Here is a 54,803-nt window from a genome sequence, read left to right as displayed (position 1 = left end):
AGGCTGGGCGGGGACGGTCTTGAGCTCGACGACGACGTACCGGTGGAGCCGCAGGTGGTAGAAGAGCAGATCCATCCGGAACTCCTGCCCACCCACCTGGAGCGGGTACTGCCGCCCCACGAAGGCGAACCCGACCCCCAGCTCCTGGAGGAAGCGGACCACGTGCTCCACCAGGGCGTCCTCCAGATCGCGTTCGGCGTGGTCGCTGCCGAGGCGGGTGAAGTCGAGTACGTACGGGTCCTTGGTGATCTCCCGCAGCAGGTCGGACCCCTCCGGCACGGTCGTGTCGAAGTTGGAGAGGGCCGCACCCTGCCGGAGGTGGAGTTGGCTGGACAACATGTTGCTGAGCATGCTCCGCGACCAGCCGTGCTGAACGGCCTGCGCGGCGTAGAAATCCCTGGTCAGACGGTCGTCGAGGCTGTCCAGCAGGACGGTGATGTGCCCCCAGGGCAGTTGGGCAACACCTTGCTGCCCAACTGCCCGGGGTTTGGGGCCCGGTCACTGCGGTACGTCGCTCTGTCCCGGGAGGTGGACGGTGGCGAGGGCGCCCGGACCGCCGTCGTGGGCCGGGCCGAGGGTGACTTGGCCGTCGGAGTCCTCGATGGTCTGCGCGACGATCGACAAGCCGAGGCCGGAGCCCGGGAGTTGGCGGGAGGAGGGGGAGCGCCAGAAGCGGTCGAAGACGTACTGGAGCTCGTCGGAGGGGATGCCGGGGCCGTGGTCCCGTACGGTCAACACGCCCGCGCGTAGGGCGACTTCGATGCTGCCGGCGGGTGGGCTGTACTTGACGGCGTTGTCGAGCAGGTTGATCACGGCGCGTTCGAGGGCGGCGCTGTCGCCGGCGACGTACCAGGGGTTGATGTCCAGCTCGAAGACCAGCCCCGGGCCGCGCAGCCGGGCCCGCTCGACGGCGCGGTCGGCGATCTCGTGCAGGGCGACGACGGTGCGGGTCTGCTGGGGCCTGGCGGAGTCGGGGCGGGAGAGTTCGAGCAAGTCGCCGATGAGGAGGGTGAGTTCCTGCATCTGGGCCTTCATGTTGCCGAGCAGCTTGGTCTTGGTCGCCGGGGGCAGCGGGCGGCCCGTGTCGTCGCTGCGGATCATCAGGTCGACGTTGGTGCGCAGTGAGGTGAGGGGAGTCCGCAGCTCGTGCCCGGCGTCGGCGATCAGGCGGGTCTGCCGGTCGCGGGAGTTGGCGAGGGCGGTGCTCATCGAGTTGAACGAGGAGGAGAGCCGGGCGATCTCGTCGTTCCCGTGCACGGGGATGGTGGTGCCGACCTCCTCGGTACGGGCGATGTGCTCCACCACGTCCGTGAGGTTGTCCACGGGCTTGAGCGCCGACCGCGCCACGACCCGCCCGATCACCCCGGCCCCGAGCACGCCGAGCGCGGCGACCCCGAGCAGGATGAGGGCGAGCTGCTGGAGCGAGTCCTTGACGCTCTGTACGGGCGCGGCGGTGAGCAGCACGTAGGGCGCGTCCGAGGCCTGGTCGAAGGCGATGTTCACCCGGACCCGGGCGGGGGTGCCGTCGACGAAGCTGCCGTTGCGGTAGGTGACCTTGCGGCTGGGGCTGTCGAGGACGGACAGGTCGCTGGGGGCGACGTTGATGCCCTTGACGGCTCCCCAGGGCAGGCAGATCTGCTGCGCGTCGAAGACGCCCTCGGAGCTCGACTGGCCCGCCGGGCGGGGGCCGTTGTCAGGATTGTGGCGGCTGGCCTTGTTGGCGGCGGCCTGGGCCTCGGCGGTCGCCTGGGCGGTCGCCTGGGCGGCCTTCGGAGTGGTGCCGCAGGACTGGAAGGGCGTGGCGAACTGCCCGTTGCGAAGGGGGATGGGTGGTGTCGACGTCGGTGCGGCGGCCAGGTTCGTGTCGACCTGTGCGTACAGGCGGTCGCTGACGACGAACCAGCAGGCCAGGGCCGAGAGGGCGATGGCGACCGCGACCGCCGCGGCGGTGAGCATGGCCAGACGGCTTCGGAGAGAGCGCCCGCGGAACCAGGCCGTCAGGCGCCTCAGAGGCTTCACGCAGCGGCGCCCGTTGCCGGTCGGAGGGCGTAGCCGACGCCTCGGACGGTCTGGATGAGTCGCGGCATGCCGCCCTGCTCGGTCTTGCGGCGCAGGTACATCACGTACACGTCCAGCGAGTTGGAGGAGGGTTCGAAGTCGAAGCCCCAGACCGCCTTGAGGATCTGCTCCCGGGTCAGCACCTGCCTGGGGTGGGAGAGGAACATCTCCAGCAGCATGAACTCCGTGCGGGTCAGCTCGATCGGCTTGCCCTCGCGGGTGACCTCCCTCGTCGCGGTGTTCATCCGCAGGTCGCCGAAGGCCAGCACCTCGCTGTCGTCCTCCTCGACGGCGGCCCGTGCCGCCTCGGCGGCGATGGCGTTGCGCCGCAGGAGGGCGCGGACGCGGGCCAGCAGCTCGTCGAGTTCGAAGGGCTTGGCGAGGTAGTCGTCGGCGCCGACGTCCAGGCCGGTGACGCGGTCGCCGACGGCGTCCCTCGCGGTGAGCATCAGGACGGGGGCGGTGTCGCCGCGCGAGCGCATTCGGCGGACGGCGGTGAGGCCGTCCATCCGGGGCATCATGATGTCGAGCAGCACCAGGTCGGGGCGCTCGCGCTCGACGGCGTCGAGGGCCTCGAAGCCGTCGGTGGCGGTCAGTACCTCGTAGCCCTCGAAGGCGAGGCTGCTCTCCAGGGCGTCCCGCAGCGCGGGCTCGTCGTCGACCACGAGGAGGCGGGCGGGGGCGCCCAGGCCCTCGGCGGGGGTGCGGTCGTCGGCGGGGGGAGTCATGGGCGCTGGGCCTTTCTGAGACCGTGAGCTGCTGCGGGTGAGGGTGCTGCCATTGTCCGCCGTCCCGGGCGGTGACGGGTGGTGACGGGCGGAAGTCAGACGTTCTGTCCGGCCTGGAGCTTCGGCAGGACGTGCTTGACGTCGTTGATCGGGATGGCGAAGCCGAGGCCGACGCTGCCCGCGCTGCTGGTGTCGGAGGTGGAGTTGGAGCCCGAGGCGGAGTACATCGCCGAGTTGAGGCCGATGACCTGGCCGGCGGAGTTGATCAGCGGGCCGCCGGAGTTGCCGGGGTTGAGGGCGGCGTCGGTCTGGAAGGCCTTGTAGGTGGCGGTGTCGCCGGAGGCGGCCGAGCGGTTCGAGGAGCGGCCGTTCAGGCCGGGCAGGTCGGGGAAGCCGAAGCCGCCGTTGCTGCTGGTGGTGCCCTCGTCGACCTGCACGCTGACCTGGCGGTTCTTGGCGCTGATGATGCCGGAGGTGACGGTGCCGGTGAGGCCCTCGGGGTTGCCGATGGCGACGACGGCGTCGCCGACGGCGGTGTTGTCGGAGTCGCCCAGGGTGGCGGGGGTGAGGCCGCTGACGCCGGAGGCGGTGATGACGGCGATGTCCGTGGCCTTGTCGGTGCCGGTGACGGTGGCGCTCGCGGTGGAGCCGTTTTTGAAGGTGACGGTGGTCTGCCCGCCGCCGTCGACGGCCCCGGAGATCACGTGGAAGTTGGTGAGGATCTGGCCGCCGGAGGTGAGCACCACGCCGGTGCCGGTCGCGGTGCCGCTGCTGGTCTTGACGGTGATCTGGACGACGCTGGGGGAGACGGCCTTGGCGATCGCGGCGACGTCGGCGGTGCCGTCGGACTTGGCGGCGACGGGGCTGACGATCGTGCTGGTGCTGCTGCCGCCGGAGCCGTCCCGGCCGTCGGCGATCACCCCGCCCGCCACTCCGCCGAGGACGGCGGCCACGGCGGCGACGGCGGTGACCAGGGCCAGCCGCCCCTTCAGGAAGCTGCGGCGGGCGTGGCCGCCGTGCTGCGGCACGGTGCCCTCCGCCACGTGAGGGCCCGGGTAGGCGTACGCACCGGGGGTGGTCTGCTCTGCGGAGTCACGCTGCTGCTCGGTCATGGATCAAACCGTCCGCCCGCCGGATGAAGAGCGGATGAGAGCCGGGTCAGAACGGTCCGAGAAGCCCGTTCGGTTCTCATAAAGCCAGGTCAAGCGGAGGTAAGCGGAAGCGGGCCGAACGGATCAGCAGCCGCAGGAGCGGCGGACGACCAGCCGGGACGGGAACTTCCGGACCCGCTCGGTGTCCGAACCGGGCACCATCAGGGAGTCGTCCAGCACCAGGTCGACGGCGGCGCGGGCCATCGCGTCCCGGTCGGAGGCGACGGTGGTCAGCGGCGGGTCGGCGAGCGCGGCCTCGGGGACGTCGTCGAAGCCGACCACCGCGAGGTCCTCCGGCACCCGCAGGCCCACCTCGCGGGCGGCCCGCAGGACGCCGATCGCCTGGTCGTCGGTGGAGCAGAAGACGGCGCGCGGCCGGTCGGGGGAGCTCAGCAGGCCGATCGCGACCTCGTACGCGCCGTACCGGTGGAACGGCGCGTCGACGAGGTACTGCTCGGTGGGCAGGCCGTGGGCGTCCATGGCGCGCTGCCAGCCCTCGACGTGGTCGATGACCGGGTCGCCGGGGACGGGGGTGTCGACGGGGCCGCCGAAGCAGGAGACGGACGGGTAGCCGTGCACCTCAAGCAGGTGCCGGACGGCCAGCTCAGCGCCGCCGACGTCGTCCGTCACCACCGACACGTCGTCGATCGCCTCGGGGCGGCGGTGCAGCAGCACCACTTTCGCGCCCTCTATGGCGGCGAACTCCTTGGCGGCCTGCTGCGGCGCGCCCTGGCTGACCAGGATCAGCCCGGAGACGCGCATCCCGAGGAAGGCGCGGACGTAGTGCATCTCGCGGTCGTCGACGTAGTCGGAGTTGCCGATCAGGACGAGCTTGCCGCGGTCGGAGGCCGCGCGTTCGACCGCGTGCGCCATCTCGGCGAAGAACGGCTGGCGCGCGTCGGGGACGACCATGCCGATCAGGTTGGTGCGCCGGGAGGCCATCGCCTGGGCGACGCTGTTCGGCCGGTAGCCGAGCTGCTCGATCGCCGCGAGCACCTTCTCCTTGGTCGCGGGCGCGACCGGGCGCGGCCCGTTGTTGATGACGTAGCTGACGACCGCGGTCGAGGTCCCAGCCAGTCGGGCTACATCGTCGCGCGTCACCTTGGCCACGGGGGGAGTCTACGCGGGTGGCCCCTTGCGGGGGCGGGGGATGTCAGCTGTCTCACAACGGCCGTACCGCACTTTGTGACATAACCGGACAGGCCGGGCGCTGACCCGCCCGGCCTGTCCGGATGACGGCCGTCCCGAGCAGCGGGGGGTCAGACCTCGTGCGTGATGACGGAGCGCTGCTCCAGGCCGGGCCGCTCGCCCTTGTCCGGCTTCTCCGGGATGACGAAGCGGTAGCCGACGTTGCGGACGGTGCCGATCAGCTGCTCGTGCTCGACGCCGAGCTTGGCCCGCAGGCGCCGGACGTGCACGTCCACCGTCCGGGTGCCGCCGAAGTAGTCGTAGCCCCAGACCTCCTGGAGCAGCTGCGCCCGGGTGAAGACCCGTCCGGGGTGCTGGGCGAGGTACTTGAGCAGCTCGAACTCCTTGAAGGTGAGGTCGAGCACCCGGCCCTTGATCTTGGCGGAGTAGGTGGCCTCGTCGACCGAGAGGTCGCCGTTGCGGATCTCCATCGGGCTGTCGTCCACCGAGACCTGGAGCCGGCCCATGGCGAGCCGCAGCCGGGCCTCGACCTCGGCCGGGCCCGCGGTGTCGAGCAGCACGTCGTCGATGCCCCACTCGGCGGTGACGGCGGCCAGGCCGCCCTCGGTGACGACGAGGATCAGCGGGCAGCCGATGCCGGTGGAGCGCAGCAGCTGGCAGAGGCTGCGGATCTGCGGCAGGTCACGCCGGCCGTCGACCAGTATGACGTCGGCGCTCGGGGTGTCGACCAGGGCCGATCCCTCGGCCGGCGCCACCCGCACGTTGTGCAGCAGCAGGCCCAGCGCGGGCAGCACCTCGGCGGAAGGCTGGAGAGCGTTGGTGAGCAGGAGGAGAGAACTCATACCCGGTTAGTCCCCTTTCCGGGTCGTCGCGGTCACAGCGGAGTGCGGGCCGTCGCACGCGGCGGGCACGGTTGCCGTGGCAGGTGGGGGAGACGCGTCCACACGGTGAGACCCGGCCGACTCGGGGGCGCGCAGGGCGGTACGGGGCGCGTGCCGGAGGTCCCGCAACCCCTGGTGCCCCTTCACTGCTCTGCTCATCCGCGAACCTTCCGGTCTGCTCCCGCCCCGGGCTCGCGGCCCGGCGCAGGCACTGCCGCTCCCTGCTCACCGCGGGCACACCGTTGTGCCGCTTCTGCGGGGCGGTCCTGGCCGGTGCGGCGCGGGTGGGGCGCCGAAGGCCAGGACGTTCCGTGCTGGCGTCCTGAAAACACAAAAGGACCCGGGGGCGACTCTGCCCAGGTCCCTCACGCCACGAGAATAGCCGACCACTCCCCGCTGCGGGAGGGCCCCGCGGGCCCGGCTGCGTCACAACGGGCGGCCGGAGGGCGTGACCCCGGCCACGTGCGGCGCGTTCTCCCGGTGCCCGCGCGCCGCCCCTGCGACCAGCAGGGTTGCCCGACCGGCCACCCGGCGGTCCATCATGGGAGCCGCACCGGCCGCACAGTACGTGTACACCTACGGCGTGGGCGGCAGGGCAACAGAGCCGGGCCGCCGCACCGGGCGAGGACGACGAGGAGGGGTTGCCGTGACCGCAACCACCAATGCCGGCACCGAGCAGACTTCAGCCGGGAGAGTGACGGCTCCGCGTACCGGCGCGATGACGGCGCCCGTCGGCGGGACGATCCACTACTGGGCCGCCGCCAAGGCCGCCGCCGGTGTCGCAGAGGAGCCCTACCGCGCCGCGACGCTCGCCGAGGCCCTCGCCGCCGTCCGTACCCGCCACGCCGACCGGCCCCAGCTGCTCCGGGTGCTCGACCACTGCTCGTACCTGGTCGACGGCGCACAGGTCGGCAGCCGCCCGCACGCCGAGGTCCCGCTCACCGAGGGCGGCAGCGTCGAGGTGCTGCCCCCCTTCGCGGGCGGGTGACCCGATGACGACCACCGCCCCCGGCACCACCAGCGCTCCCGCCCGCTCACCGATCATCGAACCGGGCCTGACACCCGCGCTGCTCACCGGCGTGCTGGCCGCCCTGCTCGCGGCGGCGTCCTGGCTCGGCGTGCCCGTCCTCGCGGTCGCCGTGCTGCAGGTGCTGACGGCAGCCGGCTGGTTCCGCCTGCACGGCATGTGGCCCGCCCGGCAGGGCATCGCGCTCGCCGCCCTCACGGGCTTCGCCGCCGACGCGGCGGTGCTGGCCGGGGGCGGCGCGGCCGGGCTGCTCGGGGCGCTCGGCGCGGCGACCGTCCTGGTGCTCGTCCTGCAGACCCTGCGGCCCACCGACCCGGCGGAGCGGTTCTACGCCCTGACGGTGCTCGGCTCGGGCGCGGGGCTGGCCGGGCTCTGCGGCGCGCTGCTGCTCAGCGACTCCGTCCCGGCGGCAGCGGCGGCCGTCGCGGCGGCCGTCCTCGCCGCCTCGGCGGCCACCGCACTCCGCCTCCCGGCCGCCGCGGGCTCGGCCGCCGGGCTGCTGCTCGGCACCGCGACGGCCCTGCTCACCGGCGCCTCGCCGCTGCTCGCGGCGCTCGCCGCCGTCGGCGCACTGATCGGCCGTCGGGTCGCCTCGTACGACTTCCCCAGCCGCTTCGTCCACCTGACGGCGGGGGTGGCGCTCCCACTGGCCGTCGCGGCGCCGCTGCTCTGGCTGCGCTGAGGGCCGGGCCGAAAGCGGAACCCTCGTCCGGTGCCGGGCGTCGTACGTCAGGACGTGCACGACACGCAGCGCGTGCACGAAGACGACGACGGGAGCACCTGATGCGCGGCCTGGTGAAGCTGACGATCGGTCTGGTGGTGCTCGGGGGGCTGCTGTTCGGGGCGGACCGGGTCGCGGTGGGGGTGGCGGAGGACCAGGCGGCGGACAAGCTGGTGAGCAGTGGCCGGCTGAGCAGCCGCCCGCACGTGTCGATCGGCGGGTTCCCCTTCCTGACGCAGGCGGTCACGGGCCGCCTCGACGACGTCCGGCTCTCCGGTGAGGGTGTGACGGCGACCGACGGGCGGGAGCGGATCGCGCTGCGCTCCTTCAGCGCCCGGCTCTCGGGGGTGGAGTTCGACAGCGGCTACAGCAGTGCGACCGTCCGCACCGGCAGCGGCAGCGGGCTCGTCCCGTACCCGGACGTCGCCCGGCTGCTGGCGGGCGGCGGGCGGCCGGTGGAGCTCGCGTACGCCGGGCCGGGCAAGGTGAAGGCCACCCTCGCTGGGCTGCCGCTGGGGCAGGGCAACGTGCACAGTGCCGGCAACACCATCACTGCCGACGGCTTCCAACTCCAGGGTGTGGCATCCCTGTTGGGCGGTGCGGGGGGCGAGGCTCTCGAGGCGCGCAGTGTCACCCTCAGCTACCTCCCGGCCGGGCTGGGGCTGGCCTCGGCGACCCCGCAGCCGGACGGCCTGCTGCTCACCTTCCAGGGCAGCAACATCAAGCTGCTCGGCTGAGCGCCGGCCGTCGCGACCTCGAGCCGGGCCCACACGGTGCGGAAAGGCGCCAGATCTCATATGTCGGATCAAAAAGTCTCAGCATTCGGTACGCTGATGACAGCCCCCGCCTCCGGTCCCTAGCATCGTCGGCATGAAGCGACAGGCGGACCTCACGAAGCGGCGGGCGGTAGACCTGTGCCGCGTCTCCGCCTGCCTGTGTCGAATGCGCTGACAGGGCGGTTCTGACCGGTACCACCGGCCCGCCCAACCCCTTGCCACTGGCTTGACCTGGCACGCTTGCGCCCGCAGGCCGCCAGATGCACCCCAGCACCCGGAACGACAGCACGGCGCCACCTGTAGACACACCCGTCTCAGTATTCGGACAGAAGTTCGGACCGCTCGGCCGCCGCGCACCCTCTGAGCAGCCCCTTCCGCAAACCGCCCCCGGATGGAGAACATCACCATGAGCCGCAGTGACGTCCTGGTAGACGCTGACTGGGTCCAGGACCGCCTGGACGACCCGAAGGTCGTCGTCGTCGAGGTCGACGAGGACACCACCGCGTACGAGAAGAACCACATCCGCAACGCCGTCCGGATCGACTGGAAGCAGGACCTCCAGGACCCGATCCGCCGCGACTTCGTGGACCAGGCGGGCTTCGAGGCGCTGCTGAGCCGCAAGGGCATCGGCAACGACGACACCGTCGTCCTCTACGGCGGCAACAACAACTGGTTCGCCAGCTACGCCTACTGGTACTTCAAGCTCTACGGCCACGGCGATGTCCGCCTGCTCGACGGCGGCCGCAAGAAGTGGGAGCTGGACTCCCGCGAGCTCGTCGCCGCCGTGCCCGAGCGCGCCGCGACGGAGTACAAGGCGCAGGCCCAGGACACCTCGATCCGTGCCTACCGCGACGACGTGCTGGCCGCGATCGGCACCCTGAACCTGGTCGACGTGCGCTCGCCCGACGAGTTCGCCGGCCGCCTGCTCGCCCCGGCCCACCTCCCGCAGGAGCAGTCGCAGCGTCCGGGCCACGTCCCGAGTGCCCGCAACATCCCGTGGGCGAAGAACGCCAACGACGACGGCACCTTCAAGAGCGACGACGAGCTGCGCGAGCTCTACCAGGCCGAGGGCATCGACCTGGCGAAGGACACCATCGCCTACTGCCGCATCGGCGAGCGCTCCGCGCTCACCTGGTTCGTGCTGCACCAGCTGCTGGGCCAGGAGAACGTCAAGAACTACGACGGCTCCTGGACCGAGTACGGCAGCCTGGTCGGCGTGCCGATCGAGCTCGGCAACTGAAGCCCGGCCCTACCCACCAAGGCATAGAGGAGTAAAGAACATGTGCGGTGCACAGGCCGGCGGCCCGGATCTGGCAGGAGTTGACGTGGCCAAGGAGACCATCATCCAGGGCTCGGTGACCAAGAACGGCGAGCCCGTCAACGGTTACGTCCGTCTGCTCGACGACAAGGGCGAGTTCACCGCCGAGGTCCCGACCTCGGCGACGGGACAGTTCCGCTTCTTCGCCCGCCCGGGTACCTGGACGCTCCGCGCCCTCGTCCCCGGCGCGACGGTCGACCGTCAGGTGGTGACCTCCAAGGAGGTCAACCCGACCGAGGTCGCGATCGCGGTCTGAGACCGCGCAGGAACGCTCCACGGAACACCCTGAGGACCCCTGCCCCGGCAGGGGTCCTCAGCCGTACCGTGGAGGGGTGCAGGCACACCAGCGGCATGTGCGCTACTTCGTCATGATGGGCGGCTGCATCGGCCTGTTCGTCCTGGCCTGGGGCGTCGTGCGCTTCTGGTCGGTGCCCGCCGCGATCGGGATGTGCGTGGTCGCGATGGTCATCCCGCCGCTCGCGGCGGTCTTCGCCAACAAGCGCGACCCGGACGACGACTGGTGGAACGACCCGCGCTGGGACAACCCCGACTGGGACGACCCCGGCCACGACCGGGACCACCCCGACCGCGACCACCCTGACCACTAATAGACGAGCGCCTGCACGCCGTCGGCCATGATCTCGCTGACGAAGACCTGCGCGCCCGCGATGCGGACACCCTTCAGTACGTCGTCCGCGCCGATGCCCCGCCGGGTCGCGCACTGCGTGCACAGGGTCACCTGCCCGACGGCGAGCACGGCCTCCAGCAGCTCCGGCAGCGGAGCCGCGTGCGGCAGCTCGAACTCGGCGGCCCGGCCCGGCAGCGCGAACCACGAGGACTCGCCCGTCAGCCAGAGCGAGACCTCGACCCCGCTGGCGACGGCGACCGCCGCCACGGTGAAGGCCTGCGAGCAGCGCTCCGGCGCGTCGGCCCCGGCAGTGACCTTGATGACCAGCTTCTTCGACATAGTCGAACCCTAGCGTCGGAGTGTCGGGGCTCACCGAGACCGGCAGGCCGCCGCCGGATAGACTCGGCGGCGTTCAACACCCCGTCCACAGCCTGTCCGCCGCCGCAACTGGGAGTGCCTCGTGAGCCCGCTGGAAATCTTCTTCGACGCCCTGCTCGCCCTGATGGCCGTCCTGATCACCTGGTTCGCCATCTTCTCGGTGATGAAGCTGTACCAGGGCCAGCGCTGACGCTGCCGTACGGTTGAGGCAGCCCCACACCGACGACAGTGACCTAGGACCATGATCGAGATCCCCTCAGACCTCCACAAGGACGTCGTTTCGCTCGCCTTCCTCCTCGGTACCTGGGAGGGCGCGGGTGTCTATGACTTCCCGGGCGCAGAGAAGTGCAACTTCGGCCAGGAGATCGTCTTCCGGCACGACGGCCGCCCGTTCCTGGAGTTCCGCTCCCGTACCTGGGTGCTGGACAACGACGGTGAGAAGGTCCGCCCGCTGGAGAACGAGCACTCCTTCTGGCGGGTGACGAGCAACCGGCACGGCGCCGCCGGCGAGCGCGAGATCGAGATCTCCTCCGTCCGCGACGACGGCACCGTCGAGATCTGGTACGGCAAGCTGCACGACGGCAAGCCGCAGATCGACGTGGCGACCGACGCAGTCGCCCGGATCGAGGGCTCCGCCGCGTACACCGGTGGCAAGCGGCTCTACGGCCTGGCCAACGAAGAGCTGCTCTGGGTCGGCGAGAAGGCCGCCCCCGAGGTGCCGCTCCGGCCGTACATGTCGGCGCAGCTCAAGAAGGTGCTCAACCAGGCGAAGCTGATCCAGGACCTCGCGGACCTGCCGGACGACGGCATCGCCTTCTTCCGCTGATCCCAGGTGCACCGTAGGGGCCGGTCGTCGACCGGTCCCTACACTTGTTCTCACGACCTCGACCCGGGCAGGGACAGCACAGTGGCGAACACGGACACCCCCTCCGACTGGACTGCCGACCTGCGCCGGCGCGGGTACCGCCTGACGCCGCAGCGCCAGTTGGTGCTGGAGGCGGTCGACGTGCTCGACCACGCGACCCCGGACGAGATCCTCGGCCAGGTCCGCCGGACGGCGAGCGGCGTCAACATCTCCACGGTCTACCGCACCCTGGAGCTGCTGGAGGAGCTCGGCCTGGTCTCGCACGCCCACCTCGGCCACGGCGCCCCCACGTACCACCTGGCGGGCCGTCACACCCACCTCCACCTGGTCTGCCGGGACTGCGAGAAGGTGACCGAGACCGACACCGCGATCGCGGCCCCGCTGATCGACAGCCTGCGGGCCCAGCACGGCTTCGACACCGACCTCAAGCACTTCGCGATCTTCGGCCGCTGCGCGGACTGCACGGCCAAGTTGAGCTGAGCGCACGCGTAAGCTCGGCGGTATGACCGGTATGAAGAGCCCGCTTCTCGCCCTGCCCGGTGCCGTCCCCTCCGAGGGGCCCGATGCCGGGGTGGCCGCCCACTACGGGGACATCTTCCGCGAGCAGCGGGCCCTCGCCGAGGGCCGGGGCTTCGTCGACCTCTCGCACCGGGGTGTCGTCACCGTCACCGGCCCGGACCGTCTGAGCTGGCTGCACCTGCTGCTGACGCAGCACGTCAGCGCGCTGCCGCCGCAGCAGGCCACCGAGGCGCTGGTGCTCTCCCCGAACGGCCATGTCGAGCACGCGCTCTACCTGGTGGACGACGGTACGACGACCTGGGCGCACGTCGAGCCGGGCACCCAGGAGGCCCTGCTCGGGTACCTGGAGAGCATGAAGTTCATGTACCGGGTCGAGCTGGCCGACGCGACCGCCGAGTACGCCGTGGTGCACCTCCCGGCCGGGTCCGCCGCAGGCACCGAGGGCGCCGCCGCCGTCCGTGAGCTGTCGTACGGGCGGGACCTCTTCCTGCCGCGCGCCGAGCTGGCGGAGCTGACGAAGTCGTACGGCCCGGCGGCCGGGATCTGGGCGTACGAGGCGCTGCGGATCGAGCAGCACCGGCCCCGGCTGGGCTTCGAGACCGACCACCGGACGATCCCGCACGAGGTCGACTGGCTCGGCACGGCCGTGCACCTGCAGAAGGGCTGCTACCGGGGTCAGGAGACCGTCGCCCGGGTCCACAACCTGGGGAAGCCCCCGCGCCGCCTGGTCTTCCTGCACCTGGACGGCACCGAGGAGTCGCTGCCCCCGCACGGTACGGAGATCAGGCTCGCCACCGAGCCGGGCGGCCGGTCGCTGGGCTTCGTGACCTCCTCGGCGCGCCACCACGAGCTGGGCCCGATCGCGCTCGCGATCGTCAAGCGGAACGTGCCGCTGGACGCCGTGCTGCTGGCCGGCGCCGTCCCCGCCGCGCAGGAGGTCGTCGTCCCGCAGTGAGCGGGACTCAGACCTCCAGCAGGACGGTGAACGGGCCGTCGTTCACCAGCGCGACCTTCATGTCGGCGCCGAACCGCCCGGTCTCCACCTTCGCGCCCAGCGCGCGGAGTTCGGCCACCACCGCGTCGACCAGCGGCTCGGCGACCGGGCCGGGGGCGGCGGCGTTCCAGGTCGGGCGGCGGCCCTTGCGGGCGTCGCCGTACAGCGTGAACTGACTGATCACCAGCAGCGGGGCGCCGGAGTCGGAGCAGGAGAGCTCGGCGTCCTCGCCCTCGAAGAGCCGCAGCGTCCAGAGCTTGCGGGCCAGCCCGGCGGCCTTGGCGGGGGTGTCGTCGTGCGTCACCCCGACCAGGACGCACAGGCCCGGCTCCTCGATCGCCCCGACGGTGACGCCGTCCACCGTCACCCTGGCCTCTGCCACTCGCTGCACCACTGCTCGCATGCCGTCATTCTGCCGGAGGCGTGCCACCGCCCGGAGGGCGCGTTCGCGTCGGTGCGCGCCGGGGTGGCGCGCGTCGCGCCCCCGGGGTGGCGCTCCGGCCAGCGGATTGCTCCGGTCGTATCAGCCACCCCCGTTCGCCAGGGGGCCGTTCGGGTGGACGGGCCGTGCGCGGCCGAGGCCCGGGGTGGCAGGGTGGGATCGGTGCGGGCGGCGAGCCCCCGTGCGGGCCGGTCGAACGGCCGTACAGGCCGCGGTCGCTCAAGTGGGTGGTACCGGCAACCCGGGGGAACTCAAGGGGGCGTTCCGGCGTGCACCAGAGCGGGGGGCTTCCCCGTCAGGCCGTGAGCCACCGGGCGCGAGGTGCCGTGTGGGGCAGGGGCAATCGGACAGCATGACCAGGACAGCGGCAGGTGGTTGGTTGATGGACGCGAGCAGCACGGCCCACGAGCGGAGTTCGTCGTTCGCCGAACTGGAGCTGGAGGAGCTGAGGGTGCTCCGCCGCGACGCACTGGAGCAGGAGGCCGACCTCTCGTACCTGCGCCGCCTGCTCCAGGGGCGGACGGACATCCTCCGGGCCGAGCTCGGCCGGCGCCAGGAGCAGCCCGGACCGGCGGCGCAGCAGGCGCAGCTGTGGTCGGCAGAGCCGCAGCGCGGCACGGACTCCGGCGAGCTGCTCGACCGGCTGCCCTCGATCCTCGCGGACGCGCCCGCCTCCGTCCGCCGCCCGGCCCGCCACCTCACGCTCGGCCCGCCGCGCGGCGAGAGCTACCAGCGGGAGGCGGACGCCCTGATGGGTGACGTCCAGCTGGCGGATCTGGCCGCGCACCCGACCGCCGACCTGCTGGCCGCCGTCGAGCGGCTCGCCGTGCACGAGCGCGAGGTCTCCGGCCGCCGCCAGGGCCTCCAGCGCACCGCCGACGACTGCGGCGCGGAGATCACCCGCAGGTACCGTGAAGGGGAAGCACGGGTCGACGACCTGCTCGCCGGCGGCTGACCCCGCAGGGGTGGGCGGGAGCCGCTCCGCGCGGACCACACCCGGCCACCCTCACCGTGGAGCATTCCGATGCCGCAGTCCTCCGCCCTGCCCGTACTCGCCGACGTCATACGTTCGGGCTTCACCGAGGGGCACCACCGCGGCTCGCTGGTGCTGCTCGCGGCCGACGGCTCGGTCGACTTCGCGCTCGGCACCCCGGACGCCCCGCTCTTCCCGCGGTCCTGCGCCAAGCCCTTCCAGGCCGTCGCCACCCTGCGGGCCGGGCTGGCGCTGGAGGGCGCGCAGCTCGCCCTGGCCGCCTCCAGCCACTCGGCCGAGCCCTTCCACCTGGCCGCCGTCCGGGCCGTCCTGGCCGCCGCCGGGCTGACCGAGGACGCCCTGCGGACGCCCGCCGACCTGCCGCTGGACGAGGTCGAGGCGGAGGCCCTGCTCAGCAGTGGCGGGCACCGCGCGCCGATCATGATGGACTGCTCGGGCAAGCACGCGGGCTGGCTGGCCGCCTGCGTCGCCAACGGCTGGGACACCGAGACCTACCTCGACCCGGCCCACCCCATCCAGCTGCTGGCCCGCGAGGCGCTGGAGGAGGCCACCGGCGAGCAGGCCGCGGCCCTCGGCACCGACGGCTGCGGAGCACCGCTGCTCGCCGTCTCGCTGACCGGCCTGGCCCGTGGCTACCGCGCACTCCTGAAGGCCGCGCCCGGCACCCCGCAGCGCCGCGTCGCGGACGCCATGCGCGCCCACCCCGAGTACGTCGCGGGCACCCGCCGCGCCGACACCTGGCTGATGCGGGCGGTGCCCGGGGCGCTCTCCAAGATGGGTGCCGAGGCCGTCCAGCTGGTCGCGCTGCCCGACGGCCGGGCGCTCGCCTTCAAGATCGACGACGGCGCCGAGCGGGCCCGCGGCCCGGTGCTCGCCGCCGCCCTGCGCCACCTCGGCGTCGAGACCCCCGACGGCACCCTCGACCGGATCGGCGACTCCCCGCTGCACGGCGGCGGCGTGGTGGTCGGCGCCGTCCGGGCGGCCTTCTGACGGTACGTCGGGCGCGTCGGGTCCCGTCGGGGTGCGGGGCGGCGTCCGGTGCGGCACGGTGGACCGGGGGGCCGTGCCGCCACTCAGGGAGACAGCCATGACCGACCACATCTACCGCGTGACCGAGATCGTCGGCTCCTCGCGCGAAGGCGTCGACGAAGCGATCCGCAACGGCGTCGAGCGCGCCGGCCGGACGCTGCGCAACCTGGACTGGTTCGAGGTCACCCAGGTGCGCGGACACATCCAGGACGGCCGGATCGAGCACTACCAGGTGGGTCTCAAGGTCGGCTTCCGCCTCGACGACGAGGACTGAGACAAGAACCGGAGACGCGAGAGGCCGGGGTGAGCATCGCTGCTCACCCCGGCCTCCCGTCGGTCCCGTCGGGGCCGGCTCAGTGGCCGGACTCCTCCAGGCGCTTGATCGAAGCGGTGATCTCCGCCTCGGCCTCGGCGCGGCCGACCCAGTCAGCACCCTCGACGGACTTGCCGGGCTCCAGGTCCTTGTAGACCTCGAAGAAGTGCTGGATCTCCAGACGGTCGAACTCCGACACGTGGTGGATGTCCTTCAGGTGCTCCCAGCGCGGGTCCGTCGCCGGGACGCAGAGCAGCTTGTCGTCGCCGCCGGCCTCGTCCGTCATCTTGAACATGCCGATGGCGCGGCACTTGATCAGGCAGCCGGGGAAGGTCGGCTCGTCCAGGATGACCAGGGCGTCCAGCGGGTCGCCGTCGTCCGCGAGGGTGCCCTCGACGTAGCCGTAGTCGGCCGGGTAGCGGGTCGAGGTGAAGAGCATCCGGTCGAGGCGGAGGCGACCGGTCTCATGGTCGACCTCGTACTTGTTCCGCGAGCCCTTCGGGATCTCGATCAGGACGTCGAACTCCAACGGTTCCTCCAAGGTAGGGACTGACAGAATCCAAGTGTCTCTCACGGCAGGGTGTGCTCAGGAAAGGGGCCGGTAGGTGCGGGTAGGTACAGGGGTGGGACGTGGACGCGGGGCTGTGCTCGCGGGGGTGCTCGGGGTGGCCCTCACGGCGGGCGGGCTCGCGGCGGAGGCCGGGAGGGCGGCGGCCGCGCCGACGCCCGCGCCGGGCCACAGCACCGGCAAGGCCGCCACCGGGACGAAGCCCGCGACGCCGCCCGGTACCACCCGGCAGGCGCCGCCCGCAGCGGGGCGGAGCGCCGTCGCGGTGAGCGGGCCGGTGCTCGCACCGGTCGTCGGCGGCGACGAGGGCGTCCCCACCACCGCCGGGCTCCAGCGCGATCTCGCGCCGCTGCTCCAGGACAAGGCACTCGGCACGCTGACCTTCGCCGTCGCGGACGGCGCGACCGGCAAGCTGCTCTACGGCTCGGGTGAGAACACCCCCGCCACCCCGGCCTCCACCACCAAGCTGCTCACCACCCTCGCCGCGCTCTCGCTGATCCCGGCCGAGACCCGGATCGCCACCAAGGTGGTCGCGGGGGCCGCCCCGGGGGAGATCGTGCTGGTCGGCGGCGGTGACCCGACCGTCACGGCGCTCCCGCGCGAGCAGATCCGGATCGGCGGCATGCCGGTCGACGCGGACACCGCGCCCGCCTCGATGGCCGACCTCGCCAAGCAGACGGCGACCGCCCTCAAGGCGGCGGGCACCACCTCCGTCAAGCTCGGCACCGACACCTCGGTCTACTCCGGCCCGATCCTGCACAAGGAGAACGACTCGATGAACATCGCGGCCGTGGTGCCGCTGATGGTCGACGAGGGCCGGATCTACCCACTCTCCACCGACGAGGCACCCGCCCGGGTCTTCGACCCGGTGGGCCAGGCCGCCGACACCTTCGCCGCACTGCTCCAGGCCCAGGGCATCACCGTCCAGGGCAAGGCCAAGCCCGGTGTCACCGCCGGGGCGGACGCCAAGGTGCTCGGCAAGGTCGAGTCGCCGACCATGCCCCGGCTGGTCGAGCGGCTGCTCACGACCTCCGACAACACCCTCGCCGAGGCCGTGGCCCGGCAGGCGGCCATCGCCGCCCACCAGCCCGCGAGCTTCGACGGCGCGGTGCAGGCCGTGACGGACGCCCTCACCAAGCTCGGCCTCCCGATGAACGGCGTCGTCCTGCACGACGGCAGCGGCCTGCACACCGGCAACCTCATCCCGCCGGTTGTCCTCGCCAAGGTCATCGGCCTGGCCTCCGAACCCGACCACCCCGAACTGCGGCCCGTCCTCACCGGCATGCCGATCGCCGGCTTCACCGGCACCCTGGTCAACCGCTTCGGCCTGGCCTCCGGGGCCCAGAGCGCCGCAGGCATCGTCCGCGCCAAGACCGGCAGCCTCAGCGGCATCAACACCCTCGCCGGCACGGTCGTCGACGAGGACGGCCGCGTCCTGGTCTTCGCGATGATGACCAAGACCACCGCCGCCGCCGACATCGCCCGCTCGGCCGTCGACCGCATCGTCGCCAAGATCGCCGCCTGCGGCTGCAAGTAGCCGCCGAGCGGCCTGCCCCCGGGGGAGCGCACGCAGCTGGCCGGACCCCAGGGTGCACGTAACTGGGGCGTTGACCACTGGGGGCGCGGGGAACTGCGCGAAACGGAAGGGACGGTCCGGTGCCTCCCGCCTCGCGCAGTTCCTCGTGCCCCTGGATCCGTTGCGCTGCCGGTCTCTCCCCCGGGAGAGGCTGTACCACGTACGGTGAGGGCATGACGAGCACGAGCGGCGGTGCTGACATGGTCGACTGGAATCTCGCGGTCGCGACGGCGACCCGGCTGGCCAGGCCGGGGCCGGAGGTTACGCGGGACCAGGCCCGTGAGGTGGTCTCCGAGCTGAGACGGCATGCCCTGGAGGCGGAGGAGCACGTCCGGGAGTTCACCGGCATGCGGTCCTCCAGCCTGCTGGAGGCTGCGGCCACGCCGGTGCTGGTGGTCGACCGCGTGGGCTGGGTCCGGGCGAACGTCGCGGGCTTCCGTACCGTCGTCCAGCCGCTGGTCGAGAAGCTGGCCGCGCGGCGATCGACCACGCCCGGCGCGGAGATCTTCGGCACGCTCGGCGAGAAGGCGACCGGGATCGAGCTCGGTGCGGTGCTGGCTTTCCTGTCGACGAAGGTGCTCGGGCAGTACGAGACCTTCGCCCCGGCCGACCCGGCCGCCGCGCTGCCCCCCGGAGACGCCCCGGCCGCCCCGGACAGCCCGGCAGGGCTGTTCGACCGGCCCCGCCGGGGGATCGAGCCGCCGGGGCCCGGCCGGCTGCTGCTGGTCGCGCCCAACATCGTCCAGGTCGAGCGTGAACTCGACGTGCAGCCGCACGACTTCCGGCTCTGGGTCTGCCTGCACGAGGAGACCCACCGCACCCAGTTCACCGCCGTGCCGTGGCTGCGTGACCACATCCAGTCCGAGGTGCAGTCCTTCCTCAGCGAGACCGACATCGACGCGGGCGCGCTGCTGGAGCGGGCCCGTGACGCGTTCGGCGGCGGCCTGCCGGGCCTCGGCCGGGGCGACGGCTCGGGGCCGGGCACCCTGCTGGAAGTCGTGCAGTCGCCCGTCCAGCGGGAGATCCTCGGCCGGATCACGGCCGTGATGTCGCTGCTGGAGGGCCACGCGGACGTCGTGATGGACGGTGTCGGCCCGGCCGTGGTGCCGAGCGTCGCGGAGATCCGGGAGAAGTTCCAGCAGCGCCGCGACCGTGGCGCGAGCCGGATCGACCAGGTGCTGCGCCGCCTGCTGGGCATGGACGCCAAGCTCCGCCAGTACCAGGACGGCGCGGTCTTCGTCCGGGGTGTGGTCGACCGGGTCGGGATGGCCGACTTCAACCGGGTCTGGACCTCGCCGAACACGCTCCCGACCAAGGACGAGATCCACAACCCGGCGGCGTGGGTCTCCCGCGTCATCGGCTGACCCCCGCTGACCCCGCAGCCGCCCCCGCAGCGTGTCGCAGTTCTTCGCACGAGTGGCGCAGTCGTACATCTGGGGGGCGAAGATACGTTTTTCCATTCACCCGTACGTGGGACCGTGGTCGTACTGATGGCGCGGGTGGCGTAGCCCGCGCCCGGACTCTGCGACCATCTGTGAGCAGTCGGTGACAGATAGCTGACAGGCTGTCACCGAACCCCGCTCCCGTCTCTCCGCCAAGGAGTGCTTCCCCGTGGGCCCTCACCCCGCAGTCGCGGCGATACGTCTCGCCGTACGCCGCACGCTCACCGACCTCGCGGTCGAGGCCGGTGTCACCTTCGGTGCGCCCGTCCGCGCGCCGCGCACCCGCCCGGAACCGGTCCTGGCCCTCCAGGCCCAGGGGCCGAGCCAGGACCGGACCCAGGCCACCACGCTGATCGGCAACGCCCGCCGCCACCCCTCGGGCCTGCCCAGGACTCCGGCCGCGCCGGGCTCGCCGCTCGTGCTGGTGGCCGTCAGCGGCGGCGCCGACTCGATGGCGCTGGCCACCGCGACCGCCTTCGAAGCCCCCAAGCTCGGCCTGCGGGTCGGTGCGGTGACGGTCGACCACGGCCTCCAGGAGGGTTCGGCGGCGCGGGCACTGCAGGTCGCCGACCGGCTGCGCGCGCTCGGGCTCGACCCGGTCGAGGCGGTTGCCGTGCGGGTCGGCCGGCAGGGCGGCCCGGAGAACGCCGCCCGGGAGGCCAGGTACGCCGCGCTGGACGAGGCCGCCGAGCGCCACCGCGCCGTCGCCGTCCTGCTCGGCCACACCCGGGACGACCAGGCGGAGACCGTCCTGATGGGCCTGGCCCGGGGCTCCGGTGCCCGCTCGCTGGCCGGGATGCCCGCACAGAAGGGCCGCTACCGCCGCCCGCTGCTGGAGCTCGACCGCGCCGCGACCCGGCAGGCCTGCTCCGCGCAGTCCATCCCGGTCTGGGACGACCCGCACAACACCGATCCGGCCTACACCCGCTCGCGGGTGCGCCACGAGGTGCTCCCGGTACTGGAGAAGCACCTGGGCGCCGGCGTGGTCGAGGCGCTGGCCCGCACCGCCCGGCTGTTCCGGGACGACGCGGACGCCCTCGACCAGTGGGCGGCCCTCGCCGAGCGTGATCTCCGTACGGCCGAAGGCGCCCTGGACGTCGGGAAACTCGCCGAGCTGCCCTCGGCCGTCCGCCGCCGGGTGCTCCGCCGGGCCGCGCTGCGGGCGGGCTGTCCGGCCGGTGATCTCTTCGCCCGGCACCTGGAGACGGTGGATCTGCTGGTCACCGGCTGGCGCGGCCAGGGGCCCCTGCACCTACCCGGGGGAGTGGAGGCGGCCCGAAGGTGTGGCACGCTGGTCTTTCGGCGACAGGGCGACTAGCGGGTAACCGCAGGCCGCAGGGCCGCCGCCGACACAGGACCCCGAACGTTTGAGGACGTATCCCCGGTGGACGACAAGGACATGGGCGCCGATCTGGCGAAGGTGCTCATCAGCAAGGACGAGATCGACGCCAAGCTCCTGGAGCTGGCCGAGCGGATCGACCAGGACTACGCCGGACGCGATCTGCTGATCGTCGGCGTGCTCAAGGGCGCCGTGATGGTCATGGCGGACCTCGCCCGTGCCCTGCACTCCCAGGTGACGATGGACTGGATGGCGGTCTCCTCGTACGGGATGGGCACCAAGTCCTCCGGCGTGGTCCGCATCCTCAAGGACCTCGACACCGACATCGCCGGCCGTGACGTCCTGATCGTCGAGGACATCATCGACTCCGGCCTCACCCTCTCCTGGCTGCTGGGCAACCTCGGCTCGCGCGGCCCGGCCTCGCTGGAGGTCTGCACCCTGCTCCGCAAGCCGGACGCGGCCAAGGTCGAGATCGACGTCAAGTACGTCGGCTTCGACATCCCGAACGAGTTCGTGGTCGGCTACGGCCTGGACTACGCGGAGAAGCTGCGTAACCTGCCCTTCATCGGCACGCTCGCGCCGCACGTCTACGGCGGCTGAGACAGCCGGTCGGAGCAGCTCCGGACCCGGCTCAGCACCGTTCGGGCGACGGGCGGGAACAGTGCGCTCTTCCCGCCCGTTGAGCCGGGGTAGGAAAATACGTCGTGCCGTCGTGCTCCCACCGCTGGGGGCAGCTACTGCGGTACGGTCCCATTAGCGGCTCTTCACATGAGCACATACCCGGATGCGCCGACGGCCCCACAGTCGAACGGCGCCGTTGAGTGGCAGGAGGGACGGGGCGGCAACGCCCCGCATGGATGGACGTCAAGCGATACTTCCGTGCGCCGATCATGTGGATCGTGCTGGCCGTCCTCGCCGTCGTTGTGCTGATGCAGGTCGTTTCGGACTCGAACGGCTACAAGACGGTGGACACGGGGCAGGTCGTCGCAGCGATCGGCGCGAAGCAGGTCAAGTCGGCGCAGATCACCACCGGTGACTCACAGACCATCAAGATCCAGCTGAAGGACGGCGAGAAGCTGCCCTCCTCCGGTACGGGCAAGACGCCCACCGGCAGCAAGTTCCAGGCTTCCTACATCGGCTCGCAGGGCAAGGATCTCGCCGCCACGCTGCAGGCGCAGATCAACGACAACGACTCCGGCACCCTGCCGGAGGGCTACACCGTCAGCCCCGAGAAGCAGTCGACCTTCGTCAGCCTGCTGCTCTCGATGCTGCCGATCGTCATCATCGTCCTGGTCTTCCTCTTCCTGATGAACCAGATGCAGGGTGGCGGCTCCCGGGTCATGCAGTTCGGCAAGTCCAAGGCCAAGCTGCTCACCAAGGACACCCCGAAGACGACCTTCGCGGACGTCGCGGGTGCGGACGAGGCGGTCGAGGAGCTCCACGAGATCAAGGAGTTCCTCCAGGAGCCGGCGAAGTTCCAGGCCGTCGGCGCCAAGATCCCCAAGGGTGTGCTGCTCTACGGCCCGCCCGGCACCGGCAAGACCCTGCTCGCGCGTGCCGTCGCGGGTGAGGCCGGGGTGCCGTTCTACTCGATCTCCGGCTCCGACTTCGTCGAGATGTTCGTCGGTGTCGGTGCCTCCCGGGTGCGCGACCTCTTCGAGCAGGCCAAGGCGAACGCCCCGGCGATCGTCTTCGTCGACGAGATCGACGCCGTCGGCCGGCACCGTGGCGCAGGCCTCGGCGGCGGTCACGACGAGCGCGAGCAGACGCTCAACCAGCTGCTCGTCGAGATGGACGGCTTCGACGTCAAGGGTGGCGTCATCCTGATCGCCGCCACCAACCGCCCGGACATCCTCGACCCGGCGCTGCTGCGTCCGGGTCGGTTCGACCGGCAGATCGCCGTCGACCGCCCGGATCTCCAGGGCCGTCACGACATCCTCAAGGTGCACGCCAAGGGCAAGCCGGTCACGCCGGACGTCGACCTCCGGGCCGTCGCCAAGCGCACCCCCGGCTTCACCGGCGCCGACCTCGCCAACGTGCTCAACGAGGCCGCGCTGCTGACCGCCCGCTCCGACAAGAAGCTGGTCGACAACGTCACGCTGGACGAGGCGATCGACCGCGTCGTGGCCGGGCCGCAGAAGCGGACCCGGATCATGTCGGAGAAGGAGAAGAAGATCACCGCGTACCACGAGGGCGGCCACGCCCTGGTCGCGGCGGCCTCTCCGAACGCGGACCCGGTGCACAAGATCACCATCCTGTCCCGTGGCCGCGCTCTGGGCTACACCATGGTGCTGCCCGACGAGGACAAGTACTCGACCACCCGCAACGAGATGCTCGACACCCTGGCGTACATGCTGGGCGGGCGTGCGGCGGAGGAGCTGGTCTTCCACGACCCGACCACCGGCGCCTCGAACGACATCGAGAAGGCCACCGCGACCGCCCGTGCGATGGTCACCCAGTACGGCATGAGCGAGCGCCTCGGCGCGATCAAGTTCGGTTCCAGCGAGTCGGAGCCGTTCCTCGGTCGCGAGATGGGTCACCAGCGCGACTACTCGGAAGAGGTCGCCGGGCTGGTCGACGAAGAGGTCAAGAAGCTCATCGAGAACGCGCACAACGAGGCCTGGGAGATCCTGGTCGAGAACCGCGACGTGCTCGACAACCTGGTCCTCGAGCTCCTCGAGAAGGAGACGCTCAACAAGGAGCAGATCGCCGAGATCTTCTCGACGATCGTCCGCCGCCCGGCCCGGCCGGCCTGGACGGGCTCGTCCCGTCGTACGCCGTCCACCCGGCCGCCGGTGCAGTCCCCGAAGGAGCTGGCGCTCACCAACGGCGCCGCCGCCCCGACGGACACCGCGACCGTCGACATCGTGAAGCTGCCGCCCGTGGGCGACAGCAGCAGCGAGAGCTGACGACGCCTGCCGGCCTCGGATCGACCGGCAACAGGTACGGAATGGAAGCCGCGCCACCGGGGTTTGTACCCTGGAGGCGCGGCTTCCGTGCTGCTCGGCTCTGCTGTGACTTCCCTTCCGACTTTCCCCGATGACCATGCGAGGCAGGAATGATCGACCCGGTGACTCTCGACGGCGAGGCGACGATCGGGGTCTTCGATCAGAAGCGGGCCGAGAACGCCGTCCGCGAGCTGCTGATCGCCGTCGGGGAGGACCCTGACCGCGAGGGCCTGCTGGAGACCCCGGCCCGGGTCGCCCGCGCGTACAAGGAGATATTCGCCGGGCTCTGGCAGGAGCCGGAGGACGTGCTCACCACGACCTTCGACATCGGCCACGACGAGATGGTGATGGTCAAGGACATCGAGGTCTACTCGACCTGCGAGCACCACCTGGTGCCCTTCCGGGGCGTCGCCCACGTCGGGTACATCCCGTCCACCAGCGGCAAGATCACCGGGCTCTCCAAGCTGGCCCGCCTGGTCGACGTCTACGCCCGCCGCCCCCAGGTCCAGGAGCGGCTGACCAGCCAGGTCGCCGACGCCCTGATGCGCATCCTGGAGCCGCGCGGCGCCATCGTGGTGATCGAGTGCGAGCACATGTGCATGTCGATGCGCGGCATCCGCAAGCCCGGCTCGAAGACCATCACCTCGGCCGTCCGCGGCCAGCTGCGCGACCCCGCGACGCGGGCCGAGGCGATGAGCCTGATCATCCGCTGACGTCGCTGTTCGGTGGTCACTGCTGGCGGGGCTCGCGGTCCTGCGGGGTCTTGAGGTGGTCGCTCATCCACTCCAGGGCGGCGGGCAGCTCGCGGCGCCAGGTCTCGAAGCTGTGGCCGCCGTCCTCCAGGTAGAGCGAGTCGGCCCGGAACTCCGGGTGGGCGTCGGCGACCTGCTGGGCGGTGGCCAGGAACTGCTGGGTGGCCGCGTAGTCCTCCTCCGTACGGGTGCTGATCACCAGCAGCGAGACCTTCGGCGCGGGGAGGTTGCGCAGCCGCCAGAGCACGTCGCTCTGCTGCGCGGCCGCCTGGTCGCCGCCGAAGAGGTCGCCGTCCGTCCAGCGGTCGTTCGGGACCTGGTAGTCGGCGTGCATGGCGGTGGCGTTCGGGTACACCGTCGGGTTGCGCAGCGACAGCCGTAGCGCGCAGCTGCCACCGGTCGAGTACCCGAGCACGCCCCAGGAGCCCGGCGCGCGGCTGACCCGGTAGGTCGCCCGCAGCGCGGCCGGGACGTCCTTGGCGAACCAGGTCTCGGTCTTGGGCCCGCCCGCGACGTCCACGCACTCGGTGTTGCGCGGCGGTGCGACGCTCGGCCGGGCCATCACGATCACCGTCGGCGCCATCCGGCCGGTCCGCTCCAGCTCCCAGGCGGTCTGCGGCACCCGCAGGCCCTCGACCAGGTGCAGCGAGGGCCCGGGGTAGCCGGCCAGCGTGAGCAGGACGGGGAACCGCTCGCGGGCGTACCGAGGCACGAAGTACTCCGGCGGCAGGTAGACGAACACCTGGTCGCTCAGCCCGGACTCGGTGCCGGTGATCCGTACCGAGTCGACCCGGCCGACCTCCTCCGGCTTGCCCTGCGGGAGGTCCTTGATCGTCTCCAGGCCGCCCTCGGTGGTCGGCTGGACCAGCGCACCGGCCTTCGGGGCGGCCGCCTTCGGGTGCTCGGAGCTGGTCAGCGCGAGGGGGGTGCCGCCGGGGTGCAGCAGGTCGTTCCAGGACGTGTAGAAGCCGTACGAGTTGTTGACGGAGAGGCCGAGGACACCCACGACGGCGAGCTGGACGACCGTCAGCAGGGCGATCCGGCCGATCATCGGCAGCGGGCGCTGGCGGGCCAGCCGGGGCCAGAGCCAGAGTGTGCCGAGCAGGCCGAGCCCGGCCAGCGCGACCAGCGAGTACACCAGCGCTCTGCTGGTCAGTTCCATGCCTTCGCCTTCCCTGTGAGCGGCCGTGAGGGCCAGAGTTCATCCTTCGGCGGGCACGGCCGGGCGGCCACCGGGGCTGGGCCGGCCGGGCGCTCCGGCCACACCTTCGGTGGAGACCTGGGCCGACCTGCCCGCCTTCGGTGGAGACCGGCGCGACGTCGGTGGTAATTCGGTGGACATCCACCCGGCAGGTGCGCTGCGGAGGGTGCAACCGAGGCTTTAGAATGCGGCGTCCACCGTGTGTAACGCGTGCGCCGCTGTCCCGTAGCGCCGCGTGTCGCATCGGTCCCCGTACTCGTACCCGCCGCCCGCCGGGTGCCCGGCTGTCCCGCCGGGCGCTGGGCCGGTGCGGCGCCCCCTGTCCCCCCAGGCCCTGCCGTCGGGGAGAGCGGACCGGAATTACCTTCCGTGGAAGCTCTCTTGACGAGTGGATTGCCAGACGAAGGAATAGCCATGAAGGTCCATCTCATCTCCTCCCTCGGAGTGACAGGACGGCTCGAAACAGCCTCTACGCTGAGCTTCCATGAGCGTTCCCGTGTCCGTTGAGCCGTCCCCCGAGCAGCCCCGCCGCCGGGGTCTGCAGACGCTCCGCAACCAAGCTGCCGCCGTTCCCAGGGCCTGGCTCCCGGGCGCCGTGGGGTACGCCTGCCTGCTGATCGGGCTGCTGAACATCGCCAGCGCGATCTTCCCCAAGCTGAGGCACACCAAGGTGCACAGCTGGGCCGGGCAGCTGCCGGGCGCCACCACCACGCTCGCCGCGGCCGGCACCCTGATGACCGGCATCCTGCTGGTGCTGCTCGCGCACGCCCTGCGGCGGCGCAAGCAGCGGGCCTGGCGGGCCGTCTGCGTGCTGCTGCCGGTCTCGGCCGTGCTGCACATCGTGCGCTGGCACCAGGTCGGGCCCGCCGTGGTCTCGCTGGCGCTGCTGGCCGTGATCCTGGTGCACCGCCGGGAGTTCTACGCCAAGGCCGACCCGCGCACCCGCTGGCGCGCGGTGCTCAACCTGGTCGTCATGGGCACCTTCAGCGTCCTGCTCGGGCTGCTGATCGTGAGCGTGCACCCGAGCTCCGAGATCGGGCACCCGAGCCTCACAGACCGTCTCCAGCACGCGGTGCTCGGGCTGTTCGCGCTCGAGGGGCCGATGCGCTTCCACACCGACCGGGTCGGCGACCTGGTCTACTACTCGCTCGCCTCGCTCGGTCTGGTGACGGCGTTCACCTCGGCGTACCTGGCGCTGCGTCCGGAGAAGCCGGAGCCGGTGCTGACGCCGGAGGACGAGGTCAAGGTCCGGGGGCTGCTGGAGCGGCACGGGGTGCGCGACTCGCTCGGCTACTTCGCGCTGCGCCGCGACAAGAGCGTGCTGTTCTCGCCGACCGGCAAGGCGGCGATCTCGTACCGGGTGATCTCCGGCGTGATGCTCGCCTCCGGCGACCCGGTCGGTGACGTCGAGGCCTGGCCCGGGGCGATCAAGGTCTTCATGGCGGAGGCCCGCGCGCACGCCTGGGTGCCGGCCGTGGTCGGCTGCAGCGAGGTCGGCGGCGAGGTCTGGACCCGCGAGGCGGGGCTGGACGCGCTGGAGCTCGGCGACGAGGCGATCGTCGACACCGCGACCTTCTCGCTGGCCGGGCGGGCGATGCGCAACGTCCGCCAGATGGTGAAGCGGATCGAGCGCGGCGGCTACTCCTGCCAGGTCCGCCGGGTCAGCGAGCTGACGCTGGAGGAGAAGCGACGGATCGCCGACGCCGCCGCCCGCTGGCGCGGCACCGACACCGAGCGCGGCTTCTCGATGGCGCTGGGGCGCTTCGGCGACCCGAACGACGACGCCTGCGTGGTCGTCACCGCGCACAAGGCGCCGGAGGAGGGCGAGCCCGGCTTCGCCACCGGGGACGACCTGAAGGCCGTGCTGCACTTCGTGCCGTGGGGGCCGGACGGCATCTCGCTGGAGCTGATGCGGCGTGACCGCGCGGCCGACCCCGGGCTGAACGAGCTGCTCATCGTGGCGGCGCTGCAGGCGGTGCCGGCGATGGGTGTGCGGCGGGTGTCGCTCAACTTCGCGATGTTCCGCTCCGCGCTGGCGCGTGGTGAGCGGATCGGGGCCGGGCCGGTGCTGCGGGCCTGGCGCGGGATGCTGGTGTTCTCCTCGCGCTGGTTCCAGATCGAGTCGCTGTACAAGTTCAACGCGAAGTTCCAGCCGGACTGGGAGCCGCGCTTCCTGGTCTACCCGCAGACCCGGGACCTGCCGCGGATCGGCTTCGCCGTGATGCAGGCGGAGGCCTTCATCACGCTGGGCATGCCGAAGTTCGGCCGGAAGCGGCAGCGGCAGGGGCTGATGCCGGAGGCGGCGGGCGTGGGTGCGGTGACCGAGGCGGCGTGACGGCTGCGCGATGGCAGCTGGCCGATGACGGCTGGCAGCTGCCAGCTGACCGATAACCGATAGCGAATGACAGATGACGGCTGACAGATTTTGAAATCTGTCAGCCGTTTTCGCGCCCCCGACAGTTCGATAATGGCCATATGAACAACCCTCCCGGCCTCCCCCGCCTCGACCGCTGCGCCGTCATGGGCGTGGTCAACGTGACCCCCGACTCCTTCTCCGACGGCGGTCTCTGGCTCGACCCGGCCGCCGCCGTCGCCCACGGGCTCGCCCTCACCGCCAAGGGTGCCGACCTGATCGACGTCGGCGGCGAGTCCACCCGCCCCGGCGCCCAGCGGGTCACCGAGGTCGAGGAGCTGCGCCGGGTCGTCCCCGTGGTCCGCGAGCTGGCCGCCGCCGGGGTCGTGGTCAGCATCGACACCATGCGGGCGAGCGTCGCCGAGCAGGCCGTGGCCGCCGGCGCCCGGCTGGTCAACGACGTCTCCGGCGGCCTCGCCGACCCCGCGATGGCCCAGGTGGTGGCCGCCACCGGCGCGCCGTTCGTGGTGATGCACTGGCGCGGCCAGTCCGCCGACATGGACAGCCTCGCCGTCTACGACGACGTGGTCGCCGACGTCGTCGCCGAGCTGTCCGTCCGGGTGGCAGAGCTGCTCGCCGCCGGGGTGAAGGAGGAGCAGCTGATCCTCGACCCGGGCCTCGGCTTCGCCAAGACCGCCGAGCACAACTGGGCCCTGCTCGGCGGCCTGCCCGCCCTGGCGGCTCTCGGCCGTCCGGTGCTGGTCGCCGCATCGCGCAAGCGGTTCCTGGGTACGCTGCTCGCCGACCCGGAAACCGGGGAGCTCCGGCCGGCCCGGCAGCGGGACGACGCCACGGCGGCCGTCTCGGTGCTGTCGGCCCAGGCCGGGGCCTGGGCCGTGCGGGTCCACGACGTGGCCGGAACGGCCGACGCCGTACGGGTGGTCGCCGCCTGGCAGCGGGCGGCGCGGAGGGGATGACGGCTTGGTACGGCTCAGGAGGAAGCATGGCGGGTGACGGCAGGTTGAGCGGCAGTGCGGCCGGGCAGGAGCTGGACCGGGAGGCCGTCCTGGCGGCGAACCAGGCCCTCTACGAGGCGCTGGAGAACGGCGATCTGGAGGCCGTCGAGGCCATCTGGCTGGGGGCCGCCGACGCCGACGACAAGAACGGCGTGGTCTGCGTCCACCCCGGCTGGCCGGTGCTGCGCGGGCGGGCCCAGGTGACCCGCTCGTACATGTTGATCATGATGAACACGGAGTACATCCAGTTCTTCCTGACCGACGTCGAGGTCGAGGTGCAGGGCGATGTGGCCCTCGTCACCTGCACCGAGAACATTCTCTCCGGTGGGGAGGCCGAGGAGGAGGGCGAGCTGGGCCCGCTGGTCGGCGGGAAGGTCGTCTCGACCAACCTCTTCCGGCGCACCGCCGACGGCTGGCGGCTCTGGTCGCACCACGGTTCACCCGTCCTGACCAGCGGGGACGACGAAGAAGAGGACTGACCCCGACCCCGAGGCCCGTGCGGCCGGGGATGTTTCGTGGACGGACACCGAACGTTCACGTCAATCGCCGATTCGGCGCGCGTGGCGCGCCCGTACGCCGGGTAGGACGGTCGGGGTCTGTCCGTTCCCGCAGGTAGATTCGACCCCGGCGGGCGACGAGGCCCGCCGCTGCCCTGCCCGAGCGCGGGGCCCGTCCAGGTGGGAGAAGTGAGTTGCTGGACCGCGTCACCCTGCGGGGCCTGCGTGCCCGGGGCCATCACGGCGTCTTCGAGCGCGAGCGCATCGAGGGCCAGACCTTCGTGGTCGACCTCGTGCTGTACCTGGACACCCGCCCTGCCGCCTCCGGCGACGACCTGACCCGGACGGCGCACTACGGCGTCGTGGCCGAGGAGGTCACCGGGATCATCGCCGGCGAGCCGGTCGACCTGATCGAGACGCTCGCCCAGCGGATCGCGGACCAGTGCCTGAGCCACGCCGCCGTCGAGGAGGTCGAGGTGACCGTCCACAAGCCGGATGCCCCGATCACCGTCCCCTTCGACGACGTCACGATCACCATCCACCGGGGCCGCGCATGACGAGCGCACACTCGCCCCGCGCCACCGCTCCAGCTGCAGAGGGATACCGATGAGCACCAGCGACCCGACCGCCTCGCCGACCACGTTCGACCTGGAGCGCCGAGTCGACTGCGCGGACTCCACCCTGCACAACCCCCGCCACGCCGTGATCGCCCTCGGCAGCAACCTCGGCAACCGTCTGGAGACCCTCCAGGGTGCCGTCGACGCCCTGGAGGACACCCCGGGCGTCCGGATCACATCGGTCTCCTCCGTCTACGAGACGGAGGCCCTCGGCGGCCCCGCCGAGCAGCCCAACTACTACAACGCCGTGGTCGTGCTGCGCACCACCCTGCCGCCCAGCTCCCTGCTGGAGCGCGCCAACGCGGTCGAGGACGCCTTCGGCCGGGTCCGCACCGTCCGCTGGGGCCCGCGCACCCTGGACGTCGACATCCTCGCGTACGAGGGCGTCACCTCCGACGACCCGCAGCTGCTCCTCCCGCACCCGCGCGCCCACGAGCGCGCCTTCGTCCTGGCCCCCTGGGCGGACGCCGAGCCGGACGGTGAGCTGCCGGGCCTCGGCCGGGTCGCCGACCTGCTGAAGGGCCTCGGCGGCGAGGCCGAGGCGAGTGTCCGGCGGCGGGACGACATCCAGCTGCGGCTGCCGGAGTAGCCCCGCCCCCGGTGGGCGGGCCGTCCGGGAGCGGCCGGTGGGAACTTCGGAGTGGGCGCCGTCCGTACGAGTAGGTGATCGGCAGGACAGGGCCGGTACGGTGGCGCTGTCCTGGGTGGCGCTGTCCGCCGGATCCGCGCTCCTGGCGTGCCGTCAGAAACCGCGTCCAGCTCTCGTCCCCAGCTTCGTGCCTCGCCTTCGTGTCCCGCCGGGAAGGACTCCGTCCTAGTGAAGCCGCTCCGCCTCCGCCTGCTCCTGGGTATCGCCGCCGTGGCGGCGGTGCTCTCCTGGGCCGGTGCCAAGCTGTGGGACTCCATGGGCCAGCTGCCCGGGGTGCCCGCGGCCGCCCCCATCGTGCTCGCGGTGGTCGCCGTGGTCCTGCTGGCCACGGCCATCTCGCTGCGCTCCCGGCTGAAGGCCGTCCGGGAGCGGCGTCCGGGGGCCAAGGGAGTCGACCCGCTCGGTGCCGCCCGCGCTGTGGTGCTGGCCCAGGCCAGTGCGCTCGTCTCGGCCGTCGCGACCGGCATCTACGCGGGCACCGGCATCCACCTGCTCAGCCTGCTCGACATCGAGGCGCGCAGGTCACAGGCGATCACCGCCGGCTTCGCCGTGTTGACCGGCGCGGGAGTGATCGCCGCAGCCCTGTGGGTGCAACACGTCTGCAAGCTCCCCGAGGACCACGACGGCCCCACCCACCCCGGCACGGCCGCCTCGCCCCGCTAGTGCTGCGCGTGCGCGGCCAGCAGGCGGGCCGCGAGCTGCCCCGCGTGCCGGGCCGGGCCGGTGGGGGCGGGGAGGCAGCGGGCGTGGGTGGGTGAGTAGGTGGTCATCACGACACCCGCGTGGTCGGTGCGGAGCTCCTCGACGGTGACCGGCCAGCCGTGGCCGGTCAGGGCCGCTGCCAGGTCGTGGGACTGCCGGGCCTCCACGATGGTGTCCTCGGTGCCGTGCACCAGGAGGACGGGCACCTGCGGCACCGTCAGGTCGGCCCGGCGGGCCTCCTCGACGGGGGCCGTGCCGGAGAACGGCGCCGGGGTGGTGAACCCCCCGGCCAGGGCCGCCACGGCGTGCGGGCGCCAGCCGTCCGGCGCGACCGGATGCAGGGCGGCGGCCACCGCGCACTTGCCGCCCAGGGACCAGCCCGCGAGGGTGATCCGCTCGGTCGACCCGCCGTACCCGTCGGCGTGCTGACGGGCGAAGGCCACCGAGTCGGTGAGGTCGGCCAGGCCGCCGTCGGCGCTGTCGGGCCGCCAGTCCGGGACGAGGACGAGGACGCCCAGCGCCGCCGTCGCCCGCGCGAACGGCGCCAGCACGTCCCGCTCGTCCGGGCCGCGCCCGTGCCAGAGCAGCACGGTCGGCAGCGGGCCCGACGGCCGGCCCGCGCCCGCGCCGGGCCGGTGCACGTCGAGCTGTCGGCCGCTCGGGCCGTAGGTGGTGGTGCGGAACTCCGTGGTCATGGTGCGCCCCCTCGACAGACCTTCCGGTTGACCCTCCGACAGACCCTAACGGCCGGGGGCGGGGCTGATCCGGTCGCCCTGCCCGGCCACGATGCGGCCGATGTTGGCGAGGGATTCGGAGTCGGCGTCGAAGTAGGCGGAGTGGCTGGCGAAGGCGTCCAGCGGCTCGCCGGGGGCGACCTGGAAGCGGCGGGCGCCGAAGCCGGAGCCGGCCGGGTCGCGGCCGAACCAGAGCTCGTCCGGTGGGTCGACCAGCTGGCGCAGTACGGCGCCCGGGAGCCCGCCCGCGAGCATGCCGCCCGCCACCGTGGGCAGGTCCGGGAGGTGGCTGACGGGGTCGCAGTCGGCCGCGCCGACGTACACGTGGCCGGGAGCCAGGCCGAGGCCGTCAGCCCGGTCCGTGCCCGCCCCCGGGCTGCCGACCAGCACGACGTCGTCGGCCACCGGCCCGCCCGGCTGACGGGCCGCCAGCCCGACCAGCAGCGAGCCGTAGCTGTGGCCGATCGCCGTGAGGTGCGCGGGCGGGCCGGGCCGGGCGGCGCGCAGCCCGGTGAGGAAGCGCTCGTACGCGGCGGCGCCCTCGCGGGCCCGGCGGTCGTCGGCGACGCCGAGGCTGCGCGGGTCGAGGCCCTCGTTGGGTGGCGGGTCGTAGCCGAGCCAGACCAGCGCGGCGACGCTGCGCCCCTCGCCGTACCCGGCCGCCGCGTCGCGTACCCGCTGCGCCCGGTCGGCGTCACCGCCGCCGAGGGCGGCCAGCTTGGTCCCGAAGCCCGGGACGTACGCGGCGACGTGCGCCGCGTGGTCCGGGTCGCCGAAGCTGAGCACGGCCCGGCCGTGGCCCACCGGGGAGAGCGCGAGCAGCAGCAGGTCCGACGGCCCGTCGGCGAGGCGGCGCCGGATGGCGCGCAGGCCGTCGAGCAGTTGGGCGTCGCGTGGCCCGCGCTCCAGCAGTTGGGCGAGCAGCAGTCGGTTGGCCCGGTCGCGGACCAGGGCGGGGAGGCCGTCGAGGCTGCCGATCAGGTCCGGGTGACCGGTGGTCAGACGGCTGCGGGCGGCCGGGTCGAGGGTCTGCCACCAGAGGGCGACCTTGCCGGGCGGGGTGCCGGGCGGCGGCACCGGGCCCTGGCCGGGGAGGCCGAGCAGCAGGGCGTCGGGGTGCGGGCCGAACGGGGTTGGGGTGTCGGGCGTGGTGGTGTGCAGGGTGGTGGCGAGGCGGGTGAGCTGGTCGAGGCGGGTGGCGGTGCGGCGGTCGGCCTGGTCGGTGCCACCCTGTCCCGCGCCGCCGTGTTCTGTACCGCTCTGTCCCGTACCGCTCTGTCCTGGGCCGCCCTGGTGGGAGGCGCCGTCGCTCTCGTGGGCGGCGAAGTCCTCGGCGGCCTGGCGGAGCGCCTCGGCGAGTTGTTGCAGCCCCTCCTCGGCCTCCTGGAGCCGGGTGGCGGCGGCGTCGAGGGTGCGGGCCGCGCGTTCGCTCGCGGTGCCCTGCCAGTCGGAGGCCCGGACGGTGCCGGTGACGGTGAGCTGCCACTCCTGCTGGACGGCCTCCAACGAGGCGGCCAGGGCCTCGTACGCGGCGGCGGCGGAGGCGAGGGCCTCCGGGCGGGTGGGCATCGTCAGCCCCCGGGGCGGGCGGCGGGGAGGAAGCCGTGACGGATCTCGGCGTCGGTCTCCCGGTAGCCGGTGGCGGTGCTGTGCAGGCGGTCCGCGACGCCGTCCAGCTCGGCCGCGATCAGGGCGAGCGCCTGCTGCCAGGCGGCGGCGCAGTCGCGCAGCGCGACGGTCGTCAGGCAGGCGGGCAGGAGCTCCGGGGCCGGTGCACCGGCGGCCGACGTACGGAGGTGCTCGGCGGCCCGCCGAGCGGCGAGGCTCGCCGTCGCGAGCTCGGCGGGGCGGACCTGGAAGCCGGTGGACACGAGTCGTCACCCCCTCGGGGCGGTGGGGAATTTCGCGCCTATCGTAACGTCAGGTGCGGCTGTGAATACCCGCTGTAGTTTCGACGGGCTGTCAAGAGCCGAAAACGGGCCGAGGCTGACAGGGTGCCAATTCGCACGCTAGTTTCTTTGGCATGTCACGCGGACGCCACCGTCATTCCTCCGTCCTCGGCCGCTCCACGCCCATGATCGCCTCCGGGGTGCTCGTCGTCGTCGCGGTGGCCGCATTGGTCGCCAGCCCTGACCCCACACTCGCCCGATCGGTGGGTGTCGCGGTCGTGCTGGTCTGCATCGGGCTCGGAGTCCTGCTGCGCCAGCGCGAGCGCGCCGGGAGGGCCGCCGCAGAGCTGGCCGCCACCCGGCGGCTGCGCGCGGAGGAGCGCTTCGAGGAGCAGCTCGCCGAGGCCGAGTACGCCGCCGAGGTCGCCGAGGAGCGGGCCACCCGCTTCGGGCGGCGGCTGACGGCGGAGAAGTCGCGGCTGGCCAAGGCCGAGACGGAGATCGCCCGGCTGCTGCGCGAGCGCGCCGTGATGGTCGCCGCGCAGGCGCTGAAGGACGCCGAGGCGGCGCAGAAGGCCCTCGCCGAGACCAGGCCCAAGTACCCCGCCAGCCCGGCGGCCTTCGTGCGGGCGGCCTCGGTGCTGCGGCAGCTGGAGCGCGCGGCGGAGCGGGCCGAGCAGCGGCGGGAGAGCACGGCCCGTGCGGAGGTGGCCGTCCGGCCCGCGCCGCAGCTGGTGCCGCAGCTGGTGCCCGTGGCCTCGCCCACGTCGACGGCTGTGCAGGTCGGGCCCTCGGTGCTGACCCCGGCTCCGGCTGTTCCTGCTCCGGCTGTGGCGACGGCCCCTGCGCCTGCCGCGCCCGTCGAGCGGGCGGGGATCGAGGCGGTGCCGCTGCGGCCCGTGCTGGCGGCCTCGGTGGAGCCGCTGGGTGGCGTGCAGGCGGCGGCGATCGTGCCGGCCGGGCGTCAGCGGCCCAGGCCGCAGGCTGCCGGGCGGGCGCCGGGCTTCAGCTTCTTCGGGCGGGCCGGTGCCGCCGGTGCGGCGATGCGGGCGGCTGCCCCGTCGCCCGCCGTGGGCGATCTGGCCGACGTGCTGGGCGACGAGGCGCTGGCCGAGACGGCCCGCTACACCGCGCCCGGTGCCCCGGCGCCGGAGGCCAAGCCGGAGCACACCCGGCCGGAGGTCGTGGACCTGACGCCGGAGGACGACACCGTCGGCCTGGAGGTCTCCGAGCTGCGGGCCAACCACCGCTGAGCAGTAGGCGTACAGCAGACGACAGACGACAGACGGCAGGGGCGCGGGGACAGCGCCACCGGGTCATCCCGGCGCACAGTCCCCGCGCCCCTGCCGTCGTCGTTGCCGCAGAGCGACTACGGCTCGACTACAGGTTGACACCGAAGTCCTGGGCGATGCCGGCCAGGCCGGAGGCGTAGCCCTGGCCGATGGCGCGGAACTTCCACTCGTCGTTGTTGCGGTAGAGCTCGCCGAAGATCATGGCGGTCTCGGTGGCGGCGTCCTCGGAGAGGTCGTAGCGGGCGATCTCGGCGCCACCGGCCGCGTTCAGGACGCGGATGTAGGCGTTGCGCACCTGGCCGAAGCTCTGGCCACGGGTGACGGCGTCGTAGATCGAGACCGGGAAGACGATCTTCACGGCCTCGGCGGGCAGGCCCGCGAGGTTGACGTTGAGCGCCTCGTCGTCGCCCGCGCCCTCGCCGGTGCGGTTGTCACCGGTGTGCACGACGGTGCCGTCGGGGGTGCTGGTGTTGTTGAAGAACACGAAGTGCCCGTTGGACAGCACCTTGCCGTCGCCGTTCAGCACGATCGCGCTGGCGTCGAGGTCGAACTCGGCGCCGGTGGTGGTCCGAACGTCCCAGCCCAGGCCGACGGTGACCGCCGACAGGCCAGGGGCCTCCTTGGTCAGCGAGACGTTGCCGCCCTTGGAGAGGCTGACAGGCATGGTGTGTGTCCCTTCGTCGGTTCGCCGCTTTTGTCGCTGCTGTTGTCGAGGAGAACGCGGAGCGGCCGAGGGTGGTTCCATCGGTCCGTACGGCAACCTCTTCAGCGTCGGCCGGACGGTGTGTCAGACCCGGGGGAAGCGTCCCTGGACGGTCCAGATGTTCGGGTTGTCGGCCAGGCCGTCGTGCAGGTCGGCGAGGTCGGCCAGGACGTCCTGGAGGAAGTCCCGGGCCTCTCGGCGCAGGTCCTCGTGCCGCACCACGGCGGGCGGCTCGTCCGGCAGCCAGGTGGCGCTGATCTCCACCAGGCCGAAGCGGCGGGCGAAGCGCAGCAGCTCGGTGTTCTGGGTGAAGTCGAGGTCGTACGTCTGCACGAGCGCGGAGCGGCTGCCGCGCGGGTCGCGGTCCAGCTCCTCGACGGTGTCGCAGAGCGCCCACGCGAAGTCGAGCACCGGCACCCATCCCCAGGCTGTGGACAGGTCCGCGCCGTCCGCCTCCAGCCAGATGTCGCCGCAGAACAGGTCGTACCGGAGGCTGCGCACCGAGGCGCTCCGGTAGTCGGTCTGCGGAGGGTCGGGGAAGCGGTTGGAGAGGGAGTAGCCGAGCTCGATCACGTCAGCCATTCTCCCGTACGGCCGGGCGCTGATCCGCCTGTGCCCGACTGCGTCCGCCTGTGCCCGCCTGTGGATAACCACGTGACCTCGGCGGCAGGGCGCGGGATGATGGCGGAATGACTGAGCCCATCCGCGTACGGGGGTCGGTGGCCGTCCCGGACGCCGAGCTCGTCTGGCGCTTCTCCCGCTCCTCCGGCCCCGGAGGACAGCACGTGAACACCTCGGACACCAAGGTCGAGCTCCGGTACGACCTGGCGGCCTCGGACGCCCTGCCGCCGGTGTGGAAGGAGCGCGCCCTGGAGCGGCTGGCCTCGCGGCTGGTCGACGGCCGCATCCTGGTCGTCCAGGCCTCCGAGCACCGCTCGCAGTGGCGCAACCGGGAGGTGGCGGCCGCCAGGCTCGCCGCCCTGCTCGGCGAGGCGACCGCACCGCCGCCGAAGGCCCGCCGCGCGACGAAGCCCTCCCGGGGCATGGTCGAGCGCAGGCTCCAGAACAAGAAGCACCGCTCCACCCTCAAGCAGGGCCGGGGACGCCCCTCCGCCGACTGATCGTCAGGCCAGGCTGCGGTAGCCGCCGCGGAAGTAGAGCAGCGGGCGGGCGGCCGGGGTGGGGACGCGGGCCTGGAGGACGCGGCCGAGGAGGAGGGTGTGGTCGCCGGCGGGGATGCGCTGCTCGGTGCGGCACTCGACGGTGGCGAGGGCGTCGTCGATCAGCGGGGCGCCGGTGAGGGTGCTGCGGGTGTGCGGGGTGTCGGCGAAGAGCAGGCGGTCGCTGAGGCGGCCCTTCATCGCGAAGCGCGAGGCGAGCGCGCGGTGGTCCTCGCCGAGCAGCGAGACGGCCCAGGTGTCGACGCGGCCGAGGATCTCGTCCATCCGGGAGTCCTCGCGGACCGAGACCAGCACCAGCGGCGGTTCCAGCGAGACCGAGAGGAAGGACGTCGCCGTCATTCCGGCGTCCCCGCCGTCGGCCCCCTCCTCGGGGTCGTGGACGGTCACCAGCGTCACGCCGGAGGCGAGCTGGGAGAGCGCGGCCCGGAACTCGTCGGGCGTGGCGGCAGGGGCGGCTGCTTGCTGCGGGGACGTGTACACCTGGTGCACGCTAGTCGGCGGGCCGCCGCTCCGGCATCGGCCCGTGGTCTTAGGACCGCCGAAGGAGACCGGTGTCACGGTCCGCTGGGCCGTACGGGAGGCTCCGGTCACCCCTGGGAGTGATCACTCAGGGCTTGGCGGCCCCCTCGGGCCTTCAGCCCGGCTGTATGGTCGCCGACCACCCATTGACCGTGAATATCCGGATACATCCGTATCCATCCGGTATCTGGCAGCTGAACTGTCGTGGATGAGTAGTCGATGGGCATGTGCACGGTGTGATTTGAGTCACAACTAGTGGCTGATTGTTGACCGAGCGTGCCGATCGTTGTGCTCCCTGTGATTCAGTTCTTCTGGCAATCGGACGATAACCATTCAAGAACTATCCGAAGCAGCCGGGGAGCCCCCGCATGGAAGCCGAGTCGGAGCCGTACGTCCGCCTCGCGACCCTCCGCACCTTGCACCGGGTCGTGGCGGACCTCAACGCTGCCCGCAGCCTGGCGGGCACGTTGCAGGCCGTGGTCGAGGGCGCCGTGCACGGGCTCGGGTTCGACACGGCCGCCGTCAGCCTGGTCCGGGCCGACGGCGACCTCGTGGTGGCCGCCGTCTGGGAGGTCGAGGAGAGCGCCTTCGGCGGCCCCTCGGTGCTGCTCGGCCAGGTCGGCTCCCGGGAGTCCTGGGAGCGGCTGCTCGGGGTCAGCGACCACTGGGGCACGCTGCGCTTCCTGCCGCACGACCGGGGCTGGGCCGTCGGCGCCGACATCCCCACCTGGACGGGTGACGGCCCGCTGCCGGTCTACTCCAACGACTGGCACCCCGCCGACAGCCTGCTCGCCCCGATGTACAGCGCCGGTGGCGACCTGCTCGGCGTGCTCTCGGTGGACCGCCCGCGCAGCGGCAAGCGGCCCGGCGCGTGGACCCGTGAGGCGCTGGAGATGTTCTCGCTCCAGGCGTCCATCGCGATCGGCAACGCCCGGCTGCGGGCCGAGATGCAGCGGGCGCTCGCCCGGCTGGAGAAGGAGCAGCAGGCGCTGCGGGCCAGCGAGGAGAGCTTCCGGCAGGCCTTCGAGTACGCCCCGAGCGGCATGGCCATCACCGAGCTGCACGGCGCCGGGCGCGGCCAGCTGACCCGGGTGAACGACGCCCTCTGCCGCCTGCTGGGCCGCCCCCGGGCGACGCTGCGCCAGCAGTGCTTCGCCGACCTGGTGCACCCCGACGACCTGGAACTGCTGCTGCGCACCAGCGCCGAGGGGGGCCGGGCGGAGCTGCGGCTCTCCCGCCGGGACGGCGGCTACCAGTGGGTCTGTCTGCGCAACTCGGTGGTCGCCGACGCGGCCGAGGGCCCGAGCTTCCTGCTCACCCACGTCGAGGACATCGAGGAGCGCAAGCGGCACGAGCTCCAGCTCGCCCACCGGGCCAGCCACGACGCGCTGACCGGCCTGCCGAACAGTGCCGAGCTGCGGGCCCGGCTCGGCCGCCGGCTCTGTCCGCAGCCGCAGCTCGCGGCGGGCGTGCACCCGCCCCCGTACGGCGAGGGCGCGCCGCTGGGTGAGCCCGCGTACGCCCCGCAGGGGGTCTCCTACAGCGCGCACAGCGCCTTCGACGGGCTCGGTGTCCCGGCGCCGCTCTCGCACGGCTACGGGGCGCCTGAGGGCATCGACCCGATGGCCCTGGAGTGGGCCGGGCGGGACAGGGCGTCGGGGGAGCTCGGCCGCGCGGACGCGCTGCCGGACCACGTGCACGCGGTCGTCCCCGGCGATCCGGTGGCGGGCGACGTCTGGAGCGGGCCGTTCCGGGCCGGGGCGGACAAGGGGCTCCCGGCGGAGAAGGGGCTCGCGGTGCTCTTCTGTGACCTGGACGGCTTCAAGTCGATCAACGACCGGTTCGGCCACAAGGCCGGTGACTCGGTGCTGATCGAGGTGGCCAGACGGCTGCAGCAGGTCGTCCGGGAAGGTGACACGGTCGCCCGCCTCGGCGGCGACGAGTTCGTGGTGCTGGCGGACGGGATCGGCCGTGAGGAGGCCAAGGACCTGGCCGGGCGGCTCCGGAACGCGATCATCCCGCCGATGCGGATCGACAACCGGACGACCCGGGTGGGTGTCTCCCTGGGCATCGGCTGGGCGGGCTGCGGCATGAGCATCGAGGAGGTGCTGCACGCCGCCGACGAACGGATGTACGACGAGAAGCGGGCCCGTGGCGGCGCCGCCCGGGGCACCCGTGGGGAGCGTTCGCACCGTCGCGCGGGTTGACGGGCACGTCGAGCCGCCTTTCCCTGCCGTCAGCTGCGGAAGGTAGGGTTCCCCGGAACGAGAAGTCAGTCATCAGCGCCGCACGGCCGCTCGTTGTGCGGCGCACAGCGCTGGGGAGTTGAACCACCGTGACCACGGCCGGCAGTAACGGAGCGCCCGAGGGCCCGGCGGACGACGACCCGTTCGCCTACCTCTACCGCCCGGCGGAGGGCGAGGAGGCGGCCAGCCAGCCGCGCAACTCCTACGCCCGCCCGATGGAGGTCGGCCGGGCCCAGTACGGCCAGCAGCCGCCCCGCAGTCAGCAGCAGCAGCCGTACGCACCGCAGTCCCAGTACGCACCGCAGTCCCAGTACGCACCGCAGCCCCCGTACGGCCAGCAGCCCCCGCAGGGCCAGCCGCCGCAGGGCCAGGCCGGGGTGCCGACGCAGCAGACCCGCTACGCCGAGCGCTCCCGCCCGCAGCCGGGCGAGGACCGGCCGAGCGGCGGGCGCGGCAAGGCCGCCGTGATCGGCACCGTCGCGGTGGTCGCGGCGATCGCGATCGGGGCCGGGATCGCCCTCAGCGGCCCGGACAAGACCGACGGCAGCAAGGCGGCCGACAAGGCCACCCACAGCAGCGCCCCCGTCCACCCGTCGGGCTCCTCGTCCTCGCCCGGCACCACCGCCAGCACCCCGCCGGCCTCCAGCGACCCCGTCGCCGACGCCTCGAAGCTCCAGGGCCAGGGCGCGCCCTCCTCGTCAGCCGTCAAGGGTGCGATCTCGGCGGACGGCAGCTACCTGACGCTCCAGCCGGGTGCCACGATCACCTGGAACGTCTCGGTGGCGACGGCCGGCCAGTACAAGTTCTGGCTGCACTACGACAACCCGGGCGCCGACGTCACCGCCGCCGTCTCGGTGAACGGCAAGGACCGCGACGGCGGCGTCACGCTGACCAACTACTCGAAGAGCAGTGACCCGGCGCAGGCCTGGGTCTCCACCAACATATGGCCGGAGCTGCAGGCCGGGGCGAACACCATCACGGTGTCGATCCCGGCCGGGGGCAGCGGCTCCGTCCCGATCGACCAGGTCGCGATCACACCGATGTCGGTGAGCAAGTACCCGCACTGACCGGTGGGTGGTGAGCAGCGGGACGCAGATCCGCTGCTCACCACCAGGCGGCTCAGGCCGCGTGGACGCGGGTGAAGCGGTCGGCGCCGACGATCCACTCGCCCCTGCGCATCACCGCGACGAGGTCGTAGGTCTCGGAGTCCAGCACCACCAGGTCGGCGTTCTTGCCCGTCTCCAGGGTGCCGATCGAGTCGCCGAGCCCGAGCAACCGGGCCGGGACGGCCGACAGTGACTGCACCGCCTGGTTGAGGCTGAGTCCGTTGACCGTGACGGAGCGCTTGAACGAGACGTCCAGGGTGAGCGTCGAGCCCGCGATCGAACCGCCCTCGACCAGCCGTGCGACCCCGTCCTCGACCCGGACCTGGAGCGGGCCGAGCGGGTAGAGGCCGTCGCCCATCCCGGCCGCGCCCATCGCGTCGGTGATCAGCGCGACGCGCTCGGCCCCGGCGGTGCCGTACGCCAGGTCGAGCACCGACGGGTGCAGGTGGATGCCGTCGTTGATCAGCTCGACGGTGACCCGCTCGTCCTCCAGCAGGGCGACGATCGGGCCCGGCGCGCGGTGCTGGATGCCCGGCATCGCGTTGAAGAGGTGGGTGGCGACGGTCGCCCCGGCCTCGATCGACTCGAGCGTCTTGGCGTAGTCGGAGTCGGTGTGCCCGACGGCCGCGATGATGCCGAGGTCGGCGAGCATCCGGACGGACTCCAGCCCGCCGGGCAGCTCCGGGGCCAGCGTGACCATCTTCGCGGTGCCGCGCGCGGCCTCGACCAGGGTGCGCACGAGCGCCGGGTCCGGGTCGCGGAGCAGGTCCGGGCGGTGCGCGCCGCAGCGGCCGGGGGAGATGAACGGGCCCTCGAAGTGGATGCCCGCGAGCACTCCGTCCTCGACCAGCTCGGAGAGCACCGCCGCCTGGCGGCGGAGATCGTCGATCTCGCCGGTGACGGTGGAGGCCATGGTGGTGGTGGTGCCGTGCTCCAGGTGCGTGCGGGCGACCAGCAGCGCCTCCTCGGCCAGCGCGGCGGAGTACGAGGCCCCGCCCCCGCCGTGCACGTGGAGATCGACGAAGCCCGGGACGACGGTGAAGCCGGTGAGGTCGATGTCGCCCGGCTCGTGGTCACCCCCCAGCCCGGCGATGGTCGCGCCCTCGACGGCCAGCCGACCGTTCTCGATCACACCGCCGGGCAGGACCAGTCGGGCCCCTGCAAGGGCGGTACGCTCAGTAGTCACTCGGTCACTCCATGATGTAGGCTGCGTACCCTGCCCGCGGGCAGTGGTTCGGGCTGGACCACGCCTCGCTCTGCAGCGAGGGGGAAGCTGCCGGCCTCGGCCGGGGGCGGAGTCACGGAGAGCAGATCCCAGGCGAGAAGTCCTGCGCCCAGGGCCGCAGCAATGTCTCTCAGCATGGCCGGTACGACCTTCGGGGGCATCTGGAAGGTCAGCCGCTCGGAAACCGCCGCGCGCAGTGGTGTGAAGAGGGTGTCACCGGCTTCGGCGAGGCCGCCGCCGACGATCACCGTCGAGGGGTCGAGCAGGCTCTGGGCCAGCACGATCCCGTCGGCGAGGGCGTCCACGGCGTTCTGCCAGACGGCCAGCGCGCGGGCGTCCCCGGCGTCCACGGCCGCGGCGCAGTCCGCCGCGTCCGCCGCCGGGTCGCCGCTCGCCTCGGCCCAGGCCCGGGAGACGGCCGAGGCCGATGCCAGGGTCTCCAGGCAGCCGTGGGCGCCGCAGCCGCACTTCGGGCCGCCGGGCCGGACGACGACGTGGCCGATCTCGCCGCCGTAGCCGTGGGCGCCCGCCTCGATCCGGCCGTCGACGCCGATGGCTCCGGCGATGCCGGTGCCGAGCGCGATGAAGAGGAAGCGGGAGACCCCCTGCCCGGCGCCGAGACGGCCCTCGGCCAGCCCGCCGGAGCGGACGTCGTGGCCGAGCGCGACGGGGATCGGCGGACCGACCGGGCCGCCGAGGCGTTCGCCGAGGAGTTTGCGGATCGGGAGGTCGCGCCAACCGAGGTTGGCGGAGAACACCGCGATGCCGTTCCTCTCGTCGATCGTCCCCGGCACGGCGACGCCGGCCGCGAGGGGCGGGCAGCCGAAACGGCTGCGCCCCTCGTCGGCCAGGTCGGCGGCGAATTCGAGGATGGCGGCGACGACGGCGTCCGTGCCGTGCTCCCGCCCGGTCGGTCGGCGTGCCTCGAACAGCACGGAGCCGTCCTGGGCGAGCAACGCGGCCTTCATGCCGGTGCCGCCTACATCGAGTGCGATGACGTGCTTCACGGGGGACAGTTTCCCTTGACCAGGTCGGAGAGGTCTAGTCCAGTTGCGCGATTGGTCTGGTCCAGCTCGGTGAGGTATGTCGCCTTGGGGTGGTTTTGGGGGCCTTGACGGTTGATACCCGTTCCGGGCTGCGCGCCACCCAGGGCTCCCCGCTCGTCTCGACGGTCTCAGTCGCCGAGGACGACGGACCGCGTCAGCGCACGCGGCTCGTCCGGGTTCAGCCCCCGCGCCTCGGCCGTCGCGACGGCCAGCCGCTGCGCCCGGACGAGATCCGCCAGCGGGTCCAGCCCGGAGCCGCCGGAGCCCGCCACCAGCAGCGCGCCCGTCCGTCCGACCTGTTCGGCCAGCCCGTCCGGCAGCTCGCCGAACGACCAGACCACCCGGCCCGGCGCGGCGATGCTCACCGGCCCGTGCCGGTACTCCATCGCCGGGTACGCCTCCGTCCAGGCGCCCGCCGCCTCGCGCATCTTCAGCCCGGCCTCCTGGGCCAGCCCGTTCGTCCAGCCCCGGCCGAGGAAGGTGACCTGCTCGGCCCCGACCCAGGCGGCCGGCAGCGGCTCGGCGAGCGCCAGCTCCGCGTCGTCGGCGGCCTGCCGCACCGTCCGGACGCCCGGCAGCGAGCAGCCCTCGATCTCCAGGTGGGCCCTGAGCAGGGCGAACGCGGTGGTGGCGAACCGCGTCTGCACCACCGAGGTCTCGTCCGCGAAGTCGAGCAGCAGCACCTGCCCGGCGGCTTCGAAGACCGGCGTGCCGGGCGTCGCGGTGATCGCCGTGGTCGGCGCCTCGACCTGCCGCAGCAGGTCGAGCACCTCGGTCGTGGTGCCGGAGCGGCTGATCGCCACCACCCGGTCGTAGCGGCGCGCGTATGGGAACTCGGACGCCGCCAGCGCGTCCGTCTCGCCGTGGCCGCCGGCCTCGCGCAGGGCGGCGTACGCCTGCGCCATGAACCAGGAGGTGCCGCAGCCGACCACCGCGACCCGCTCGCCGCGCCGCGGCAGGGCGGGCCCGGCGTCGGCGGCCAGGGTGGCGGCGTGGCGCCAGTTCGCGGGCTGGGTGGCCAGTTCCTCGGCGGTGCGGGAGGTGACGGGCATGGGTGTGAGCTCCTCGGCTGCTCCGGCGGGACTGCATCGGTGTCGAGCGCTTGCGTAAAGCTGAGTGATTTATAGCTGTTTCGAGCAAGATTGCGCAATGAGTCTGGTGTGGCGGGCCTCCGACAACCCATGGGCGAGGTCGGATATGCAAAGCTGGGCGGGCTTTGCGCACTCGCGCGCAGCAGACAGCCGGAACTGCTCGGAAGGGGCGGCGTGTCCAGATACGAGCGATGGAACGCACTGCTGGAGCTGCTGGCCGAACACGGCAAGCTCGAGGTCGACGAGGCCGCCGAGGCGCTGGACGTCTCCGCCGCGACCATCCGTCGCGATCTCGACCAGCTCGCCCGCCAGCAGATGGTCACCCGTACCCGGGGTGGGGCCGTCGCGCACAACGTCAGCTATGACCTGCCGCTGCGCTACAAGACGGCCCGCAACGCCGACGCGAAACAGCGGATCGGCGCCGCCGTCGCGGCCCTGATCGCCCCCGGCGAGGTGGTCGGCCTGAACGGCGGCACCACCACCACCGAGGTCGCCCGCGCGCTGGCCGTCCGGCCCGAGGCCGAGCGGGCCGAGCCGGGGCAGATGCTCACCATCGTCACCAACGCGCTCAACATCGCCAACGAGCTGACGGTCCGCCCGCAGGTGAAGATCGTGCTCACCGGCGGCGTCGCCCGCCCGCAGTCGTACGAGCTGATCGGCCCGCTCGCCGGGCTGGTGCTCGCCGAGCTCGCCCTGGACGTCACGGTGCTGGGCGTCGACGCGCTGGACGCCGAGCACGGCGCCACCGCCCACCACGAGGGCGAGGCCAGCGTCAACCGGCTGCTGGCCGAACGGGCCCGCCGGGTCGTCGTCGCCGCCGACTCCTCCAAGCTCGGGCACCGGGCCTTCGCCAAGATCTGCGGCCTGGACCGGATCGGCACCCTCGTCACCGACGAGGCGGTCAGCCCCGAAGTGGCGGCCGCCTTCACCGAGGCCGGCGTGCAGGTGATCGCGGTCTGATCCGTCCCGTTCTGCATGGGTTCCCGTTGCAGCCCCTGCAACGGGACCCGGCACTTCGGTAACTACCCGATGAGAGGTCTGGACCACCGCAGCAGTCACTGGGAGTGTTGCCGCCGCCCACCCCCACGAAGGCGGTAACCGCGTTGATCACCCCTGCCCCGAAGTCCCGCTGGTCCGGCACCGCCGTCGCCGTGGCCGCCGCCCTGCTGCTCAGCGGCTGCGGCAGCGGCACCCTCGGCCTGGGCGGGAGTGGTGACGTCACCCTGAAGTTCGTCGCGGCCGACTACGGCGACACCGAGGCGACCAGCTCCAGCCACTACTGGAACGACCTGGCGCGGGCCTTCGAGGCCGCCAACCCCAAGATCAAGGTCAACGTCCAGGTGATCAGCTGGACGGACATCGACCGGCGCGTCGCCGAGATGATCGCCAAGGGCGACTCACCGGACATCGTCCAGACCGGCGGCTACGCCGACCAGGTCGCCGCCGGGCGGCTCTACGCCGCCGGCGACGTGCTGACCATGGACACCCAGGCCGATCTGATCGACGTCTTCGCCAAGGCCGGCCAGGTCCAGGGCAGCCAGTACGGCATCCCGTTCGTCGCCTCCTCCCGCGCCTTCTTCTACAACAAGGCGATCTTCGCCAAGGCCGGCATCACCCAGCCCCCGGCCAGCTGGGACGAGCTGCGCCGCGACGCCGAGCTGATCAAGCGCAAGGTCCCCGGGGTCATCCCGTACGGCCTGCCGCTCGGCCCCGAGGAGGCCCAGGCCGAGGCGACCATGTGGACGATGAGCGGCGGCGGCGGCCTCGCCGACAACGGCGGGAACTACACCATCGACAGCCGGCAGAACCAGGCCACCTTCGACTGGCTGCGCACCAACCTCGTCCGGCCCGGCCTCACCTACCCCGACCCCGGCGCGGTCGACCGCAAGGTCGCCTTCGGTGACTTCGCGGCGGGGAAGGTCGCGATGCTCGACGGGCACCCCTCGCTGATCCAGAAGGCCGTCAACTCGAAGATCGACTACGGCACCAGCGCGATCCCGCGCAAGGACACCGCCGGGCGTCAGGGCACCCTCGGCGTCGCCGACTGGATGATGGCCTTCAAGGCCAACGGGCACCGGGTCGAGATCAAGAAGTTCCTCGCCGACGTCTACAAGCAGGAGAACACCCTCAAGTTCGACGAGCTCTACAACCTGCTGCCCGTCACCCAGGACACCCTGGCTGCGATGACGGCGGGCAGGCACGAGGACCTCAAGGAGTTCCTCGCCGCCCTGCCCACCGCCAACTTCTACCCCCTCGGTGACCCGGCCTGGGAGAGCGTGAGCGGCCTGATCAAGAAGCAGATCGGCGGCGCGGTCAGGGACAACGGCCAGCAGGCCCTGACCGCCCTCCAGCAGGCGGCGGCGGAGGCCGCCGCCAAGGCCCGCTGACCGGGCGCCGGATGCCTATACCACCTGCAGAGGGGGCGATCCGGGCGTCTGGCGCAGATTCCCTCCTTCGGGGCGGAGTCGGCTGCCCATGGCAGTGGGTGAGGGACGGCAGAGTACCGTCCCCAGTCAGCTGGCTGTGGTGCTTGGCGGGGCGATCGCGATTGTCGAAAGGGGGTGTCCCTGTGCTCTCTGGTCGCAGATATCGACTTGAACTGACTGATGGTCAGGCTGACTTGTGCCAGGCATTTGGTGATGTGTGCCGGTCGGTGTGGAACACCGCCTTGGAGCAGCGCCGGGAGTACCGGCGGCGTGGGGCGTGGATGAATTACGTGCCGCAGGCCGCCGAGCTCGCGGAGGCGAAACGGGAGTTCCCGTGGCTCGCGGATGCCCCGTCACATGTGTTGCAGCAGACACTTCGCGATCTCGACCAGGCGTGTCGGGAGCATGGGACTTATCTGGTTCGGTGGCGGTCAAAGACCGGGTGGTCGCCGTCGTTCCGCTTCCCGGCGGGGCGGCTGATCACGGTGGAGCAGCTGGGCCGTAGGTGGGGCCGGGCGAAGCTTCCGAAGCTGGGGTGGGTCCGGTTCCGCTGGTCCCGGCCGCTCGGCGGTGTGGTCCGCTCGGCGACCGTCACCCGGCAGGGGCGGCACTGGTTTGTCTCTTTCCTTGTCGATACCGGCACGGCGACCCCTGAGCGGCATGCCATGCCGGACACGGCCGTCGGTGTGGACCGGGGCGTGAAGGTTGCTGCGACCACCTCGGGTGGCATCTTCCACGACCGGGTATTCGTCACGCCGGGTGAGGCGGGGCGGCTGCGCCGGTTGCAGCAGAAGCTGGCAAGGCAGCAGTGCGGCAGCCGGCGGCGCGCTGCAACTGTCAAGGCGATCAACGTCATCACGGGCCGAGCCCGGGACCGGCGTGCTGATTTCTGCGCGTGGGTGGGCAACCGGCTTGCCACCGCGAACGCGGTGGTGGTGCTGGAGCGCCTCCGGACCCGCAACATGACTGCCAGTGCGTCCGGCACGGTGGACGCCCCTGGACGTCAGGTCGCGCAGAAGCGGGGGCTGAACCGAGCCATCCTGGCCAAGGGGTGGCACAAGCTGGAACTCGCCATCCATAACGCTGCCCGCACGACCGGGACCATCGTGGTCCTGGTCAATGCGGCGTACACCTCGCAGACGTGCAACAGGTGCAAGCAGGTGGACCCGAAGTCGCGCAAGAGCCAAGCCGACTTCGAGTGCACAGCCTGCGGACACACCGCGCATGCCGACGTGAATGCTGCGAAGAACATCCTCAACGCCGCAGGGCATGCGGTGTCAGCCCGTGGAGACCTCGGCGTCAGCCGGTCTGTGAAGCGCGGAACCAGGCCACCGGGCAACCGGCGCGCCGCCAGATCGGTCGCCAGGCCGATGGGTATCCCCGCCGGTTAGGGCCGGGAGGAAGTCAACTCGTATGCCTTGCGGAGCGTCTCGTGGACGGTCCAGGTGGTGCGGTCGCCCTCGTGGAGGACGGTGACGTCCCCCGGGCCGACCTCCAGGACGGTGCCGTCCTCGAAGGCGATGGTGGCGCGGCCGCTGATCACCACGAACATCTCGTCGGCCTCGGTGTCGGTCACCACGCCCGGGGTGATCTGCCAGATGCCGCGGATGCGGTTGCCGTCCTCGGACTCCCAGAGCACCTTGCCGGTCACCTCCGGGGTGCCGGAGACGATCTGGGCGGGGTCCAGCGGGTCGGGTTCGAGGTCGGCGTCGGGGATGTGCAGAGCGAAGCTGTTGGTCATGGGGCTGACGCTAGCCCGGCGGCGGGCCGTGCGGGCACCGCAGAGTGTGTCGGGTCCGCCAGGCAGAATGACAGCATGACGGAGGAGCGGACGGAGCTGACCCAGCGGACGGAGCTGACCCAGCGGGCGGAGCGGGCGGGGCTGACCGAGCGGGAGGCGGCGGTGCTCGCGCTGGAGGCCAGGCAGTGGCGGACGGCGGGCGCCAAGGAGCGGGCCGTCCGGGAGGAGCTCGGTCTCTCGGCCACCCGGTACTACCAGCTGCTGAACGGCCTCCTCGACCGCCCGCAGGCCCTGGCCCACGCACCGGTCCTGGTCAACCGGCTCCGGCGCATCCGTGAGGCCGCTCGACAGCAGCGTTGACCCCAGGGGCGCCGGGTACGTGAAGTTGGCCCGGGGGCTGGGTAGGTTCCGGGCATGGGTATGCCTGAAGTGGGTACGGTCGGTGGTCGGGCTGGGTTGGCGGCTCTGGTGGCAGAGCCTGCTGCGGCGGTGATCGCGTTGGACTTCGACGGGACGTTGGCGCCGATCGTCGCCGATCCGGATTCGGCGCGGGCCCACCCGGGGGTGGTGCCCGCACTCGCCGCGTTGGCCCCGCTGGTCGGGTCGATGGTCGTGGTGACCGGCCGCCCGGCGGAACTCGCGGTGCGGTACGGCGGGTTCGCGGGCGTGCCGGGGCTGGAGCAGCTGACGGTGCTCGGGCAGTACGGCGTGGAGCGCTGGGAGGCCCGCACCGGTGAAGTCGCCGCGCCCGAGCCGCCGCCCGGCGTGGCGGCGGCCCGCGCCGAGCTGCCCGCCGCACTGGCCGGGGCCGGCGCCCCGCCCGGCACCTGGGTCGAGGACAAGGGCCGGGCCCTGGCCGTCCACACCCGTCGTACCGAAGACCCGGACGCCGCACTTGAGTTGCTGGGCGGGCCGGTCGCCCGGCTGGCCGCCGGGCACGGCCTGGTGGTCGAACCCGGCCGGTACGTCCTGGAGTTGCGCCCGCCGGGTGTCGACAAGGGCGCCGCGCTCACCGGCTACCTGGCCGAACGCCCGGCCGGCGCAGTGCTCTACGCCGGTGACGACCTCGGTGACCTCGCCGCCTACGCGGCCGTCGAGAAGCGTCGCGCGGACGGCCTGCCGGGCCTGCTGGTGTGCAGCAGCGACCCGGCCCCGGGGGAGGCCCCCGTCCGTGAACTCGCCGACCGGGCCGACCTGGTGGTCCCCGGCCCGGCCGGTGTGGTGGCGCTGCTGGCGGCGCTCGCCCAGGAGCTCAGCCGAGTGCGTTGAGCTGGTCGAGGAACCACTGCTGCGGCGGCAGTGCGGTGGCTGCGGAGGCCAACCGCTTGGTGCGTTCGGTGCGTTCGGCAGCCGGCATGGTGAGTGCCCGGTGCAGCGCCTCGGCGGTTGCGAGCACGTCGTAGGGGTTCACCGTGATGGCGTCGTCGGCGAGTTCGGCGTACGCGCCCGCCTCGCGGGAGAGCACGAGGGCGCACCCCGCGTCGGAGACCACCGGGATCTCCTTGGCGACGAGGTTCATGCCGTCCCGGATCGGGTTGACGAGGGCGACGTCGGCGAGCCGGTAGGCGGCGAGCGACCGGGGGAAGTCGTCGTTGACGTGCAGGATCAGCGGCTGCCAACTCGGCGTGCCGAACTCGTCGTTGATCTCGTGCGCGATCCGCTGCACGGCGGCCGTGTACTCCCGGTACTCGGGCAGGTCGTGCCGGGAGGGGTAGGCGAAGGCGATGTGCACCACGCGGTCCTGCCACTCCGGCCGGGAGCGCAGCAGGTGCCGGTAGGCGAGTAGGCCCCGGACGATGTTCTTGCTCAGCTCGGTGCGGTCGACCCGGACGATGGTGCGGCGTTCGCCGACCTGCTCCCGCAGTGCGGCCAACCGGGCCTCCACGTCGGGCCGGTGGGCCCGTTTGCGGAGGAAGTCGCCGTCCGCGCCCAGGGCGTGCACGCCGAGCCGGGTGGTGCGGCCGCCGTGCGTGACGGTGAGCGCGGTGCGGTCGACGACGGCGCCGAGCACGCTCTCGCAGCAGTCGGCGAAGGCGAGCGCCCAGCGGCGGGTCAGGAAGGCGGCGCGGTCGGCGCCGAGGATGCCGGAGAGGACGGCGGCGGCGACGTCGTCGGGCAGCATCCGGTAGTACTCGGGCGGCGCCCACGGGGTGTGCGAGAAGTGGCCGATCCGCAGGTCGGGCCGCAGGGCCCGGAGCAGCTCCGGGGCGAGCGAGAGGTGGTAGTCCTGGATCAGGACGGCCGCGCCGGGGGCCGCCTCGGCGGCGAGGGCCTCGGCGAAGGCGGTGTTGTACGCGCGGTAGGACTCCCACTCGCGGCGGAAGCGCTCGTCGAAGACGGGGGTGACCGGGGTGTCGTACAGCAGGTGGTGGACGAACCAGAGGGTGGAGTTGGCGACGCCGTTGTAGGCGCGGGTGAAGGTGCCCGGGTCGATGTCCAGCATCCGGACGGCCTGTCCGCCGATGTCGAATCCGCCCAGGTCGAGCCGCCCTTCCGGGCTCTGCCGGGCGGCCTGCCGGTCGGCCTCGCCGAGTGCGGCGCAGACCCAGACGGCGGAGGGGTCGTCGATCGCGGACAGGCCGGAGACCAGGCCGCCGCCGCCTCTGCGCAGGGTGAGCGCGCCGTCGTCCCCACTGCTGAAGGACACCGGCCCACGGTTGGAGGCCACCAGGACGGGGGCGGCGCCGGCAGGCTTCGAACGTTCGGTCGCGAGATCGGCCATACAGGCAACCTTGCCTGAGTGGCGGGGGCGCAAACCCTGCCGGGTGCGGCACTAGCCCCGCGCCCGGTACTCCGGGACGGTCCGCATCGGGGGGCGTTCCAGGGCGCCGACCGGGTGGGTGTGGGCGGTGAAGGCGCGGGTCGCCGGGTCTCTGGTGAACTGGGTGAGCAGTGGGTGGACGAGGTCGGGCTCGGCCTTGAGGCGGTGGGTGCGGTCGAGGCGTTCCAGGGCGGTCCGGTAGATGGTGGCGGCCATCCGGCCGAGCGCCTGGCCGTCCTGGTGGCGGTGGTGGCGGACGCCGACGTCGACCTGGGCCAGTGCGTCCAGCCCGACGGTGTCCAGGGCGTCCACCAGCAGGCCGAGCTCGACGCCGTAGCCGGTCGGGAAGGGCAGCTGTTCGAGCAGTGAGCGGCGGGCCGCGTACTCGCCGCCGAGTGGCTGGACGAAGCCGGCCAGCTGCGGCCAGTGCAGGCCCAGCAGCGGGCGGGCGACGAGCTCGGTGACCCGGCCGCCGCCGGCGGGGACGACCGCGCCCTCGGTCTCCAGCGGCCGGTCGTACATCGCCTTGACCAGGTGCAGCCCGGGGTCGGTCAGCAGCGGCCCGACGATGCCGGAGACGAAGGCCGGGTCGAACTCGCGCAGGTCGGCGTCGATGAAGCAGACGATCTCGCCGGAGGTGACGAGCAGCGAGCGCCAGAGCACCTCCCCCTTGCCGGGGGCGGCGGGCAGCCGGGGCAGCACGTCGTCGCGGTGCACCACCCGGGCTCCGGCGGCGGCGGCGAGTTCGGCCGTCCGGTCGGAGGAGCCGGAGTCGACCACGACCAGCTCGTCGACCAGCGGCAGCCGCTCCATCAGCTCCCGCCGGATCACCCGGACGATCTCGCCGACGGTCGGCTCCTCGTCGAGGGCGGGCAACACCACGCTGACCGTGCCGGCCGGGCCCGCCGCCCGCTTGGCGGCGAGCAGCGTCTCGGCGGGCCGGTCGGCGGTCGTCCACGAGCGCCGGCGCAGCCAGGACGCCACCTCGGGAAGGAGAGCCGGGGTCAGCTCGTCTTGCACGGTGTCGCTCCTCGTGGGTCGTGTCTGTCGTCCTGGAGTATCAAGGCGCCGGGCCCCCAAGGCTGTTCCGGCCCGTGGCCGGTTATGGGCTGTGTCATCTCGCTGGGCGGACGCTCCCCGGAATCGCGGCCGCCTTCGGATACAGTCTTCGTACTGCGGTCGGACCTTTGCACGTCGGGGTCGGCCCAGGAGTATGACCACAACTTCATAGAGCTCATCCAGAGGGACTGAGGGAACGGCCCGTCGAAGTCCCGGCAACCTTCTCGCTCCGTGGTCGCAGACCCGGCGGGACAGGTGCCAATTCCGTCCTGTGGCGCGCCCGCGCCACGGGGAAGATGAGGAGAGAGGCCTCCGCCATCATGGCTACCGCTACCCCTGTTGCCCCCGCGACCGTCGACCTCGGCCCCGCCGCCGCGCTGTCCTGTCGTGAGTGTGGCACCCGCTTCGAGCTCGGCCCGATCTTCGCCTGCGTCGAGTGCTTCGGCCCGCTGGAGATCGCGTACGACTTCGGCAGCGAAGACACCGAGCACCTCCGCCGCCGGATCGAGGCCGGTCCGGCGTCGATCTGGCGCTACGCCCCGCTGCTGCCCGTCCCCGCCGACGTCGCCTCCAAGCCGAACCTGAACCCGGGCTGGACGCCGCTGGTGAAGGCCGACAACCTGGGCCGCGAGCTGGGCTTCACCGCGCAGCTGCACATCAAGGACGACTCCGGGAACCCGACGCACTCGTTCAAGGACCGGGTGGTCGCCTGCGCGATCGAGGCGGCGCGCGCCTTCCACTTCACCACCCTGTCGTGCTCCTCCACCGGCAACCTGGCCGGTGCGGTCGGCGCGGCGGCGGCACGGGCCGGCTTCAAGTCCTGCGTGTTCATCCCGCACGACCTGGAGCAGGGCAAGGTCGTGATGGCCGGGGTCTACGGCGGCGAGCTGGTCGGCATCGAGGGCAACTACGACGACGTGAACCGCTTCTGCTCGGAGCTGATCGGCGACCCGGCGGGCGAGGGCTGGGGCTTCGTCAACGTCAACCTCCGCCCGTACTACGGCGAGGGCTCGAAGACGCTGGCGTACGAGATCTGCGAGCAGCTCGGCTGGCGGCTGCCGGAGCAGCTGGTGATCCCGATCGCCTCGGGCTCCCAGCTCACCAAGATCGACAAGGGCCTGCAGGAGCTGATCAAGCTCGGCCTGGTCGAGGACCGCCCCTACAAGATCTTCGGCGCCCAGGCCGAGGGCTGCTCCCCGGTCTCCGCCGCCTTCAAGGCCGGGATCGACGTCATCCGCCCGGTCAAGCCGAACACCATCGCCAAGTCGCTGGCGATCGGCAACCCGGCCGACGGCCCGTACGTGCTGGACATCGCCCGGCGCACCGGCGGCGCCGTCGAGGACGTCACCGACGCCGAGGTGGTCGAGGCGATCAAGCTGCTGGCGCGGACGGAGGGCATCTTCGCCGAGACCGCGGGCGGGGTGACCGTCGGCGTGCTCAAGAAGCTCGTCGAGACCGGGCAGCTGGACCCGGCCAAGGAGACCGTCGCGATCAACACCGGCGACGGCCTGAAGACCCTGGACGCCGTCTCCGACGCCGGCATGACCACCGTCATCCGGCCGACGCTGGAGTCCTTCCGCTCGGCCGGCCTCGCCTCCGCCTGACCCCCACCCGCTTTAGGAGCACCGAACATGAGCGTCAGCGTCCGCATCCCGACCATCCTGCGCACCTACACCGACGGCGCCGCCGAGGTGAAGGCCGAGGGCAGCACCCTGGCCGAGGTCGTCCAGGACCTGGAGGCCAACTTCCCGGGCATCGCGGCCCGCGTCCTCGACGACACCGGCAAGCTGCGCCGCTTCGTGAACGTCTACGTCAACGACGACGACGTGCGTTTCGCCGAGGGCCTGGAGACGGCCGTCGCGGACGGCGCGAGCGTCTCCGTCATCCCGGCCGTCGCGGGCGGCTGCTGACCGCCCCGCACGCAACCGCGGCATTGCACGGACCCGAGCCGCCGGTGGAATTCGGAACGCATTGTTCCGTTTCTTCCGGCGGCTTCGGCATGCCCGGGGAATTCCCGTCCCGGCGGGGGAGTAGAGTGCGGCTCTGGTCGGCGTACTCCCCTCCGCCGCCTGCGGGGTATTCCCTCCCGCACTCCTTTGCGCACTCCTTCGCGGCGGCCCGTCCCGGTGGCCCGTCCATGCCTGCGCCCGACG

General features: G+C 72.4%; 58 protein-coding genes, 1 pseudogene and 1 riboswitch (1 of these 60 only partly in view). Of the genes and pseudogenes, 36 read left to right on the top strand and 23 right to left on the bottom strand.

Annotated features, from left to right (window positions below; genetic code table 11):
• From ACR68M_RS14140 to ACR68M_RS14110, 7 genes and pseudogenes are all read right to left on the bottom strand, one after another.
• A protein-coding gene (locus ACR68M_RS14140; RefSeq protein WP_441250833.1) for a PDDEXK nuclease domain-containing protein crosses the window boundary here: on the bottom strand, nt 1–339 show its 5' portion. Its footprint begins 258 nt before the window's first position; the window shows 339 of its 597 coding nt (coding positions 1–339); it begins with the start codon at nt 337–339; its stop codon lies off the left edge, out of view.
• A gap of 33 nt (nt 340–372) precedes the next feature.
• Nucleotides 373–426 (bottom strand): annotated as a pseudogene (locus ACR68M_RS14135) (hypothetical protein); the annotation flags it as partial.
• Between the two features lie 72 nt (nt 427–498).
• Nucleotides 499–1,956 (bottom strand): HAMP domain-containing sensor histidine kinase, encoded by a 1,458-nt coding sequence (locus ACR68M_RS14130; RefSeq protein ID WP_441250832.1) that lies wholly within the window; start codon nt 1,954–1,956, stop codon nt 499–501.
• Nucleotides 1,957–2,015: 59 nt separating this feature from the next.
• On the bottom strand, nt 2,016–2,786 hold the full coding sequence (locus ACR68M_RS14125; RefSeq protein ID WP_441250831.1) for a response regulator transcription factor: 771 nt from the start codon (nt 2,784–2,786) through the stop codon (nt 2,016–2,018).
• Between the two features lie 95 nt (nt 2,787–2,881).
• Nucleotides 2,882–3,898 (bottom strand): S1C family serine protease, encoded by a 1,017-nt coding sequence (locus tag ACR68M_RS14120; protein ID WP_441250830.1) that lies wholly within the window; start codon nt 3,896–3,898, stop codon nt 2,882–2,884.
• A 123-nt stretch (nt 3,899–4,021) separates the two neighbouring features.
• The gene (locus ACR68M_RS14115) at nt 4,022–5,047 is read right to left on the bottom strand and encodes a LacI family DNA-binding transcriptional regulator (protein ID WP_441250829.1); all 1,026 of its coding nucleotides are present in this window, start codon (nt 5,045–5,047) and stop codon (nt 4,022–4,024) included.
• Between the two features lie 149 nt (nt 5,048–5,196).
• Entirely contained in the window at nt 5,197–5,928 is a 732-nt protein-coding gene (locus ACR68M_RS14110) for a response regulator transcription factor (protein WP_441250828.1), read from the bottom strand.
• A gap of 757 nt (nt 5,929–6,685) precedes the next feature.
• On the opposite strand from ACR68M_RS14110, the gene ACR68M_RS14105 reads away from it, so the two are divergent.
• The 7 genes from ACR68M_RS14105 to ACR68M_RS14075 all read left to right on the top strand — a co-directional run bounded on the left by ACR68M_RS14105 (nt 6,686) and on the right by ACR68M_RS14075 (nt 10,417).
• Nucleotides 6,686–6,955 (top strand): MoaD/ThiS family protein, encoded by a 270-nt coding sequence (locus ACR68M_RS14105; protein ID WP_441251614.1) that lies wholly within the window; start codon nt 6,686–6,688, stop codon nt 6,953–6,955.
• Between the two features lie 4 nt (nt 6,956–6,959).
• Nucleotides 6,960–7,676 (top strand): hypothetical protein, encoded by a 717-nt coding sequence (locus ACR68M_RS14100; RefSeq protein WP_441250827.1) that lies wholly within the window; start codon nt 6,960–6,962, stop codon nt 7,674–7,676.
• 101 nt (nt 7,677–7,777) lie between these two features.
• Entirely contained in the window at nt 7,778–8,452 is a 675-nt protein-coding gene (locus ACR68M_RS14095; RefSeq protein ID WP_441250826.1) for an LmeA family phospholipid-binding protein, read from the top strand.
• A 133-nt stretch (nt 8,453–8,585) separates the two neighbouring features.
• Nucleotides 8,586–8,666, top strand: a complete 81-nt coding sequence (locus tag ACR68M_RS14090) for a putative leader peptide (RefSeq protein WP_350529122.1) — start codon at nt 8,586–8,588, stop codon at nt 8,664–8,666.
• A 231-nt stretch (nt 8,667–8,897) separates the two neighbouring features.
• Entirely contained in the window at nt 8,898–9,731 is an 834-nt protein-coding gene (locus ACR68M_RS14085; RefSeq protein WP_441250825.1) for a sulfurtransferase, read from the top strand.
• Nucleotides 9,732–9,771: 40 nt separating this feature from the next.
• Nucleotides 9,772–10,065: a DUF1416 domain-containing protein gene (locus ACR68M_RS14080; RefSeq protein ID WP_441250824.1), complete on the top strand. Its 294-nt coding sequence runs from the start codon at nt 9,772–9,774 to the stop codon at nt 10,063–10,065.
• Nucleotides 10,066–10,141: 76 nt separating this feature from the next.
• Nucleotides 10,142–10,417, top strand: a complete 276-nt coding sequence (locus tag ACR68M_RS14075) for a DUF3099 domain-containing protein (protein ID WP_441250823.1) — start codon at nt 10,142–10,144, stop codon at nt 10,415–10,417.
• Here the strand turns inward: ACR68M_RS14075 and ACR68M_RS14070 are convergent.
• Nucleotides 10,414–10,776 carry a DsrE family protein gene (locus tag ACR68M_RS14070; RefSeq protein WP_441250822.1) on the bottom strand — a complete coding sequence of 121 codons (363 nt, stop codon included), beginning with the start codon at nt 10,774–10,776 and terminating at the stop codon, nt 10,414–10,416. The genes ACR68M_RS14075 and ACR68M_RS14070 overlap by 4 nt on opposite strands.
• A gap of 280 nt (nt 10,777–11,056) precedes the next feature.
• On the opposite strand from ACR68M_RS14070, the gene ACR68M_RS14065 reads away from it, so the two are divergent.
• From ACR68M_RS14065 to ygfZ, 3 genes are all read left to right on the top strand, one after another.
• Complete coding sequence (locus tag ACR68M_RS14065) at nt 11,057–11,641, top strand: FABP family protein (protein ID WP_441250821.1); 585 nt, start codon at nt 11,057–11,059, stop codon at nt 11,639–11,641.
• 81 nt (nt 11,642–11,722) lie between these two features.
• Entirely contained in the window at nt 11,723–12,160 is a 438-nt protein-coding gene (locus ACR68M_RS14060) for a Fur family transcriptional regulator (RefSeq protein WP_441250820.1), read from the top strand.
• Nucleotides 12,161–12,191: 31 nt separating this feature from the next.
• Nucleotides 12,192–13,154 carry a CAF17-like 4Fe-4S cluster assembly/insertion protein YgfZ gene (gene ygfZ / locus ACR68M_RS14055; protein WP_441251613.1) on the top strand — a complete coding sequence of 321 codons (963 nt, stop codon included), beginning with the start codon at nt 12,192–12,194 and terminating at the stop codon, nt 13,152–13,154.
• 7 nt (nt 13,155–13,161) lie between these two features.
• On the opposite strand, the gene dtd is transcribed toward ygfZ, so the two are convergent.
• Nucleotides 13,162–13,596 carry a D-aminoacyl-tRNA deacylase gene (dtd, locus tag ACR68M_RS14050; protein ID WP_441250819.1) on the bottom strand — a complete coding sequence of 145 codons (435 nt, stop codon included), beginning with the start codon at nt 13,594–13,596 and terminating at the stop codon, nt 13,162–13,164.
• Nucleotides 13,597–14,017: 421 nt separating this feature from the next.
• On the opposite strand from dtd, the gene ACR68M_RS14045 reads away from it, so the two are divergent.
• The 3 genes from ACR68M_RS14045 to ACR68M_RS14035 all read left to right on the top strand — a co-directional run bounded on the left by ACR68M_RS14045 (nt 14,018) and on the right by ACR68M_RS14035 (nt 15,932).
• Nucleotides 14,018–14,590 (top strand): RsiG family protein, encoded by a 573-nt coding sequence (locus ACR68M_RS14045; protein ID WP_441250818.1) that lies wholly within the window; start codon nt 14,018–14,020, stop codon nt 14,588–14,590.
• A 69-nt stretch (nt 14,591–14,659) separates the two neighbouring features.
• A complete protein-coding gene (locus tag ACR68M_RS14040) occupies nt 14,660–15,619 on the top strand; it encodes an asparaginase (protein WP_441250817.1) in 960 nt (319 codons plus the stop codon).
• Between the two features lie 97 nt (nt 15,620–15,716).
• Nucleotides 15,717–15,932, top strand: coding sequence for a dodecin (locus ACR68M_RS14035; RefSeq protein ID WP_441250816.1), 216 nt, complete (start codon nt 15,717–15,719; stop codon nt 15,930–15,932).
• A gap of 79 nt (nt 15,933–16,011) precedes the next feature.
• On the opposite strand, the gene ACR68M_RS14030 is transcribed toward ACR68M_RS14035, so the two are convergent.
• On the bottom strand, nt 16,012–16,500 hold the full coding sequence (locus ACR68M_RS14030; RefSeq protein ID WP_441250815.1) for an inorganic diphosphatase: 489 nt from the start codon (nt 16,498–16,500) through the stop codon (nt 16,012–16,014).
• A gap of 94 nt (nt 16,501–16,594) precedes the next feature.
• Between ACR68M_RS14030 and dacB the strand changes: the two genes are divergently transcribed.
• The 6 genes from dacB to folE all read left to right on the top strand — a co-directional run bounded on the left by dacB (nt 16,595) and on the right by folE (nt 24,557).
• Nucleotides 16,595–18,076, top strand: a complete 1,482-nt coding sequence (dacB, locus tag ACR68M_RS14025; protein WP_441250814.1) for a D-alanyl-D-alanine carboxypeptidase/D-alanyl-D-alanine endopeptidase — start codon at nt 16,595–16,597, stop codon at nt 18,074–18,076.
• A gap of 212 nt (nt 18,077–18,288) precedes the next feature.
• Entirely contained in the window at nt 18,289–19,479 is a 1,191-nt protein-coding gene (locus ACR68M_RS14020) for a zinc-dependent metalloprotease (RefSeq protein WP_441250813.1), read from the top strand.
• Between the two features lie 247 nt (nt 19,480–19,726).
• Nucleotides 19,727–20,875, top strand: a complete 1,149-nt coding sequence (gene tilS / locus ACR68M_RS14015; RefSeq protein ID WP_441250812.1) for a tRNA lysidine(34) synthetase TilS — start codon at nt 19,727–19,729, stop codon at nt 20,873–20,875.
• 66 nt (nt 20,876–20,941) lie between these two features.
• Nucleotides 20,942–21,496 (top strand): hypoxanthine phosphoribosyltransferase, encoded by a 555-nt coding sequence (hpt, locus tag ACR68M_RS14010; protein WP_280719125.1) that lies wholly within the window; start codon nt 20,942–20,944, stop codon nt 21,494–21,496.
• 257 nt (nt 21,497–21,753) lie between these two features.
• Nucleotides 21,754–23,805, top strand: a complete 2,052-nt coding sequence (gene ftsH / locus ACR68M_RS14005; RefSeq protein WP_441250811.1) for an ATP-dependent zinc metalloprotease FtsH — start codon at nt 21,754–21,756, stop codon at nt 23,803–23,805.
• A gap of 149 nt (nt 23,806–23,954) precedes the next feature.
• Nucleotides 23,955–24,557, top strand: coding sequence for a GTP cyclohydrolase I FolE (folE, locus tag ACR68M_RS14000; RefSeq protein WP_441250810.1), 603 nt, complete (start codon nt 23,955–23,957; stop codon nt 24,555–24,557).
• A 16-nt stretch (nt 24,558–24,573) separates the two neighbouring features.
• Here the strand turns inward: folE and ACR68M_RS13995 are convergent, their stop codons facing one another.
• A complete protein-coding gene (locus ACR68M_RS13995) occupies nt 24,574–25,758 on the bottom strand; it encodes an alpha/beta hydrolase (protein WP_441250809.1) in 1,185 nt (394 codons plus the stop codon).
• Nucleotides 25,759–26,281: 523 nt separating this feature from the next.
• On the opposite strand from ACR68M_RS13995, the gene ACR68M_RS13990 reads away from it, so the two are divergent.
• From ACR68M_RS13990 to ACR68M_RS13965, 6 genes are all read left to right on the top strand, one after another.
• Nucleotides 26,282–28,132 (top strand): phosphatidylglycerol lysyltransferase domain-containing protein, encoded by a 1,851-nt coding sequence (locus ACR68M_RS13990; protein ID WP_441250808.1) that lies wholly within the window; start codon nt 26,282–26,284, stop codon nt 28,130–28,132.
• Between the two features lie 140 nt (nt 28,133–28,272).
• Nucleotides 28,273–29,127: a dihydropteroate synthase gene (gene folP, locus ACR68M_RS13985; protein ID WP_441250807.1), complete on the top strand. Its 855-nt coding sequence runs from the start codon at nt 28,273–28,275 to the stop codon at nt 29,125–29,127.
• Between the two features lie 26 nt (nt 29,128–29,153).
• A complete protein-coding gene (locus ACR68M_RS13980) occupies nt 29,154–29,645 on the top strand; it encodes a nuclear transport factor 2 family protein (protein WP_441250806.1) in 492 nt (163 codons plus the stop codon).
• A 215-nt stretch (nt 29,646–29,860) separates the two neighbouring features.
• A complete protein-coding gene (gene folB / locus ACR68M_RS13975; RefSeq protein ID WP_441251612.1) occupies nt 29,861–30,220 on the top strand; it encodes a dihydroneopterin aldolase in 360 nt (119 codons plus the stop codon).
• Nucleotides 30,221–30,269: 49 nt separating this feature from the next.
• Nucleotides 30,270–30,869 carry a 2-amino-4-hydroxy-6-hydroxymethyldihydropteridine diphosphokinase gene (folK, locus tag ACR68M_RS13970; RefSeq protein WP_441250805.1) on the top strand — a complete coding sequence of 200 codons (600 nt, stop codon included), beginning with the start codon at nt 30,270–30,272 and terminating at the stop codon, nt 30,867–30,869.
• 228 nt (nt 30,870–31,097) lie between these two features.
• Nucleotides 31,098–31,592, top strand: coding sequence for a DUF3180 domain-containing protein (locus ACR68M_RS13965; protein WP_441250804.1), 495 nt, complete (start codon nt 31,098–31,100; stop codon nt 31,590–31,592).
• Here the strand turns inward: ACR68M_RS13965 and ACR68M_RS13960 are convergent.
• The 3 genes from ACR68M_RS13960 to ACR68M_RS13950 are packed head-to-tail and all read right to left on the bottom strand — an operon-like array spanning nt 31,589 to nt 34,236.
• Nucleotides 31,589–32,326 carry an alpha/beta hydrolase gene (locus ACR68M_RS13960; RefSeq protein ID WP_441250803.1) on the bottom strand — a complete coding sequence of 246 codons (738 nt, stop codon included), beginning with the start codon at nt 32,324–32,326 and terminating at the stop codon, nt 31,589–31,591. The genes ACR68M_RS13965 and ACR68M_RS13960 overlap by 4 nt on opposite strands.
• Before the next feature lie 45 nt (nt 32,327–32,371).
• On the bottom strand, nt 32,372–33,934 hold the full coding sequence (locus ACR68M_RS13955) for an alpha/beta hydrolase (protein ID WP_441250802.1): 1,563 nt from the start codon (nt 33,932–33,934) through the stop codon (nt 32,372–32,374).
• A 2-nt stretch (nt 33,935–33,936) separates the two neighbouring features.
• Entirely contained in the window at nt 33,937–34,236 is a 300-nt protein-coding gene (locus tag ACR68M_RS13950; RefSeq protein ID WP_441250801.1) for a hypothetical protein, read from the bottom strand.
• Nucleotides 34,237–34,388: 152 nt separating this feature from the next.
• Here ACR68M_RS13950 and ACR68M_RS13945 point away from each other — a divergent pair, with 152 nt between their 5' ends.
• Nucleotides 34,389–35,507 (top strand): hypothetical protein, encoded by a 1,119-nt coding sequence (locus ACR68M_RS13945; RefSeq protein WP_441250800.1) that lies wholly within the window; start codon nt 34,389–34,391, stop codon nt 35,505–35,507.
• A gap of 127 nt (nt 35,508–35,634) precedes the next feature.
• On the opposite strand, the gene ACR68M_RS13940 is transcribed toward ACR68M_RS13945, so the two are convergent.
• The gene (locus ACR68M_RS13940; protein ID WP_441250799.1) at nt 35,635–36,210 is read right to left on the bottom strand and encodes a TerD family protein; all 576 of its coding nucleotides are present in this window, start codon (nt 36,208–36,210) and stop codon (nt 35,635–35,637) included.
• Between the two features lie 123 nt (nt 36,211–36,333).
• Nucleotides 36,334–36,822, bottom strand: coding sequence for a hypothetical protein (locus ACR68M_RS13935; RefSeq protein ID WP_441251611.1), 489 nt, complete (start codon nt 36,820–36,822; stop codon nt 36,334–36,336).
• A 116-nt stretch (nt 36,823–36,938) separates the two neighbouring features.
• Between ACR68M_RS13935 and arfB the strand changes: the two genes are divergently transcribed.
• A complete protein-coding gene (arfB, locus tag ACR68M_RS13930; RefSeq protein ID WP_441250798.1) occupies nt 36,939–37,370 on the top strand; it encodes an alternative ribosome rescue aminoacyl-tRNA hydrolase ArfB in 432 nt (143 codons plus the stop codon).
• A 3-nt stretch (nt 37,371–37,373) separates the two neighbouring features.
• Here the strand turns inward: arfB and ACR68M_RS13925 are convergent, their stop codons facing one another.
• The gene (locus tag ACR68M_RS13925) at nt 37,374–37,919 is read right to left on the bottom strand and encodes a flavin reductase family protein (RefSeq protein ID WP_441250797.1); all 546 of its coding nucleotides are present in this window, start codon (nt 37,917–37,919) and stop codon (nt 37,374–37,376) included.
• A 398-nt stretch (nt 37,920–38,317) separates the two neighbouring features.
• Between ACR68M_RS13925 and ACR68M_RS13920 the strand changes: the two genes are divergently transcribed.
• Nucleotides 38,318–40,156 (top strand): diguanylate cyclase domain-containing protein, encoded by a 1,839-nt coding sequence (locus ACR68M_RS13920; RefSeq protein WP_441250796.1) that lies wholly within the window; start codon nt 38,318–38,320, stop codon nt 40,154–40,156.
• Between the two features lie 128 nt (nt 40,157–40,284).
• Entirely contained in the window at nt 40,285–41,262 is a 978-nt protein-coding gene (locus tag ACR68M_RS13915) for a hypothetical protein (protein WP_441250795.1), read from the top strand.
• A gap of 52 nt (nt 41,263–41,314) precedes the next feature.
• On the opposite strand, the gene nagA is transcribed toward ACR68M_RS13915, so the two are convergent.
• From nagA to ACR68M_RS13900, 3 genes are all read right to left on the bottom strand, one after another.
• The gene (gene nagA, locus ACR68M_RS13910; RefSeq protein WP_441250794.1) at nt 41,315–42,487 is read right to left on the bottom strand and encodes an N-acetylglucosamine-6-phosphate deacetylase; all 1,173 of its coding nucleotides are present in this window, start codon (nt 42,485–42,487) and stop codon (nt 41,315–41,317) included.
• Nucleotides 42,484–43,533 carry an ROK family protein gene (locus ACR68M_RS13905; RefSeq protein ID WP_441250793.1) on the bottom strand — a complete coding sequence of 350 codons (1,050 nt, stop codon included), beginning with the start codon at nt 43,531–43,533 and terminating at the stop codon, nt 42,484–42,486. The genes nagA and ACR68M_RS13905 overlap by 4 nt, the downstream gene beginning before the upstream one ends.
• A 167-nt stretch (nt 43,534–43,700) precedes the next feature.
• Nucleotides 43,701–44,624, bottom strand: coding sequence for an SIS domain-containing protein (locus ACR68M_RS13900; protein ID WP_441250792.1), 924 nt, complete (start codon nt 44,622–44,624; stop codon nt 43,701–43,703).
• Between the two features lie 213 nt (nt 44,625–44,837).
• On the opposite strand from ACR68M_RS13900, the gene ACR68M_RS13895 reads away from it, so the two are divergent.
• The 3 genes from ACR68M_RS13895 to ACR68M_RS13885 all read left to right on the top strand — a co-directional run bounded on the left by ACR68M_RS13895 (nt 44,838) and on the right by ACR68M_RS13885 (nt 48,480).
• The gene (locus ACR68M_RS13895) at nt 44,838–45,623 is read left to right on the top strand and encodes a DeoR/GlpR family DNA-binding transcription regulator (protein ID WP_441250791.1); all 786 of its coding nucleotides are present in this window, start codon (nt 44,838–44,840) and stop codon (nt 45,621–45,623) included.
• A gap of 143 nt (nt 45,624–45,766) precedes the next feature.
• A complete protein-coding gene (locus tag ACR68M_RS13890) occupies nt 45,767–47,050 on the top strand; it encodes an extracellular solute-binding protein (protein WP_441250790.1) in 1,284 nt (427 codons plus the stop codon).
• A gap of 11 nt (nt 47,051–47,061) precedes the next feature.
• On the top strand, nt 47,062–48,480 hold the full coding sequence (locus ACR68M_RS13885; RefSeq protein WP_441250789.1) for an RNA-guided endonuclease InsQ/TnpB family protein: 1,419 nt from the start codon (nt 47,062–47,064) through the stop codon (nt 48,478–48,480).
• Here the strand turns inward: ACR68M_RS13885 and ACR68M_RS13880 are convergent.
• The gene (locus tag ACR68M_RS13880; RefSeq protein WP_441250788.1) at nt 48,477–48,830 is read right to left on the bottom strand and encodes a cupin domain-containing protein; all 354 of its coding nucleotides are present in this window, start codon (nt 48,828–48,830) and stop codon (nt 48,477–48,479) included. The two genes, ACR68M_RS13885 and ACR68M_RS13880, sit on opposite strands and share 4 nt — an antisense overlap.
• A gap of 75 nt (nt 48,831–48,905) precedes the next feature.
• Between ACR68M_RS13880 and ACR68M_RS13875 the strand changes: the two genes are divergently transcribed.
• Nucleotides 48,906–49,190: a DUF3263 domain-containing protein gene (locus tag ACR68M_RS13875; RefSeq protein WP_441250787.1), complete on the top strand. Its 285-nt coding sequence runs from the start codon at nt 48,906–48,908 to the stop codon at nt 49,188–49,190.
• A 54-nt stretch (nt 49,191–49,244) separates the two neighbouring features.
• A complete protein-coding gene (gene otsB / locus ACR68M_RS13870) occupies nt 49,245–50,099 on the top strand; it encodes a trehalose-phosphatase (RefSeq protein WP_441250786.1) in 855 nt (284 codons plus the stop codon).
• Here the strand turns inward: otsB and ACR68M_RS13865 are convergent.
• Nucleotides 50,083–51,552: an alpha,alpha-trehalose-phosphate synthase (UDP-forming) gene (locus tag ACR68M_RS13865; RefSeq protein ID WP_441250785.1), complete on the bottom strand. Its 1,470-nt coding sequence runs from the start codon at nt 51,550–51,552 to the stop codon at nt 50,083–50,085. The genes otsB and ACR68M_RS13865 overlap by 17 nt on opposite strands.
• A gap of 51 nt (nt 51,553–51,603) precedes the next feature.
• Nucleotides 51,604–52,611 (bottom strand): glucosyl-3-phosphoglycerate synthase, encoded by a 1,008-nt coding sequence (locus ACR68M_RS13860; RefSeq protein WP_441250784.1) that lies wholly within the window; start codon nt 52,609–52,611, stop codon nt 51,604–51,606.
• 211 nt (nt 52,612–52,822) lie between these two features.
• Nucleotides 52,823–52,953: riboswitch (SAM riboswitch) on the top strand.
• Between ACR68M_RS13860 and thrC the strand changes: the two genes are divergently transcribed.
• Both thrC and ACR68M_RS13850 read left to right on the top strand, forming a co-directional pair.
• Nucleotides 52,947–54,254, top strand: a complete 1,308-nt coding sequence (gene thrC, locus ACR68M_RS13855) for a threonine synthase (protein WP_441250783.1) — start codon at nt 52,947–52,949, stop codon at nt 54,252–54,254. Its footprint overlaps the riboswitch before it by 7 nt.
• 27 nt (nt 54,255–54,281) lie before the next feature.
• Nucleotides 54,282–54,560 (top strand): ubiquitin-like small modifier protein 1, encoded by a 279-nt coding sequence (locus ACR68M_RS13850; protein ID WP_441250782.1) that lies wholly within the window; start codon nt 54,282–54,284, stop codon nt 54,558–54,560.
• The last annotated feature ends 243 nt before the right edge of the window (nt 54,561–54,803 follow it).

This window comes from Kitasatospora sp. McL0602, from assembly GCF_052076145.1.
GTDB lineage: Bacteria > Actinomycetota > Actinomycetes > Streptomycetales > Streptomycetaceae > Kitasatospora.
The sequence above is the reverse complement of the archived record's forward strand: the minus strand, read 5'-3'. Positions and strand labels throughout refer to the sequence as shown.

Coding starts and splice junctions, on each gene's coding strand:
- ACR68M_RS14130 (WP_441250832.1), bottom strand. CDS start 1,956: ATGCTCACCGCCGCGGCGGTCGCGGTCGCCATCGCCCTCTCGGCCCTG.
- ACR68M_RS14125 (WP_441250831.1), bottom strand. CDS start 2,786: ATGACTCCCCCCGCCGACGACCGCACCCCCGCCGAGGGCCTGGGCGCC.
- ACR68M_RS14120 (WP_441250830.1), bottom strand. CDS start 3,898: ATGACCGAGCAGCAGCGTGACTCCGCAGAGCAGACCACCCCCGGTGCG.
- ACR68M_RS14110 (WP_441250828.1), bottom strand. CDS start 5,928: ATGAGTTCTCTCCTCCTGCTCACCAACGCTCTCCAGCCTTCCGCCGAG.
- ACR68M_RS14105 (WP_441251614.1), top strand. CDS start 6,686: ATGACGGCGCCCGTCGGCGGGACGATCCACTACTGGGCCGCCGCCAAG.
- ACR68M_RS14100 (WP_441250827.1), top strand. CDS start 6,960: ATGACGACCACCGCCCCCGGCACCACCAGCGCTCCCGCCCGCTCACCG.
- ACR68M_RS14095 (WP_441250826.1), top strand. CDS start 7,778: ATGCGCGGCCTGGTGAAGCTGACGATCGGTCTGGTGGTGCTCGGGGGG.
- ACR68M_RS14090 (WP_350529122.1), top strand. CDS start 8,586: ATGAAGCGACAGGCGGACCTCACGAAGCGGCGGGCGGTAGACCTGTGC.
- ACR68M_RS14085 (WP_441250825.1), top strand. CDS start 8,898: ATGAGCCGCAGTGACGTCCTGGTAGACGCTGACTGGGTCCAGGACCGC.
- ACR68M_RS14080 (WP_441250824.1), top strand. CDS start 9,772: ATGTGCGGTGCACAGGCCGGCGGCCCGGATCTGGCAGGAGTTGACGTG.
- ACR68M_RS14070 (WP_441250822.1), bottom strand. CDS start 10,776: ATGTCGAAGAAGCTGGTCATCAAGGTCACTGCCGGGGCCGACGCGCCG.
- ACR68M_RS14065 (WP_441250821.1), top strand. CDS start 11,057: ATGATCGAGATCCCCTCAGACCTCCACAAGGACGTCGTTTCGCTCGCC.
- ygfZ (WP_441251613.1), top strand. CDS start 12,192: ATGAAGAGCCCGCTTCTCGCCCTGCCCGGTGCCGTCCCCTCCGAGGGG.
- dtd (WP_441250819.1), bottom strand. CDS start 13,596: ATGCGAGCAGTGGTGCAGCGAGTGGCAGAGGCCAGGGTGACGGTGGAC.
- ACR68M_RS14045 (WP_441250818.1), top strand. CDS start 14,018: ATGGACGCGAGCAGCACGGCCCACGAGCGGAGTTCGTCGTTCGCCGAA.
- ACR68M_RS14040 (WP_441250817.1), top strand. CDS start 14,660: ATGCCGCAGTCCTCCGCCCTGCCCGTACTCGCCGACGTCATACGTTCG.
- ACR68M_RS14035 (WP_441250816.1), top strand. CDS start 15,717: ATGACCGACCACATCTACCGCGTGACCGAGATCGTCGGCTCCTCGCGC.
- ACR68M_RS14020 (WP_441250813.1), top strand. CDS start 18,289: ATGACGAGCACGAGCGGCGGTGCTGACATGGTCGACTGGAATCTCGCG.
- ftsH (WP_441250811.1), top strand. CDS start 21,754: ATGGACGTCAAGCGATACTTCCGTGCGCCGATCATGTGGATCGTGCTG.
- folE (WP_441250810.1), top strand. CDS start 23,955: ATGATCGACCCGGTGACTCTCGACGGCGAGGCGACGATCGGGGTCTTC.
- ACR68M_RS13995 (WP_441250809.1), bottom strand. CDS start 25,758: ATGGAACTGACCAGCAGAGCGCTGGTGTACTCGCTGGTCGCGCTGGCC.
- ACR68M_RS13990 (WP_441250808.1), top strand. CDS start 26,282: ATGAGCGTTCCCGTGTCCGTTGAGCCGTCCCCCGAGCAGCCCCGCCGC.
- folP (WP_441250807.1), top strand. CDS start 28,273: ATGAACAACCCTCCCGGCCTCCCCCGCCTCGACCGCTGCGCCGTCATG.
- ACR68M_RS13980 (WP_441250806.1), top strand. CDS start 29,154: ATGGCGGGTGACGGCAGGTTGAGCGGCAGTGCGGCCGGGCAGGAGCTG.
- folK (WP_441250805.1), top strand. CDS start 30,270: ATGAGCACCAGCGACCCGACCGCCTCGCCGACCACGTTCGACCTGGAG.
- ACR68M_RS13960 (WP_441250803.1), bottom strand. CDS start 32,326: ATGACCACGGAGTTCCGCACCACCACCTACGGCCCGAGCGGCCGACAG.
- ACR68M_RS13955 (WP_441250802.1), bottom strand. CDS start 33,934: ATGCCCACCCGCCCGGAGGCCCTCGCCTCCGCCGCCGCCGCGTACGAG.
- ACR68M_RS13945 (WP_441250800.1), top strand. CDS start 34,389: ATGTCACGCGGACGCCACCGTCATTCCTCCGTCCTCGGCCGCTCCACG.
- ACR68M_RS13940 (WP_441250799.1), bottom strand. CDS start 36,210: ATGCCTGTCAGCCTCTCCAAGGGCGGCAACGTCTCGCTGACCAAGGAG.
- arfB (WP_441250798.1), top strand. CDS start 36,939: ATGACTGAGCCCATCCGCGTACGGGGGTCGGTGGCCGTCCCGGACGCC.
- ACR68M_RS13920 (WP_441250796.1), top strand. CDS start 38,318: ATGGAAGCCGAGTCGGAGCCGTACGTCCGCCTCGCGACCCTCCGCACC.
- ACR68M_RS13900 (WP_441250792.1), bottom strand. CDS start 44,624: ATGCCCGTCACCTCCCGCACCGCCGAGGAACTGGCCACCCAGCCCGCG.
- ACR68M_RS13885 (WP_441250789.1), top strand. CDS start 47,062: ATGCCTATACCACCTGCAGAGGGGGCGATCCGGGCGTCTGGCGCAGAT.
- ACR68M_RS13880 (WP_441250788.1), bottom strand. CDS start 48,830: ATGACCAACAGCTTCGCTCTGCACATCCCCGACGCCGACCTCGAACCC.
- ACR68M_RS13875 (WP_441250787.1), top strand. CDS start 48,906: ATGACGGAGGAGCGGACGGAGCTGACCCAGCGGACGGAGCTGACCCAG.
- otsB (WP_441250786.1), top strand. CDS start 49,245: ATGGGTATGCCTGAAGTGGGTACGGTCGGTGGTCGGGCTGGGTTGGCG.
- ACR68M_RS13865 (WP_441250785.1), bottom strand. CDS start 51,552: ATGGCCGATCTCGCGACCGAACGTTCGAAGCCTGCCGGCGCCGCCCCC.
- thrC (WP_441250783.1), top strand. CDS start 52,947: ATGAGGAGAGAGGCCTCCGCCATCATGGCTACCGCTACCCCTGTTGCC.
- ACR68M_RS13850 (WP_441250782.1), top strand. CDS start 54,282: ATGAGCGTCAGCGTCCGCATCCCGACCATCCTGCGCACCTACACCGAC.